General features: G+C 32.5%; 45 protein-coding genes (2 of these 45 only partly in view). 20 read left to right on the forward strand and 25 right to left on the reverse strand.

Features of this window, described 5'->3' with window-relative positions:
• Nucleotides 1–434, reverse strand: the 5' portion of a protein-coding gene (locus DK442_RS18935; RefSeq protein WP_109437465.1) for a porin family protein. 160 nt of this gene lie to the left of the window's left edge; the window shows 434 of its 594 coding nt (coding positions 1–434); it begins with the start codon at nt 432–434; its stop codon lies beyond the left edge, outside the window.
• A 332-nt stretch (nt 435–766) separates the two neighbouring features.
• Between DK442_RS18935 and DK442_RS18940 the strand changes: the two genes are divergently transcribed.
• The 3 genes from DK442_RS18940 to DK442_RS18950 are packed head-to-tail and all read left to right on the forward strand — an operon-like array spanning nt 767 to nt 3,556.
• On the forward strand, nt 767–1,663 hold the full coding sequence (locus DK442_RS18940; protein WP_109437855.1) for a site-specific tyrosine recombinase: 897 nt from the start codon (nt 767–769) through the stop codon (nt 1,661–1,663).
• Nucleotides 1,663–2,619 (forward strand): hypothetical protein, encoded by a 957-nt coding sequence (locus tag DK442_RS18945; RefSeq protein WP_109437466.1) that lies wholly within the window; start codon nt 1,663–1,665, stop codon nt 2,617–2,619. Before DK442_RS18940 ends, DK442_RS18945 begins: the two co-directional genes overlap by 1 nt.
• Nucleotides 2,612–3,556, forward strand: coding sequence for a leucine-rich repeat domain-containing protein (locus DK442_RS18950; RefSeq protein WP_109437467.1), 945 nt, complete (start codon nt 2,612–2,614; stop codon nt 3,554–3,556). The genes DK442_RS18945 and DK442_RS18950 overlap by 8 nt, the downstream gene beginning before the upstream one ends.
• Before the next feature lie 82 nt (nt 3,557–3,638).
• Here DK442_RS18950 and DK442_RS18955 read toward each other — a convergent pair whose 3' ends face one another.
• A complete protein-coding gene (locus tag DK442_RS18955) occupies nt 3,639–4,520 on the reverse strand; it encodes an anti-sigma factor (protein WP_109437468.1) in 882 nt (293 codons plus the stop codon).
• A 126-nt stretch (nt 4,521–4,646) separates the two neighbouring features.
• The gene (locus DK442_RS18960) at nt 4,647–6,179 is read right to left on the reverse strand and encodes an NAD(P)H-hydrate dehydratase (RefSeq protein ID WP_109437469.1); all 1,533 of its coding nucleotides are present in this window, start codon (nt 6,177–6,179) and stop codon (nt 4,647–4,649) included.
• 406 nt (nt 6,180–6,585) lie between these two features.
• Between DK442_RS18960 and thrA the strand changes: the two genes are divergently transcribed.
• From thrA to thrC, 4 genes are read left to right on the forward strand one after another with little or no spacing between them, the layout of a single operon-like run.
• Nucleotides 6,586–9,030, forward strand: a complete 2,445-nt coding sequence (gene thrA, locus DK442_RS18965) for a bifunctional aspartate kinase/homoserine dehydrogenase I (RefSeq protein ID WP_109437470.1) — start codon at nt 6,586–6,588, stop codon at nt 9,028–9,030.
• A gap of 4 nt (nt 9,031–9,034) precedes the next feature.
• Entirely contained in the window at nt 9,035–9,967 is a 933-nt protein-coding gene (locus DK442_RS18970) for a homoserine kinase (RefSeq protein WP_109437856.1), read from the forward strand.
• Nucleotides 9,964–10,326, forward strand: a complete 363-nt coding sequence (locus tag DK442_RS18975) for a RidA family protein (RefSeq protein ID WP_109437471.1) — start codon at nt 9,964–9,966, stop codon at nt 10,324–10,326. Before DK442_RS18970 ends, DK442_RS18975 begins: the two co-directional genes overlap by 4 nt.
• Nucleotides 10,327–10,348: 22 nt before the next feature.
• Nucleotides 10,349–11,638 carry a threonine synthase gene (gene thrC, locus DK442_RS18980; protein ID WP_109437472.1) on the forward strand — a complete coding sequence of 430 codons (1,290 nt, stop codon included), beginning with the start codon at nt 10,349–10,351 and terminating at the stop codon, nt 11,636–11,638.
• Nucleotides 11,639–11,679: 41 nt separating this feature from the next.
• Here thrC and DK442_RS18985 read toward each other — a convergent pair whose 3' ends face one another.
• Nucleotides 11,680–12,564 carry a M28 family metallopeptidase gene (locus DK442_RS18985; protein WP_109437473.1) on the reverse strand — a complete coding sequence of 295 codons (885 nt, stop codon included), beginning with the start codon at nt 12,562–12,564 and terminating at the stop codon, nt 11,680–11,682.
• A gap of 97 nt (nt 12,565–12,661) precedes the next feature.
• Here DK442_RS18985 and DK442_RS18990 point away from each other — a divergent pair, with 97 nt between their 5' ends.
• The 4 genes from DK442_RS18990 (at nt 12,662) to DK442_RS19005 (ending at nt 16,405) form a co-directional block, all read left to right on the forward strand.
• The gene (locus DK442_RS18990; RefSeq protein ID WP_109437474.1) at nt 12,662–13,249 is read left to right on the forward strand and encodes a hypothetical protein; all 588 of its coding nucleotides are present in this window, start codon (nt 12,662–12,664) and stop codon (nt 13,247–13,249) included.
• 92 nt (nt 13,250–13,341) lie between these two features.
• On the forward strand, nt 13,342–14,373 hold the full coding sequence (gshB, locus tag DK442_RS18995) for a glutathione synthase (protein ID WP_109437475.1): 1,032 nt from the start codon (nt 13,342–13,344) through the stop codon (nt 14,371–14,373).
• Complete coding sequence (locus tag DK442_RS19000; RefSeq protein WP_109437476.1) at nt 14,366–15,196, forward strand: N-formylglutamate amidohydrolase; 831 nt, start codon at nt 14,366–14,368, stop codon at nt 15,194–15,196. The genes gshB and DK442_RS19000 overlap by 8 nt, the downstream gene beginning before the upstream one ends.
• A gap of 51 nt (nt 15,197–15,247) precedes the next feature.
• Nucleotides 15,248–16,405 carry a flavohemoglobin expression-modulating QEGLA motif protein gene (locus tag DK442_RS19005; RefSeq protein ID WP_109437477.1) on the forward strand — a complete coding sequence of 386 codons (1,158 nt, stop codon included), beginning with the start codon at nt 15,248–15,250 and terminating at the stop codon, nt 16,403–16,405.
• 5 nt (nt 16,406–16,410) lie between these two features.
• Here the strand turns inward: DK442_RS19005 and DK442_RS19010 are convergent, their stop codons facing one another.
• The 10 genes from DK442_RS19010 to DK442_RS19055 form a co-directional block, all read right to left on the reverse strand.
• Nucleotides 16,411–16,989, reverse strand: a complete 579-nt coding sequence (locus tag DK442_RS19010) for an NUDIX domain-containing protein (RefSeq protein WP_109437478.1) — start codon at nt 16,987–16,989, stop codon at nt 16,411–16,413.
• 137 nt (nt 16,990–17,126) lie between these two features.
• Nucleotides 17,127–18,428, reverse strand: coding sequence for a M20/M25/M40 family metallo-hydrolase (locus tag DK442_RS19015; RefSeq protein WP_109437479.1), 1,302 nt, complete (start codon nt 18,426–18,428; stop codon nt 17,127–17,129).
• Between the two features lie 76 nt (nt 18,429–18,504).
• Complete coding sequence (locus DK442_RS19020; protein ID WP_109437480.1) at nt 18,505–19,653, reverse strand: hypothetical protein; 1,149 nt, start codon at nt 19,651–19,653, stop codon at nt 18,505–18,507.
• 393 nt (nt 19,654–20,046) lie between these two features.
• Complete coding sequence (locus tag DK442_RS19025) at nt 20,047–21,501, reverse strand: hypothetical protein (RefSeq protein WP_109437481.1); 1,455 nt, start codon at nt 21,499–21,501, stop codon at nt 20,047–20,049.
• A 94-nt stretch (nt 21,502–21,595) separates the two neighbouring features.
• Nucleotides 21,596–23,035, reverse strand: a complete 1,440-nt coding sequence (locus DK442_RS19030; RefSeq protein WP_109437482.1) for an IPT/TIG domain-containing protein — start codon at nt 23,033–23,035, stop codon at nt 21,596–21,598.
• A gap of 45 nt (nt 23,036–23,080) precedes the next feature.
• A complete protein-coding gene (locus tag DK442_RS19035) occupies nt 23,081–24,244 on the reverse strand; it encodes a hypothetical protein (RefSeq protein ID WP_109437483.1) in 1,164 nt (387 codons plus the stop codon).
• A 17-nt stretch (nt 24,245–24,261) separates the two neighbouring features.
• Nucleotides 24,262–25,848 (reverse strand): SusD/RagB family nutrient-binding outer membrane lipoprotein, encoded by a 1,587-nt coding sequence (locus tag DK442_RS19040; protein ID WP_109437484.1) that lies wholly within the window; start codon nt 25,846–25,848, stop codon nt 24,262–24,264.
• A 17-nt stretch (nt 25,849–25,865) separates the two neighbouring features.
• Nucleotides 25,866–29,330: a SusC/RagA family TonB-linked outer membrane protein gene (locus DK442_RS19045; RefSeq protein ID WP_109437485.1), complete on the reverse strand. Its 3,465-nt coding sequence runs from the start codon at nt 29,328–29,330 to the stop codon at nt 25,866–25,868.
• 87 nt (nt 29,331–29,417) lie between these two features.
• A complete protein-coding gene (locus DK442_RS19050; RefSeq protein WP_109437486.1) occupies nt 29,418–30,395 on the reverse strand; it encodes a FecR family protein in 978 nt (325 codons plus the stop codon).
• An 80-nt stretch (nt 30,396–30,475) separates the two neighbouring features.
• Nucleotides 30,476–31,048, reverse strand: coding sequence for an RNA polymerase sigma-70 factor (locus DK442_RS19055; protein ID WP_109437487.1), 573 nt, complete (start codon nt 31,046–31,048; stop codon nt 30,476–30,478).
• A gap of 334 nt (nt 31,049–31,382) precedes the next feature.
• Between DK442_RS19055 and gcvT the strand changes: the two genes are divergently transcribed.
• The 3 genes from gcvT to DK442_RS19070 all read left to right on the forward strand — a co-directional run bounded on the left by gcvT (nt 31,383) and on the right by DK442_RS19070 (nt 33,835).
• Nucleotides 31,383–32,465, forward strand: a complete 1,083-nt coding sequence (gcvT, locus tag DK442_RS19060) for a glycine cleavage system aminomethyltransferase GcvT (RefSeq protein WP_109437488.1) — start codon at nt 31,383–31,385, stop codon at nt 32,463–32,465.
• A gap of 82 nt (nt 32,466–32,547) precedes the next feature.
• Nucleotides 32,548–33,363: a sugar nucleotide-binding protein gene (locus tag DK442_RS19065; protein ID WP_109437489.1), complete on the forward strand. Its 816-nt coding sequence runs from the start codon at nt 32,548–32,550 to the stop codon at nt 33,361–33,363.
• A gap of 58 nt (nt 33,364–33,421) precedes the next feature.
• On the forward strand, nt 33,422–33,835 hold the full coding sequence (locus DK442_RS19070) for a thiol-disulfide oxidoreductase DCC family protein (RefSeq protein WP_109437490.1): 414 nt from the start codon (nt 33,422–33,424) through the stop codon (nt 33,833–33,835).
• Between the two features lie 22 nt (nt 33,836–33,857).
• Here the strand turns inward: DK442_RS19070 and DK442_RS19075 are convergent, their stop codons facing one another.
• The gene (locus tag DK442_RS19075; protein WP_109437491.1) at nt 33,858–34,046 is read right to left on the reverse strand and encodes a hypothetical protein; all 189 of its coding nucleotides are present in this window, start codon (nt 34,044–34,046) and stop codon (nt 33,858–33,860) included.
• A gap of 240 nt (nt 34,047–34,286) precedes the next feature.
• Here DK442_RS19075 and DK442_RS19080 point away from each other — a divergent pair, with 240 nt between their 5' ends.
• On the forward strand, nt 34,287–36,161 hold the full coding sequence (locus tag DK442_RS19080; RefSeq protein ID WP_109437492.1) for a mucoidy inhibitor MuiA family protein: 1,875 nt from the start codon (nt 34,287–34,289) through the stop codon (nt 36,159–36,161).
• Here the strand turns inward: DK442_RS19080 and DK442_RS19085 are convergent.
• Nucleotides 36,158–36,565 carry a hypothetical protein gene (locus DK442_RS19085; RefSeq protein WP_109437493.1) on the reverse strand — a complete coding sequence of 136 codons (408 nt, stop codon included), beginning with the start codon at nt 36,563–36,565 and terminating at the stop codon, nt 36,158–36,160. The genes DK442_RS19080 and DK442_RS19085 overlap by 4 nt on opposite strands.
• A gap of 150 nt (nt 36,566–36,715) precedes the next feature.
• Here DK442_RS19085 and DK442_RS19090 point away from each other — a divergent pair, with 150 nt between their 5' ends.
• The gene (locus tag DK442_RS19090; RefSeq protein ID WP_200825135.1) at nt 36,716–37,312 is read left to right on the forward strand and encodes a serine protease; all 597 of its coding nucleotides are present in this window, start codon (nt 36,716–36,718) and stop codon (nt 37,310–37,312) included.
• A gap of 18 nt (nt 37,313–37,330) precedes the next feature.
• Here DK442_RS19090 and DK442_RS19095 read toward each other — a convergent pair whose 3' ends face one another.
• The gene (locus tag DK442_RS19095) at nt 37,331–38,776 is read right to left on the reverse strand and encodes an aminotransferase class I/II-fold pyridoxal phosphate-dependent enzyme (RefSeq protein ID WP_109437494.1); all 1,446 of its coding nucleotides are present in this window, start codon (nt 38,774–38,776) and stop codon (nt 37,331–37,333) included.
• A 116-nt stretch (nt 38,777–38,892) separates the two neighbouring features.
• Here DK442_RS19095 and DK442_RS19100 point away from each other — a divergent pair, with 116 nt between their 5' ends.
• A complete protein-coding gene (locus tag DK442_RS19100) occupies nt 38,893–39,774 on the forward strand; it encodes a LysR substrate-binding domain-containing protein (protein ID WP_109437495.1) in 882 nt (293 codons plus the stop codon).
• Here DK442_RS19100 and DK442_RS19105 read toward each other — a convergent pair whose 3' ends face one another.
• Nucleotides 39,775–41,103: a dicarboxylate/amino acid:cation symporter gene (locus tag DK442_RS19105; protein ID WP_109437496.1), complete on the reverse strand. Its 1,329-nt coding sequence runs from the start codon at nt 41,101–41,103 to the stop codon at nt 39,775–39,777.
• A 111-nt stretch (nt 41,104–41,214) separates the two neighbouring features.
• Entirely contained in the window at nt 41,215–42,279 is a 1,065-nt protein-coding gene (gene aroC, locus DK442_RS19110) for a chorismate synthase (protein ID WP_109437497.1), read from the reverse strand.
• A 236-nt stretch (nt 42,280–42,515) separates the two neighbouring features.
• On the opposite strand from aroC, the gene DK442_RS28295 reads away from it, so the two are divergent.
• Complete coding sequence (locus DK442_RS28295; RefSeq protein ID WP_160114265.1) at nt 42,516–42,656, forward strand: hypothetical protein; 141 nt, start codon at nt 42,516–42,518, stop codon at nt 42,654–42,656.
• Nucleotides 42,657–42,940: 284 nt separating this feature from the next.
• Here DK442_RS28295 and DK442_RS19120 read toward each other — a convergent pair whose 3' ends face one another.
• From DK442_RS19120 to DK442_RS19135, 4 genes are all read right to left on the reverse strand, one after another.
• Entirely contained in the window at nt 42,941–44,284 is a 1,344-nt protein-coding gene (locus DK442_RS19120; RefSeq protein ID WP_109437499.1) for a GntP family permease, read from the reverse strand.
• A 5-nt stretch (nt 44,285–44,289) separates the two neighbouring features.
• Complete coding sequence (gene gndA / locus DK442_RS19125; RefSeq protein ID WP_109437500.1) at nt 44,290–46,209, reverse strand: NADP-dependent phosphogluconate dehydrogenase; 1,920 nt, start codon at nt 46,207–46,209, stop codon at nt 44,290–44,292.
• A gap of 6 nt (nt 46,210–46,215) precedes the next feature.
• Complete coding sequence (gene bglX / locus DK442_RS19130) at nt 46,216–48,483, reverse strand: beta-glucosidase BglX (RefSeq protein WP_109437501.1); 2,268 nt, start codon at nt 48,481–48,483, stop codon at nt 46,216–46,218.
• A gap of 295 nt (nt 48,484–48,778) precedes the next feature.
• Nucleotides 48,779–51,496, reverse strand: coding sequence for a carbohydrate-binding protein (locus DK442_RS19135; RefSeq protein WP_109437502.1), 2,718 nt, complete (start codon nt 51,494–51,496; stop codon nt 48,779–48,781).
• Nucleotides 51,497–51,789: 293 nt separating this feature from the next.
• Here DK442_RS19135 and DK442_RS19140 point away from each other — a divergent pair, with 293 nt between their 5' ends.
• Nucleotides 51,790–52,641 (forward strand): UDP-2,3-diacylglucosamine diphosphatase, encoded by an 852-nt coding sequence (locus tag DK442_RS19140; RefSeq protein ID WP_109437503.1) that lies wholly within the window; start codon nt 51,790–51,792, stop codon nt 52,639–52,641.
• Between the two features lie 133 nt (nt 52,642–52,774).
• Nucleotides 52,775–53,359, forward strand: a complete 585-nt coding sequence (locus DK442_RS19145) for a tRNA-(ms[2]io[6]A)-hydroxylase (protein ID WP_109437504.1) — start codon at nt 52,775–52,777, stop codon at nt 53,357–53,359.
• Nucleotides 53,360–53,409: 50 nt separating this feature from the next.
• Here the strand turns inward: DK442_RS19145 and DK442_RS19150 are convergent, their stop codons facing one another.
• Complete coding sequence (locus tag DK442_RS19150) at nt 53,410–55,074, reverse strand: serine hydrolase (protein WP_109437505.1); 1,665 nt, start codon at nt 55,072–55,074, stop codon at nt 53,410–53,412.
• A gap of 114 nt (nt 55,075–55,188) precedes the next feature.
• Nucleotides 55,189–57,671 carry the 3' portion of an FAD-binding and (Fe-S)-binding domain-containing protein gene (locus DK442_RS19155; RefSeq protein WP_109437506.1) on the reverse strand. Its footprint extends 439 nt past the window's final position, so the window shows 2,483 of its 2,922 coding nt (coding positions 440–2,922); its start codon lies beyond the right edge, outside the window; it ends in the stop codon at nt 55,189–55,191.

The following is a 57,671-nucleotide window of genomic DNA, read 5'->3' on the forward strand; positions in this document are numbered from 1 at the left end:
TCAATTCCTTTAATTGCATCATCAATATCATTGTCTTCATCGACTCCAGGTCCTTCAACTTTGGCCTTGGCAGAAGTTAGAAATCCAATTTGAGGCCCTGCCTGAAGGCTAAATCCTTGAGCCACATAATACTTTGCCATTAATGGAATATTAATGTAATTTATTTTTGTAGTAGTTTCTAAATTACCAACATCTAATTTAGCCCCTTGAGAAGAATATAATAATTCAGGTTGAAAGGCAAATTTCTCTGAAATTGGAATTTCAACTAATGCTCCAATATGGAAACCAGTTCTCCCATCAACACCATCTGTTCCATCTCCAGAAATATTAGCAAAGTTAACACCCGCTTTTGCTCCAAATCTAATTGATTCCTCCTGTGCAGTAGCCACCAAACTAAGAGAAGCTAAAACTGCAAATAACATAAGTTTTTTCATAATGTAATTGATTTTGTAAATTCAACGGTAAAACTAACCCTTTTACCGATTTAACAATACAACAAATGGTTTTTAAATTATGTCGTAATAACACTCCTCTTTCCAAGTTATTCAAAATAAAACTATGACATTACAAAAAACGATAATGGTGATTTTTAAATTTACAAACACAAAAAATACTGATGCAAATCTTATCATAAAATAATGATACAGAAGGTAACTTTCAATTTAACATTGAATATGCTTTATTTTTATAATAAAATCATCAATTTTTTATACTATTAAACTGTTTCAGGTATTTTGGGATGGTTTTCTTTTTTATATTAGAGGCAATGAAATGGAATCATGCCATAAAAGATTACGAACACTACTTAAAAATAGAAAGAGGACTTTCTGAAAACTCTATTATTAATTATACTCTAGATATACAAAGACTTTTAAAATATCTTGAAGAGCAAAATATAGAATCTACTCCCCTTTCTATAGAAAAAGAAATACTACAACAATTTGTCTTTGAGACAGCAAAATTGGTAAATGCTCGTTCACAATCAAGGATTATTTCGGGATTAAAAAGCTTTTTTAATTACTTAGTATTTGAAGATTATAGGGATTCCAATCCTATGGAACTTATAGAATCTCCAAAAATAGGCAGAAAGCTACCTGATACATTATCTTTAGAAGAAATAGATCTTATCATTAATCAAATAGATCTAAGCACGCCAGAAGGAGAACGTAACAGGGCTATTATAGAAACTTTATATGGATGTGGATTAAGAGTAAGTGAACTTACAGAATTAAAATTGTCTAGTTTGTTTTTTGATGAAGGATATATAAGTGTTACCGGTAAAGGTAATAAACAAAGGTTTGTACCTATAGGTGAAGTAACTCAAAAATATATTAATCTATACACCACACAAATAAGAAATCATATCGATATCAAAAAAGGATTTGAAGATACATTATTTTTAAATCGAAGAGGTAGACAACTTACTCGAGCTATGATTTTTACCATTACAAAACGTCTAGTTGAAAAAGCAGGAATACATAAACAAGTTAGTCCACATACATTTAGACATTCATTTGCTACTCACTTGTTGGAGAATGGTGCAGATTTAAGAGCAATACAAATGATGTTAGGTCACGAAAGTATTACAACTACAGAAATATATATGCATATAGACAGAAGTCATTTAAGCGAAGTAATACATTCATTTCACCCAAGGAGATAATGAATACATATATAGCAAGGATATTGATTTTTCTATGTATATTCTTAAACTGTTCGCTCTTATTTTCACAAAGAATAGATGCAGATGGAGGTATTCTTTTGAAAGCCGAAATTACCCTTGGAAATCAGAATCAATGGTTGAAAGTGGGTGTTTTTGGGTTTGGAACTTTGAATTATGGAGATCTTTCTCTGGAAAGTGGAATATCATTTGCGTCTTATCAATTTAGGAAACGACATACTATAAAATTGAATGGTCTAGCTTATTCATATGAATTCTTTGCCTTAGGAGGAATTGGCAAAAACAGTAATTTATTGGGCTCTTCAATATCAAACATGAATAACGCTATTATATTTAACCCTCTTGGGAAAGGAGGTTTTAATGGACTAGGGTTTGGGTTTGGTAAAGATCACTTACCAAAAAAATTAAAAACATATGGACTAAAACGTGGAGCATTATTTATGAGGTTTAGTAATGCTAACCATAACATACATCTTACTTTTTTGAATGATTTTAGAATTGGTTGGTTTAGTGGAGCTGGAACAGATTATGGAGTTACTGGTTCTCTCGATATTGGTTTTACTAAGATTGAGGATAACAAAACTATTTACCAACTTGGTTTTGGAGTTGATCTATTTACATCAAGACCAAATTACAGCAAATCTCCCAGAAACCCTATAAATTCAGATGATGGACGTAAAAACGTATGGTTTACCTTAGGTCCTTATGAAGATTTATTTTATGGAAATTTATATGGTTATGGCACCTATCAGAACGATACGTATAGTATTCATACAAGATTAGGTACGAATAGTCAAAAAGCAGGGGCTTATATTCAAAATATACTACATGATGGTATTGGTTTAAATCCTCGTTTTCCATGGAAAGTAGAAACAGCAGATAAGCTATATCTCGAAGTTACAGGAAATACATTTTATAAATCCACTACAGATGACTAATAAATGGAACATTATATCAGTATTCCTTATAATATTACTATACAGTAGTTGTAATACTTATACTACTTACTACAGTAAAACTTATACTTCGACTCCAAACCGTAATAAATCAAAAGTTCATAGACTTGATTTTAGTAATAAAAACGTCGAATCTTTAGCAGAATATATTGTAAAAAACAAGAATCTTAAAATGCTAAATCTTAGTAATACTAAGATTTCAAATTTAGATAATATATTTATACAATTAGGAAAACACACTCAAATAGAAATACTAATAATAGATAGTTTAGATATATCAAGACTGCCAAAATCGATCAAAACATTATCCCACTTAAAACAATTATCCTTATCCTATAATCCAAAACTAAACCTTGAAGATACGTTTTCTAAAATTTCGGATCTACCTATTGAGTTTCTAAATCTTAAAGGAAATAATATCGCCAAACTTCCTGATAATACAACTTCATTACATCATATAAAAGATCTTAATTTATCATACAATATATTATCAGAAAAGCATAATTATACACTTTTGGGTGAATTACCTAATCTTTATTCATTATGGATTGATCATAACAATCTCGATCAATTACCAGAAACGATTGGTGCATTAGATCAAGTTCGTTTCTTATATATTGATCACAACAATCTAAATGTATTACCTAATAGTATCTCTGCAATGAAAAAAACATGGGTAATACACGCAGGATATAATCAATTCACCGAACTACCTTCTGCCTTTACAAAAATGAAATCTCTATTTATGGTTCATATCAACAATAATAATATAAAAAGTATCTCAGAAGCTTATGAAAAAGAAAAATACCCATTAGCTGGTTTGATTCTGGATAATAACCCACTTCTTAATTCTGAAAAGGAAAAAGCAAAAAAACTCTTTAAAGGATTCTTTTTACTCTCTTTTGAACAAAACCAATAAAGATTTAAAAAATATTTATACAATAAAAAACTCTTACTATAATAAGTAAGAGTTTTTATCATTTTTATAACTATATAATGTCTTAATTTGGTCTAGTCACTCTTCCTGAAGGGACTGCTGTATTTGAAGTCATCGTTACAGGATTAGCAGGACCTGTTGTAATCCCTGCTGTTGCACTAAGAGGTTCTATAAAAAAAGGATTAGAATCATTATCCTGAAAAGGCTCAACAGTAATAAATACTCTTTTACTAGTAACTGCCGCAGGAAATGTAATTCCTGATAATGAAACCTGACTTGGAATAACTAGAAAATCTTCACCAGGAAAACTAGGAACATCACCTCCAGAACCTTTAAATAAATTTCCATCATCTGTAGCGTTAACATCAGAAAAAGTTCCTGTAGATACAATTTTATTTCCAAAATCAACCCAACCTTCATATTTCCATCCACTTGCTAAAGTAGGAAGCGAAAGACCAGCTGCATTTGCACCATTCATAAACCAAACCCCAAACTCATCATTACCATTATCTACGCCTCCAGCATTATCTGTAGGAGTCGCTAAAAAAAACTGCCCAGAAGCAGCAGACAGATCAGCCACAACAGTCTGAAAAGTAAGTGGTGCCGCAGTACCACTAAAATTACCAGTTAATATTTTAGCATCTGAAGGTCCATTATCAATATCTCCGGCAGGTTCTATAGTAATTACAAATTGACTAGCGGCCGCAGCATCTTCTGCAAATACATCCAGATTAACTATGCCAGAAGGGTCTGTAAATTTTGCTGTGGGTATCGTCTGCCCATTTACAATAAGCCAACCTTGATAAGAACTTCCTCCTGTAAGAGGTTGTAATCCAATAGTCTCTAATTGCAAAGTAGTTACTGGAGGTCCGTCATCATCACTAGAACACGAAGTGAATAATACCCCTAAAATAAGAGTCACTAAAACTAAAATTTTTCTTGTCATCATTTTGCTTTTATATTATTATTCAAATGTAAATACATTACAATAAAATTAACTCTAAAACACTCACAAAATTGTATAAAAAATTATATTATTTTAATGTAAAATAGTAAACCTTTATACTCCAAATTATTCTACTTGACCTTCTGCTTCTGGTCTTTTAAACAACTCAAGAAACGCAGCACCAATGTAAGAGGTAATATCACTTGCCAATAAACCTTCGAAACTAGTCTGTTGAATCACTATATCCGCAGAGCTTCCATGTAAATATGTTCCAAAAACAGCTGCATGAAGAGGTTCGTATCCTTGGGATAATAAACCCGTAATTATTCCTGTAAGTACATCTCCGCTTCCAGCAGTTGCCATTCCTGGGTTTCCCGTAGTATTTACATATAGTTGGTTGTCATAAATGGTTATAGAATTGGCACCTTTAATAACAACAATACAATCGTATTCCTTTGAGAATGCTTTTGTTTTTTCAATCTTGTCAAAATCATCTTTCCATTCTCCAATTAATCGTTGTAATTCTTTTGGATGTGGTGTTAAAATGGTTTTCTCTGGTAGGTTTTCAAAAAATTGAAGATGTTTTGACAAAATATTAATACCATCAGCATCTACCACTAGCCTGGATTGGTTATGTTTTAAGAATTTTTCAAACGCTTTTACGGTCTTCTCGTTTGTCCCCATCCCAATACCAATACCAATAGCTGTTGGCTTAAAGTCAAGATGAATCTCTGCCAATTCATCATCATCATCTGTAATGACCATCGCTTCTGGAACTGAAGATTGCATAACTTCATATCCGCACTCTGGTAGATATGCAGAGACCAAACCAGCACCAATTCTTAATGCAGATCTTGTAGCTAATACTACACTCCCAATTTTTCCATAACTCCCTCCAATAATTACACAATGTCCAAAGGTTCCTTTATGGCTAAATTTATGCCTTGGTCGATATAATGGAAGTACTTCATTTTTGCTAATTAATATGCCAACACCAGGGCTTTGAGTTAAAAAATTACGATCCAGACCTATATCTATTACTTCCAAATCTTGTGTATACATACCTGTTTGAGGTAAAAAGAAAACTAGTTTTGGTAATTGAAAAGTAACCGTAGTATTCGCATAAATGACTGCCTCAGAATCATCCGGAGCCTTATCAACATATAATCCTGATGGAATATCAATAGAAAGTGTAAAACACCTAAAAGTATTGAGATGCTTAATTAATTGACCAACCCAAGAAACTAAAGGTCTGTTAAGACCAATACCAAAAATAGCATCAATAATCATATCCTCTCTACTAACTGTAGGAAAATCTTCTTTAGATTTAAGTTGTATAGGCCACGAAGATGTAATCTCTTTTAATCGATCATAATTAACCAAAAAATCTTTGGATCTGTTCTCACTGAAATTAACAATATAGGTTTTAATATTATAACCATGTTCTAATAATAATCGTGAAACAACCAACCCATCGCCTCCATTATTTCCAATACCGCAAAAAACATGAATTAAAACTGGAGCTCCTTGTAATCGATTATGAATTAAATTAAAAACTTGCTGAGCCGCTTGTTCCATTAATTCTAATGATGTAATGTTTTTGGATTGCATAGTAGCTTCATCCGCCATGCGCATTTGTTGCGCAGAAAATATCTTCATAAAGTTAAATTTTTACAATTGTTTCTATTGTTTACAAATATGATCTTAATTAGATCTATTTCATTTATTTTTTTGGGAATTTTATAATGAAACAAGTCATTAATTATTGAAATAACAAAAGTTTAAGAATACTGTTAATTTAATTTTCTCTAAAAGTAAAAAATTATACATTTGAACTCACAAAGCAAAGCAAATTAATGTTTAGTACCATTATCATATCGGCTTTATTAATAACCTTAGGAACAACACTGATATCTAAGGCTTCTTCTATTACACGTACTACTACAATTACTATTACCCTTAGGGGTTAATTCATTTATATAGTATCGCCAGAACATGTACATAATTCATAAGAATGAATTATCAGACATAAGCTTTTATTATTAATTCAACTAAAAAATATATTATGAACGTTCTAAAATTTGGAGGTTCTTCTGTTGCAAATGCAACTACAATAGAAAGCGTAATAGATATTGTAAAGCAACAGTCAGAAAAGCAATCTTTATATGTTGTTGTTTCTGCAATGGGCGGAGTTACTGATTTATTGTTACAAGCCGGCGAAGAGGCTTCTAACAATAATGAAGATTACAAAAAGACATTAGTAGAAATCGAGAAAAAGCATCTTGAAGCTGTAAAAAGCCTCATTCCTGTAATCTCGCAAAGTGCCATAATTAGTAAAGTCAAAGCACAGCTTAACACTTTGGAGTCTTTATGTGAAGGAGTGTATTTATTAAGTGAATTATCTCCAAAAACCGCTGCTGTAATTGCCAGTTTTGGAGAAATACTTTCTTCTTACATCATAGTAGAAGCTGCAAAAGTAAAAGGCTTAGATATCATCCTAAAAGATTCACGAGAATTAATTGTTAAAACCATTAATTCAAAAGTTACTATTGACTATAAAGAAACTAATGATAATATTAAAGAGTTTGCAGATCATAATACACATAAAGTAAGTCTTTTTCCGGGTTTTGTCGCTAGAACAAAGGATGGGGAACCTACCACACTAGGTAGAGGAGGTTCTGATTTTACCGCAGCTATTCTCGCAGCTGCTACTAATGCAGATGAGTTACAAATATGGACAGATGTGAGTGGTATGTATACCGCTAATCCCAAATTGGTAAAACAAGCCAAACCTGTGCATCATATCTCATATCAGGAAGCAATGGAGCTTTCACATTTTGGTGCTAAAGTAATCTATCCTCCCACTATACACCCTGTATTAGAAAAAGATATTCCGATACTGATAAAAAATACATTTAAACCCGAAGATCAAGGAACGCTCGTTACTAGAAAAGTAAATGATCGCAAAAGACCTGTTACAGGGATTAGTCATATTGATAGCATATCCATTATTTCATTAGAAGGAAGTGGTATGGTAGGAATACCAGGGTTTTCAAAACGTTTATTCGAAACTCTTTTTCTTGAAAATATAAATGTTATTTTGATAACTCAAGCTTCATCCGAGCATTCTATATGTCTTGCAATAGAAGCTACTGATGCAAGAAAAGCAAAAGAAGTACTCGATACCACATTCGAATTTGAAATCTCCAAACATAAATTAGATCCAGTGAAGATTGAGGATGATGTAGCGATTATAGCTCTGGTAGGTGACAATATGTATCATCATCAAGGACTAAGCGGAAAAATGTTTAGTACTTTAGGAAAAAACAATGTTAATATTAGAGCCATTGCTCAAGGTGCTTCAGAAAAAAACATCTCTGTGGTTATAGAGAAAAAAGATATTAAGAAGGCATTAAACACATTACATGAACGATTCTTCGAAGTAAAAACCAAACAATTAAACCTCTTTATTACCGGTGTCGGAAATGTTGGGAGTAAATTAATAGAACAACTTGAACAACAAAAAAGCTATCTAAAAGACAAATTAAGGTTAAAGATAAGAGTAGTTGCTATTTCGAATTCCCGGAAAATGATCTTTGATGAACATGGAATTGGTTTAGATTCATGGGGTCAAAAATTGGAAAAAGGAGAAAAAGCAGATGCAAGAGAATTTTTTGCCAAAGCCAAAGAGATGAATTTAAGAAACTCTATTTTTGTTGATAATACTGCTAATCCAGATATTGCCAAAATATATAAACATTATCTCGCAGAGAGTATGGCTGTAGTTACCTGTAATAAAATTGCATGTGCAGATGAATATACTAACTATGAGGAATTACAAAATTTATCAAGAAAATTTAACGCTTCTTTTTTATACGAAACCAATGTTGGTGCTGGGTTACCAATAATTGACACACTAAATAATTTAATTGCATCTGGAGATAATATTCATAAAATTCAGGCAGTATTATCTGGTAGTCTTAATTTTGTCTTTAATAATTATAAAGAAGGTGTTACTTTTCATGACATTGTAAAACAAGCACAACAGCAAGGATACACAGAACCTGATCCTAAAATAGATTTAAGCGGAATCGATGTTGCCCGTAAAATTCTCATTCTTGCTCGCGAAAGTGGAAAGGTAATGGAATTAGAAAATATCGAAAATGAAGCATTTCTTCCAAAGGAAAGTTTAGAGACTACTAGTGTAGATGCCTTTCTCCAATCTGTAGAACAAAATGAAAAGCATTTTAAAGAAATTTTGGGCAGTGCAAACAAAAAGGGATGTCGTCTAAAATATGTTGCACAATATGAAGAAGGCGAAGCCAAGGTAGGATTACAATTTATACCATCTGATCATCCTTTTTATAATCTTGAAGGAAGTGATAACATCGTACTCTTTTACACAGATCGATACCCTAAACAACCATTAATAGTAAAAGGTGCTGGTGCTGGAGCCGAAGTAACTGCCTCGGGTATATTTGCAGATATTATTAGAATTGGTAAAAAATAATAATATGAAAAGTATTAGAATATTTACTCCTGCCACCGTCGCAAATCTTTCTTGTGGATTCGATGTATTAGGATGTTGTTTAGACACGGTTGGTGATGAAATGTTAATCTCACTTACTTCTGAGCCTGGAATAAGAATTACCAAAATTGAAGGTGCAGATCTTCCTATGGAAACAGATAAAAATGTAGCCGGTGTAGCCGTTCAGGCATTACTTCTTGATTACAAAAAAGATTTAGGCGTAACGATAGAAATATATAAAAAAATTAAAGCCGGAAGTGGAATTGGTAGTAGTGCTGCAAGTAGTGCTGGTGCAGTTTGGGCAGTAAATCATCTATTAGGAAACCCTTATACACCTCAGGAATTAGTAAAATTTGCCATGGAAGGAGAAAAGCTGGCCAGTGGTAATGCCCATGCTGATAATGTAGCTCCTGCTCTACTTGGAGGGTTCACCTTGGTACGTAGTTATAATCCACTTGATGTAATAAAGTTACATTCTCCTAAAGATCTTGTGATGACCGTAATTCATCCACAAATAGAAGTAAAAACATCAGATTCAAGATCAGTGATTAAGCATAATGTATCTTTGCAACAAGCGATTCATCAATGGGGAAACGTTGGTGGATTGGTAGCTGGTTTATTTACCGAAGATTATAATCTGATAGGTAGAAGTTTAGAAGATGTAATTATAGAACCTCTGAGATCAATTCTAATCCCTGAATTTAAAAATGTAAAGAATGCAGCAATTGAAAAAGGAGCTCTAGGATGTGGAATTTCTGGATCCGGCCCTTCTATTTTTGCATTAAGTAAAGGACTAAAGATTGCAACAGATGTAGCCGAAGCAATAAGAGTAGTTTATGCAAAAACGGGACTTGAATTTGATATTCATATATCACAAATAAATAGTAACGGAGTCAAAATAATCGAAGAAATCCAATGAAAGAAATCAAAAAAATATCAACAGGAGCACCTTGGGAAGACATTGTAGGATACTCTAGAGCCATAAAAATTGGAGATGTAATCGAAATTTCTGGTACTACTGCAAAAGGTGCAAATGAATACGAACAAACTCTTGCTATTATCAAAATTGCAGAAAAAGCATTAAAAGAGTTTGGTGCAGATTTAAGTAATGTCATAAGAACAAGAATGTACTGTACAGATATCTCCCAATGGGAAGAGATTGGTAAAGCACATGGAGAGTTTTTTAGCAAAACAAGACCTGTGACCACAATGGTAGAAGTTTCAAAGTTAATTTCTCCAGATATCTTAGTAGAAATAGAATTCTCTGCAATTCTCTAACTTCAGTAAAGAATATAAAATAATGCAATACTATAGTTTACATAAAGACTCACCAAAAGTACCATTCTCAGAAGCGGTAATAAAAGGATTAGCTCCTGATCGTGGTTTATATTTTCCAGAATCCATTCAATCTTTATCTACATCTTTTTTTGAAAATATTGAAGAACTAGATAATGTAGAAATTGCTTTTCAGGCCATCCAACAATTCATTGGTGAAGAAATACCAGAGGTAGAATTAAGAAATATTCTTACAGATGTTTTAAGTTTTGATTTCCCTGTAGTTGAAATTGAAGATAATCTAGGAACACTAGAATTGTTTCATGGTCCAACAATGGCTTTTAAAGATGTAGGAGCCCGCTTTATGGCAAGATGTATGGGATATTTTAATCGAGCTAATGAAAATCATGTAACTGTTTTAGTAGCTACATCGGGAGATACAGGTGGTGCTGTAGCCAATGGTTTTCTAGGGGTAAAAGGTGTAGATGTGGTAATTTTATATCCGAAAGGAAAAGTAAGTGAAATACAAGAAAAGCAATTAACAACTCTGGGGCAAAATATAACAGCTTTAGAAATCGACGGTGTTTTTGATGATTGTCAGGATATGGTAAAGACCGCGTTCTTAGACACTGACATTACTTCTTATAAACAACTGACTTCTGCTAATTCTATTAATGTTGCCAGATGGCTTCCTCAATTATTTTATTTCTTATTTGCATACAAACAGGTAAAAAGTAAAGGAAAAGATATTGTATTCTCTGTTCCTAGTGGGAACTTTGGAAATATCTGTGCAGGAATTGTTGCTCAAAAACTTGGATTACCGGTAAAACACTTTATAGCATCTACTAATGTTAATGACACAGTAGTTCGTTATCTAGAAACTTCAGAATATGATCCAAAACCTTCTAAAGCTACAATTTCTAATGCCATGGATGTTGGAAACCCAAGTAATTTTATAAGAATACAACAACTTTTTGATAACGATTTCTCTATTCTAAAAAACAATTTTTCTGCATATAGCTTTGATGATCAACAGACCAAAAAAGCAATGGGAAAAATCTATAAAAAATCAAATTATGTAGCCGACCCTCATGGCGCTGTTGGTTATTTAGGGCTACAAAAACAAGGATTAAAATCTACCGAGTATGGTATATTTCTGGAAACTGCACATCCGGTCAAGTTTCTTGACGTAGTCGAGGACACTCTAAACGTTAAGGTAGAAATACCTTCGCAAATTCAAAAAGTAATGAATAAGGAAAAGCATAGTATTCCGATAAAGAGCTATGAAGCATTAAAGGAGTTCTTATTACAATAAGAACTCCTTTAATTATATTATTAATACAATCCAGATATATTCTATTCCTCTGCCAAAGATTTCATCACCTTATACACAATGTTTGTTGTAGATGCCAGATATTTAAAGTTTACCGTTGTGTATTTATCTTCACTTTGACGAACAAAAGGTGAGTTATCAGCATTTCTTAATTCTGCTGTAAGTGTAACCGTTTCATATCCAAAATTTGCAAAAAATCTACTCTCTGGAGTAGCTACAGTTCTTTTATAAATAGGAACGGGAGATTCTAATCTATATCTAGATTCTAAACTCAAACTTGAAGCCAATAGTTCTATAGCTCTATCCTCATCATTATCCCATCCCATATAATCAGACCTATGCATAGAGTGAATATTATACCCTTCTTCTTTAAGCTTTTTTGTAAACATTCTGGTTCCAACCATATTACTTTTCCAATGGTCAAAAAACACAACCATAAAATTTTTGTTACGTTCTTTTAATTCTCCCAATTTTTTTGCGACATAAAAAGCAATAGCTGCACCCGTAGCATTATGAACAGCTCCAGGGCTATTTTCTACAGTATCAAAGTGAGCTGCTATTACAACAAATTCATTACTGCCATTGGTAGCCGGAATTTCTGCATATATATTTACTCCATTAAAAAGATTTCCTTTTTTATCTTTAACATTATAAGGGTGCTTTTGAGGCTTAAGTCCAATATCTTTTAAAGAATTGAATAAAAAATCAGCAGAAGCTTTCCTTTCAGAAGTACTAAATCTACTTTTTAATTTCTTTTTTCCTTTAATAGGTTCATGTCCCGTAAGTTTTGCAACTATCGTTCTTTCGACATTAATAATCTCGGCTTCGATTCGGTCTTGTTCAGTTTGAGCTGGGGCTATCTGAATTGCGAAAACGAATACTAGTAAAAATATTCTATATAAATTCATTTTGTAGGGTTTGTATTCTATTCCAATTAACACAAATTTAAGAAAAATTTGTCATTAAACAATTTCGTACTTTTAGTGCTTAAATTAATACTTTAATATGTCTTTTGCAAAAACCATACCTTTTATTATAATAACGTCACTTTTTATACACTGTGGCAATGATACTTCAAAAAAGACTCCTTTACTCTTTCCAGAGCATTGGAGAAGCGAAGTTATTGAATTTCCTTTAGAATTTGCACCTTCTTTACAATATTCGGGTACAGAGTATATCTGTTTTTCTCCAGGATGGGGAAAACAAGGAGCTCCAGATTATTTTTCATGTGCATTTTTGTGGGTTATAGATCAAGATCCCAAATTGTCTCCCAAAAAACTTGAAACTGCAATGGAGACATATTTTGATGGATTAATGAGTACCGTTTCCAAATCAGATCAAAATTCTACTCAGAAAAATATCACGTCTAAAGCTTTTTTTGAAAATGTCAACGAAGGTATATATGTTGGAAAAATATTAACCTATGATGCCTTTACTACCAAAAAAGAAGTATCTCTTAATATAATTGTAAATAATAGTTTCTGTAATGCACAAAACAAACATCTCATACTATTTACTATTTCTCCTCAAACTCCAGACCATCAAATTTGGAAGAAGATGAAAAAGTTAAGTATTGATATGGAATGTGAATAATCAATTGTATTTCAGGAGCCAAATTTTATTTTAAGTTTTTTATAGATTTTCACATAAAAAACGTAAATTTTGCTTTTCAAAAATCATCAGTAATGAATGTTTGTTTCTTAATGTACCCTTGGGAAGAAATCGATCCTGAAAAGGATACTTCTCTTACTCTAATTCATGAATGTGTAAAAAGAGGGCATGGAGTAGCTATAGCCACTCCATCTAACCTTACCATTCGTGATAGTGTTACTTTTTCTTTTTGCAAAGTAATTAATAGGCCAGAAAAAGTATCTTCATCTATGAAATCTTTTTATACAAAAACATCTTTTAGAGATGAAATGCTCCCACTAGCTGGGTTTGATGTCCTCATATTACGTAGTAATCCTCCTTTGGACATGATTATGCTTAACTTTTTGGACTCTGTAAAAGATGACGTATTTATTATGAATGATATTGATGGGATACGCAGGTCGAATAATAAATTATATACTGCTGCCTTCGATGATATTGAAACACATTTTATACCGAACACTCATGTAACCAAAAATAAAGATTACCTGATTAAAATGATCAAAGAATCCGAATGTGATAAGATGATCTTAAAGCCTTTAAATGGTTTTGGTGGTTCTGGTGTAATCTTAATAGAGAAAAGGGCAATGACCAGTATACGGTCCTTATTGGATTTTTATATTGATAACAAGGATGGGTCTACTAATTATGTTATTCTACAGGATTATATAGAAGGCGCTGATCAAGGAGATGTTCGTATTTTAATTCTTAATGGAAAACCAATAGGCGCCATGCGCAGAATCCCAGGTATAGATGATCATAGATCAAATGTCACCGCTGGAGGGTCTGTAGTAAAGCATTCACTTACCAAACAAGAAAAAGAATTATGTCGTAAAATTGGTCCGAAACTAGTAAAAGATGGACTTTATTTTGTTGGAATCGATGTTATAAATGGAATGTTGGTCGAAGTCAATGTAATGAGTCCTGGAGGAATTACATATATTAATAAAAAATATAAAGTAAAATTACAGGAAAAAGTAATTGATTTTATAGAAGACAAGGTTATACAACGTGTCAACCGATTTGATAGAAAAGCAAAACTTAGAAAAACAGTAGACGATGCTTAAGCTTTCTGTAAGAGAAATAATTGCTAAGATAGAAACCGAAGAACCCTTTCATGCTGTAGCCGAAGATTATTCTTTTACTCTAAAAATAGATTCCTATACATATTATATCTGTGGTGCCGTACATGATGGTCATCAGTTTCGTAAAGCACTATGGAAAAAGTGTTTACATAGCGAATATGACAGATGGTATGAAGAAGATCCTGCAACCAAGCAGATGATACAAGATCATCCAATAGTCATTGCCGGATGTGATTCACGATTTGAATATGATCTTAATAGAGCCCCAGATCATGCCATATACGAAGATGTATGGGGCAAAAAACTCTGGAAAACACCTTTATCGTCAGAAGAAAAAAACCATTCATTAGAAAAACATCATAATTTTTATAAAGTAGTCCATGCTTTAATTTCAAAAGTTGAATCAAAATATGGTGCTGCAATTGTATATGACTTACATTCTTATAATTGGAGGCGTTGGGATCGAGAAGTCCCTGTAGTTAATTTAGGCACTACAAATATCAATAATGATCTATATTCTTCCTTTATAGAATCATGGTGCACTACTTTGTCTACCATCGAATTACCTAATTTTATAAAAACCAGTGCCGCTATTAATGATACATTTCAAGGTAACGGATATTTTTTAAAATACATTACAGAACATTTTAAAAACACACTTGTATTAGCTACAGAATTTTCCAAAATTTATTGTCATGAATTAGAATACATAATGTATCCAGAGGTTATTCATGCAATTCAAGAAGGTTTAAAAAAACGACTTCCAGAACATGCTAAAACATTTTACAATCAATTTATTGGTTAATCTCCCTTTTTTGCAGTTAGTTTGTGCTTTCTATTATAAAATGATAAGAATATGATCGAAGATGCAGTAGAAACATATAGCGACCTTTTTGATATTGATCAAAATCTAGATCGACTTGTAAAAAATATAGAACTTCTTAATTACTTGAATCCTCTTAATATAGAGCAAGAAAAAAAGAATTTTTTTGCTTGTAAATACAGGTTCAATCCCAAATTCAACTACCGGAAAATAAAATTTAATCCCTACAAAATGCAGCGATTATTTTTTAGTCAAAGGCTTGAACGTATAGAAGATGAAGAAATAAGAAAATTATATCAAAACATAATTTATGAATATTCTGGATTGATACAATGCATAGAAACGATCGGTAAAGGGAAGAACTTTTATTATAATTCTCTAAAAGTTTTTGGAACTCCTAAAGAACGTGATGTTGAAAATGCCCGTTTTATTCTTCATTTTGAGGATGAAAACAATACAAATACAACAATAAATAAACATACAGCATCAGATGCCGAAGCATATTTCATAGCATTCGGGAAACGATATAATTTTGATTTCAACATCAAGAAATCTACAAATATCTCGGCAGCTGCTATGGTACTTAATGCTTCGGAAACATTACTATTAAAGAAAAATCACATGTTTAGTGACAATGACTTAATGGTATTAGCTAATCATGAAATAGGAGTACATATGGTTACTACTTTTAATGGTAAAAGTCAACCATTAAAAATATTTTCTAATGGTTATGTTAACAATACAGAAACTCAAGAAGGTTTGGCTGTTTTTAGTGAATACATGTCTGGTTGTCTGACCTTAAAACGAATGAAAGAATTGGCATATAGAGTTATTGCTGCGGATAGCCTAATTAAAGGATATGATTTTAAAGATACTTTTGATCTTTTATATAGTCAATACAAATTAGATCGGGAAGCTGCCTGGCAAATTACCTTGAGAGTGCATCGAGGAGGAGGATTTACAAAGGATTATCTATATCTAACCGGGTTAAAGAAAATATACGACTATTATTATGCTAATAAGGACATGAATATTTTATTAACTGGTAAAGTTACTTTAGAAGACACGGAATCTATTATCAAACTTCAACAATTAGGTTTAGCCCATAAAAGTAAACACATTACTGATTCTTTTAGCGAAAATTTAAATACAAATACTAAATTAGATTTTATCCTAAGAAACTTAAAATAATAGCTCTAAAATTTTTCTGTTTTATGTATCATAAACCATTGCAAAGCAATGATAGATTTTGCATCATTGATAATTTTAGATTCTAATAATGTTTTTATTTCTGAAATTGAGATTTTACAGAGTTGAATATCTTCATCTTCTTCTTCAACACCTCCTCCTTTACTTATTTGATCTCTTTCAAAAACTTCTCCATAATATAAATACATTCGTTCTGAAGAAACTCCCGGAGTAGCATAAAATGTAGAAATATGTTCTAGTTTATGAACTTTATAGCCTGTCTCCTCTTCTACTTCTCTTATTGCACAATCTTTTGCATCTTCATTTTCTTCTATTCCACCTGCTGGAATCTCTAACAACCACCCATTATCGTTTTTTATTGTAGGATATCTAAACTGATTAATAAACAACACTTTATCAGTATCTTTTTCATATAATAATACTGCCACACAATCCCCTTTATCCATCATTTCGCGCACATAATTGATAGGTGTGTTCTGGTTAAAACGATCGTGAATAACAGAGGCTTTTCTGATTTTTAAAAAACCGTCATAAACGAGGTCTTCACTTAGTATCTTATATTCCATACAAATAAAAATAGGGATTATTTTGAGTGATTTTTCAAAATAACCCCTAAAATTTTGTAAACATCAATATAGATTTCAGAACCTACAATAATGCTGGGTAACGATCATAGTAATCTGGAGTAATATTATACAACATTTCAATTTACAATACCAGCTTCTGCTATAGTAATCAACATCGCAAGCTTTATATTTTTGGTTGCTTCAGATGTATTTGTCCATTTTTCATCTAATGCATGTGCTCTACTTCCTTTCCCTCCCCGACTTAAAGTTACTGCTGGAATATTTTTTGCTATCGGAATATTGCTATTAGTTGATCCTGTTCTTAATTTAGGAACAATACCCAGAAATAAAGCTGATGCCAATGATTTTTGTGTCAAAGGTGTATTTATATCTAATATCCCTGATGGACGATCACCAATAGATTTCATTTCCAAGGTTACTTTATCTTTGATCTCCGTACTGTTATAAGCTGTTTCTGCTTTTTTCATACATTTTTTAAAAATACTATCTATTTCTAATAATCTTTTTGGGCTTAATGAACGCATATCTATTTCTGCCCAAGATTCAAAAGGTATAGAATTTACAGATGTCCCCCCTCCTATTCTACCAACATTAAATGAAGTTTTAGGGCCTTTAATTGCGGTATACTTTGTAGCTTCTTCTACAAACATTGTAATTGCTTTCCCTAAGGCGTGATGAGGATTTGCTAATCCAAAAGCTCCCCACGAATGTCCTCCTTTTCCTCTGAAAATTGCTTTATATCTTTTAGAACCTAATCCCCCATTAATAATACGCCCCGAGCTTCCTCCATCAATAGAAATCCATGAATCAATCTTAATGTCTGATGCATCACTAAATAAATGTTTTACTCCCCTTAGGTCTCCTAAACCTTCTTCCCCTACCGTACCAACAAAAACAACATCAGCATCAGTAACAATTGAAGCCGTATTCATCCCTTTTAAAACTGCCAATAACATAGCCATGCCTCTTGTGTTATCACCAATTCCCGGTGCAGTATATGTCTGCCCATCTATTTTTACAGTTACATCCGTTTCTTCAGGAAAAACTGTATCTATGTGAGCATCGAGTACAACAGTTTTATTTCTTTTTTTCCCTTTTCGTAATGCCAATACATTACCTTCTGTATCAATCCAAACGCTATCAATACCGATATCAACAAACATCTCCATAAACTTTTTTGCTCTTTTAGTTTCTTTAAATGGAGGAGCGGGAATCTCTGTTAGTGTTATCATGTTTTTGATCGTTTCGGCATCAGAATCATCAATAGTTTTCATAGCTAATTGAACCCCTTTATTAGCGGCCAATTTCTTGATTTCTTTGATGTATTTCTTATTGGAAACAGTTGCTTTTTGTGCTTGGGTTACATTTCCTAAAAGAATAATAGTCCCCAGAACAACTTTAAATAATCTTGTATACATTGTATTTATAATTAATATTTATAACTGATTAAAACAGGTCATTTTCTTAATAAATCTTAAACCTTATTTTTTGTATTTATTTCCTAAAAGCATAAAAACGTCCCAATTCTGATTGAAACATTTCTCTAGAATTATGTCCCGCCCCTGGTACAATTTTCATCGTTTGCGTATTTTCTATACTATCACCATAAAAATCCTTTAGATAATCATAGTAAATCATTCCTCTTTCTAATCGATGATTTCCTTGTAATAAAGCTCCGCAAGAAGTATCCAAACTCGAACTACTTGTATTATTATCTTGAGCTCCCAATAAATAAACCACTTTTCGTTTATAGAACTGTTCTTTAATTTTGTTAGCGCCGATAGCACTTAAATAATTAGGTAAATCATCTAATCCATATTTATAATCATTATATGCGCTGCATGTTATAGTGGGAACTTTGTATGATGGTGATCCATCAACTTTACGTTTTTTATTGAGATATACATATGAACTAGGGTTATTAACAATAAATCGAACATTTATACGTTCATCGTTTAAACTTCGATAAATTGGTGTAGCAGCTGCATATCTATTTAAAAATTGACCTCCTGCAGAGTGACCAGAAAGAATAATATTTCTAAGATTAGGATAATTATGCTTTAGTTTAACTATTAATGAATCCATTATTGAAAATGAAGAAATACGATCTGATCTAGGGTTTTGTTCTTCATCTTTAGATAAAAAACCTATTTTCCAACCACCAGAACTCCAATATAAATGTTCGCTATCTAATCCATGCAAGTTAATATCTGACTCTGCTAGAAATTGAGGAGATATAATTAGAAGTGTATCCAATTGTGAGCTTTCCATTTGAGCAGCGGCTAACATTCGTTTATAATAGGTGTCAGCATTTCGATCTTGACCATGTAATGCTACTACTGCACGAGTTATCATTGGGTTTTCATCATCAATCGAAGCTACATTTGCATAGTAAGGAATTTTAAAAGTATTTCCATTTTTAAGCACGGTAAGCTTTTTATTTCCAATCTTATCATCTGGGTCTTTAGCATCTGCTCTTATAGCCTCACATTCTTTCCTTTCGGCAGTCACATATTGCTCAGTAAAATAAAGAAGTTTAGTTTCATGAATGGTTCCTCTTATGTTTTCTGAATCCCTGCTACAACCATAAAAACAACTTATAATTATTCCTAAGAATATATACGTCAAACAGTTTATTTTCATCGTAATTTTGTATTCATTGTTATCCCTTATTATTTACTCATATAAATCTTCAAAGTTCAGTTTTCCTTGAACTTATAGATATACATATCTGATCTATATTTCATGAATATTGAAGAAGAAATTATTCTATATTAAGTAACAATATCATCGTTTTGGATCACATAAAATGAATCCGATAATTTGATGACCTTATCGGATTCATTTATGGCTAGCTAACTCAAGTAAATTGATTTTAAGTGTATCAAAGAAATCTATTGACTCCTTCTAAATTCATGTTATTGTTTGAAAAATTGAGTAATTCATCATACATGTTTTATGGTTAATTGCTGGTTCTGGAATAGAAAACTAACCGAAAACAAAATTTCTTTATAACATCAATTCGATTTTCTTTGTTTAATTTCTAAACGTATTCTTTCTACCTCTTTCTGATTTGTACATCCCTTCGCTACTATGTCCAACTCCAATTACAACTCCCATTTTTTGAGTATCCATAATAGAAGGTCCATAATAATCTAATAAATGGTCAAAATAATTATGAGCTCTGTCAAAGCGGTTTTTACCCTGAAGTTGTGCTTCACAGATATTAGAAGTATCTATATCTGTATCTACATCATTTTGACCTACTAAATATGTGACTTTCCTTTGAGGTAATCTATTTCGAATGACGTTTTCTCCAATTGCATCTAAGTATGTGGGTAAGTCATCTAAGCCAAACCTATATTCATTATACTCAGGACATTGTCCGATAATGACACCAGAAGGAACTTCAAATGTATTTTCTGTACCCGGGACTTTACGTTTATTATCCATATAAACATATGTTTTAGGATTGTTTACAATAAAGCTAACATCAACTCCTCTGGCATTTAATTCATCTGGTATCGGTGATCCAGCAGCATATCTATTTATATATTGTCCTCCCGCAGAATGCCCTGTTAATACAATAGTTTTAAGATTTGGATATTCTGATAATTTTATCATTAATGAATCCATAAATGTAAAAGAAGAAACACGCTCCGTTCGCGGATTAGTGGTTTCATCAAGAGAAGTATTCCCTATACGCCAATTACCGCTCCAATAAGAATGTTCTGAATCCAAAGTATATTGATCAATTTCTTCTTCTCCAATAAATTGTGGTGATACAACAAGTAATGTGTCCAAATTATTAGACTCCATTTCTGCTGTCTCCATCATTCTTGTATAATGCTTACCAGCAGTATGCTCTGATCCATGAAGTACGATTATTGCCCTTCTAATTACATCATTATTAGCATCCCTTATATCTTCTCTATTCGAAAAATATGGGATTTTAACTTTTGATGTTCCAGAAACTATGGAGAATTTTTTTTCTCCAATAAAAGGTGCCTCTGATATTATCGAAGAATTATCAGTTCCCAAAGTAATATTAATTGAACTACCAAAATTCGAAGAGTTTCCAATGGTAACACCTTCTTTTGGTTGCAATTCGATACTTAAAGATCTAGGTTGGATTGCATCTTCATTATCATTAACTCTTTGAAGTAAAACAACATTAGAAATTGCTTTACCTTTTCTGATTATAAATGAACCTGTCTTTGGCAGAATAAAATCTGCTCCTTCGACTGCATTATTTTCACTTGGGTAATTAACAGTATATAGAACTTCTATATCTTTATCTGTTTCAGGACCTTCATATCTCAATTCAACACTTACTGGTTCTGACTTTGATCGATCAACACTTATATCCTCAATGTTAAAATAAACGAAAGCTTCACCTGATCCTGTGGAATTTGTATCATCATCATTTTCACAACCAGATAAAAAGATTGTCAAAAAAAAGATTAAAGTATATTTTATTATATTTTTCATAGTTTATTTAATAAACATTCAAATTTTTAATTCTGCAGAAATCAATTATAAATGATTTAGCAATATGAAATATGATATTTTAAATTATGTGATATTAATTAATATAAACTATATTTAATACACATACACCGTCACCACTCTCAAACGTCTCTGCCTCGCGGCCAACATTATTTGCTGTGGCACCGGCTGAAACTCCCGTAGCCTGTAAGATAAAATTCATACTATTACCATCGGCCCAATCTCCTCTATTCACAATTTCCTGAACAATGCTAGAAATATCAACAGTTTTCTGGTTTGGACCTGTTTCAGAACCTGTCCATTCTGGAATATTCCATACCACACTAGCACTAGTCAAAACTCGACCTGAAACACTATTAGCTGGAGTTATATCGTCATAAGCAGCAGCATTACCCACATTTTCTCCGAAAATCGTCATTTCTGTAGGATCTGCCCCTGGTGTACTATCGGCTACAAATTGAATACTTGCTGAAGCTATTGTAACTCCCGCAGGAATAGTAATACTGTTAAATCTTAATCCTATTTTTTGTAACCCTAAATCTGGTGTACCAGAAGTATCAAACTCTCCTAATTCGAGATCAGAACTATCTAATGTCATTCTTCCATCTGCTGCTTCTTCAACATCATCATTACCATCATTAATAGGAATAATTAGTGAAACAGAATCAATAGTAAAGTCAGTATCTGTAATCGCTAATAAACCTTCAACTTCTACAGCAATCGGACCGGTAGTCGCTGCAGCAGGTACTATTACTTTAAGTTCTGTAGTCGTTGCCGAATTTACAGTAGCTAATGAGCCATTAAAACTTACTCTATTTTTATCCACTTCGGGACTAAAATTAGTTCCTATAATCGTAACTACTGCTCCTGGAATACCGACAGTAGGATCAAATGAAATTATCGTAGGTGTGATAGTAAAAGTAACGCTACCCACTTGTCCAAATACTTCTACGGTAAGTGGCCCTGTAGTAGCTCCATCTGGAATAACAACAGTTATTTCTGTTGAAGAAGCTGCAGTAACTTCTGCCGTAACACCATTAAATTGTACAATATTATCTGTAACGGTTGCTCCAAAATTATTACCCCTAATAGTGATTGTTTCTCCGACTGCAGCACCGGTAGTACTTAAATCTGTAATTGCAGGTGCTCCAACAACATTAAAAACAGGGCCTTCAACATTAATTTGCCCTTTTTTCACAGAAATAGGACCTGTTGTAGCCCCTTCGGGTACAGTTACCGTTAATGTTGTATCTGTAGCAACTGATACTATCGCAAGGATTCCTCCGTTAAAACTAACTTTATTATTCGCAGGAACACGACTAAAATTAGTTCCATTAATTACTACTGTTGTACCAATATCGGATAACATAGGTTCAATCGCCGTGATAGTTTGGGCAGGTTCTGGTTCTGGTATAACCCTAAAATCTTCATCTTCGCATGAGATAATACCTATTAGTATCGTTACCATTATGGTTACAACAATCGATACTTTTGGAAATCTATATTGTTTTTTCATTTTTATATTTTTAAGTGTTTCGATAGAAACAATTCTATTAAAATCTTATCCTGGTATGTATACTAACATTTGGTCAAAATAAGTGTCTTCTGAACCACCGTCAACGGCTATTTCTACAGTTAAAGTGTAAGCCACAACATCTGTTAAAAAACCTGAATCAATAAGGTTCCATCTATCTAGTCCATCGTTTACTACCAATCCATTTATATCCAAAAGCACTAAGGTTTCCATTGAACCATCTGCTCTTTCGACAATAGCTGTAGCTCTAATAAAATCATCACTTTCACGATTATTACCTCCTATTGGAAAATATTGTATCTGGATACCTGTCGTTGGATGTTGTGTAGCATCTACAGTAACTCTATCAAACTCTATTCTAATAGTACCATCGATATCTTCTACCTGGTAAGCTTGATCTCCATCCAAGAATGAACCTCCAGTTGGACCAGGATCATTACTAATACCTATTTGCTCAGAAGTAAATCCTGGACTGCTAACTGTAGTGTTTGGATCTTCAAAAAATGATCTAAAACCAATTTCATCATCTGTCCCTGTACCTACTGCTGTATGTTGTACATGACGTTCACCGGGGTTATTCAATAACTCTCCTACAGCAACAGCATCAGTTCTTGTATATCGATCATCTGTACCAAAAGGTTCTTCAAAAGAAGTTCCTCTTAGTTTTAATGGTGGTGGTACAAACAAGGATAGTCCAAAATTTATAGCTTGATTAAACGCTGGGTTATCAAACAACTCAGTACCCGAATCACCACCATCATTACTATTCGTTTCACTATCAAAATCTATTCTAGCTCCATCAAAAACTCCATTTGTTGTAGTAATAACAGCAACAAAATTCAAAGGAATCGCAATATCAAGATCGTCTTTAGTTAAATTCAATGCCGTAAGAATCTCTTGGCCAGAAAAAGTAAGTGTATTTGGGAAAGAAGTAAGTGTAATAAATTTATCTACCGTAATATCACCATAAGTCATCCTTAAATCATAAGAAATAATATTATTATTGGGATCTTCAACACCATTAGAAAACACAAGGTCTTCAAATTCTAAAACATTAAGTCTAAAAGAATCAGGTACTTGATCCCATACAACCAAACCACCTCTTGTGAAATTGTCTTCCAGAATATCACTGGAGTCGCTACAAGATATTCCTAATATCAGTAACGCTAATAATACATATATTTTTTTCATTACTTGAAGTCTTTTTATTATCTAATAAAGCCAACAGGATTCTTATCCCAGAATACCTGAGTGGTAATTGGGCGCTGACTTAATTGGTTATTATTATTTATAGCATCTTCTGGTATAGAAAATGATCTTGGGAACGGTGTATTAGGATCAAAAATTGGTGCAGTAAATACTGATGGTAAGCCTGTTCTTCTGTAACCGTTATACGACTCTGTTGAGTTTCCATAAGAGGCTAAGTAATATTCTTTTAAGATAATATCCAACTTCCCTTGATTGTCTGCAGCTGCAAAAGCAGTCATTACCTCTAAAACATAAGCATCTACATCGGCTGATGTTGCGGCAAATGTAGAACCTGAAGCTGCATTGGCAAAATTAAGTACTTTGTCCATTGATTTTCTAATCCCTGATTCTAACAATGCTGCAGAGTCATCACTTGTTGTTAATGTCAAAGCCGCTTCTGCTCTTAAGAAATCGACAAAAGAAGATAATAATATCGGTAATATACCTGCTCCTAATTGATTTTGTGCTGCTATTGCAAATTCTGGAGCGCTTGGGTTATCTTCGTCAAATGCTCCACCAACGGGATACAAACCATATGTAGCTCTCAAATTACGATCAGCTCCAGTAGATCTTGTATCTCCATGGTCTCTTCCGTAATATGCATTACCCAGGTAACAAAAATTAAAAATACTAGATCCTACACAACCTAATAATGTATCAGAAGGATCGGTATTACTTTGACGGTATACATAATAACGCAGACGTGGGTCAGAAATACTTTTATCGTTTAAAAGTAAATTTAAAAATGAGTTCCCCAAAAATGTACTAAATCCTTCTGGACGATAGGAAATATTATAATCTGGATGACGACTATTTGGATCTGAAGCTGAAGTACCATATTGAAATTGAAAATCATCGTCTGATGTAATAAAATCATCTTCGGCTAATAATACATTAATCCTATCTCTATCACCTATATTTAGCAACATTTTGAGTTTTAAGGATTTTGCTAGTCTGATCCACTTTTCTGCATCTCCATCATAATATAAATCATTAGTGGGAGCTAAAGTAGAATTTGCTAAATCATCAATAGCTATATCCAAACGGTCTAATAAGGTTGCATAAATCATTGCATCATCATCTGGCTTTGGATTTAAAATTTGTTCATCTCCACGATTAGCTTCTGAGAATGGAATATCTCCTAAATAATCTACCATAGTTACTGTGGCATAAGCTGTTAATATAGTAGCCATCCCTCTATGGTATAACAAACTCTCATCGTTTTCTGCTAAATCAAATATTATATTTGCATCTTCGAGAAATGCATAATAATTAGTGTATTCGCTATTTAAGGAAGCTTGATTTGATACATCAGAATAGGTTTCGTTTAAAACCGTATATCGCATAACTTCATCGGTAGTACGGTTTAAATCTTGTAAAAGATCAGCTACTTCTTTCTGCACATTGTTCAACAAGAAATTTGGATCTGCTTGGTCTGGTGTAAGAAGATTAGGATTCTCTTGTAAATCATCCCCAAAGTCTCCCAATTCACAAGACGCAAATAGTATTATACTTAATAAGTATATTAATATTTTTATTTTTTTCATCTTAATTGAATTTATAATTAGAAATTAACTGATATCGAAAAAGAATATCTTTTTGTAGTTGGTGTAGATAAACCTGTAGTCTCTGGATCAAAATTTATCCCTTCTGGAAATCCTGGAGCACTAAAGAAAAGATTTCTTCCACTTAACGTAATATCCATACTTTCAAAAGGTAGTTTATTAAACGTGCCTTTATTAAAGTTATAAGACAATGAAACTTCTCGTATTCTAAATACAGAATCATCAAAAGTTAGATTTTCATCAGCTTCATAAAAATTGTTAAACACTGCATTATTTCCGGTAAGCTGAGTGCTATTAGGTATTGTGTTTCCATTAGCATCTAATAATGGTAACCCTGTAGAAAGATCGCCATAAACACCTGGGATTAAGAAGCTACCTTCTCTATTTTCTGTATCAGTAGTAACCCCTCTTTCTAATAAGTTTTCAAATACCGCAGAACTACGATCTCCACCATGTGTATACTCTAACTGTGTTGACAGTGTGAAATTTTTATAATTAAATGTATTGATTGATGTTGCTCTAAAATCTGGTACAGAATTTCCGATAATCTCATCTTGTAACCCTACATCATCACTGGTAATTAATCGTCCGGTCGTAGGATCAATTAAAGCATTTCCTTCAGCATCGCGAACGACATAAGATCCTAAAAAAACACCTAATTCTTCACCTTCAATAAGGTTATCTCTACGAGTTATATCACCAGGAAGATCTACAACAACAGATTTAAAAGTGGTAAATGTATTTCTAAGCGTCCAATTAAAATCAGAGTTTTTAAATAATCGAACACCTAAATCTATTTCTAATCCTTCTGTATCTACCCTACCCGCATTAATAACTGTTTCTTCAAAACCTGTTGCTGGTGCAATATTAGTTTCAAAAATTTGATTATCTGAAATACGGGAATATACAGAAGCTTGTAAAGTAACTACATTATTAAAAAAGTTACCTTCTAACCCTAATTCAAATTCTCTATGCAATTCTGGCTTTAAATTTGGGTTTGCCAATTCACCAAATAATGAATTGGTGACAATAAGCGCATTATTAATATCACTAAACTCTCTTGGGTCTGATGATAGACTTGGTCTTGTATTGTATAAACCAGGATAACCAGAAGAAGTAGCATATGCTCCTCTAATTTTCAAATAATCCACAAAACTTTCTCCAAACTCAAAAGCCGATGTTGGTATAAAGGATATTGAAACTCCTGGATAAAATAAATTTTGATTTTCACGTTCAACAGTGGATCCTTTATCTAATCTTCCTGATAAATTAAGGTATAAAAAACCATTATAATCAAATTCAAACTGACCAAAAACTCCGAGAAGGTTACGTTTGGTAATATCAAAATCTCCTTCACCTGGCACTCTAAAATTATTTGGCCTTAACACACCAAATACTATTTGATCGGTATATTCAGAATCCTGAGATCTAAACGTTTCATATCTAGAATTAATCCCTAACTGTGATTCGAAGCCTATTGCGTCTGAAATTCTATAATTAGATTCAAAAATAATAGTATTATCAACATCAAATTCTGTATTAGATGTAAGATCCAAAGTTCCCAAAGTTGCGGTTGCACCGATCCCCCCTCTATTTCTAAAGTCTAAAACATCTGAAGTTTCTATTTGAAGACCTCCTCTATATTTTAAACTGTGATGTGCATTGAATTTATATGCTAGGTTTAAGGTACCATTTATTCTACGTACATTTCTCTCTCTTCCTGTATTTGCTATAGTCCATAGTGGATTCTCACGATCTGCTCTATAATATACATTCCCTCCTGTCACAGGGTCTTGAAATGGTAAATTCTGTATATCCAAACTTCTTGGAATTACATATAAATTCTCTAATATATCCTCACCATCTGCATCATCACTATCTACAGAACTATAGGAATTTCTATTTCGCGAACTATAAGATAAAGAAGAAGATAACTTCAGTTTATCCGTTAATTGAGAAGTTCCACCTACGCTAATATTAAATCTTTTGAAATCATTATTCCCAAGAATACCACCCTCTGTGGTATATCCCATAGAGAAGTTTAGGGACGTTCTTTCGCCTGTTGCTTCTAAGTTGACAGATGTTATTTGTCCTATTCCTGTACTAAAAAAGTCATTTACATTATTTCGTGCAGCTTCAAAAGGTACTACGGCATCTGCAAATTGTGGAAAATTTGGATTTCCTGCTAGCGGATGTGGCACTACATCAATATCTGTAAAGCGTGCTCCGTTACTACCAACATTACCAATAGTACCATTGTCTGTTACAAGGTTATTACCTACACCAAAGGTATTTTGAAAATCTGGTAATGAAGCAACATTATTCGTATAAGTTGTCTGAGATATTTTTGCTGTAAAACCTTTTTCTCCTATTTTGGCGGCACCTGTAGTGGTTTCAACCAGAATCACACCGTTTCTACCCTGACTACCATATAATACAGCTGCATTTAAGCCCTTAAGAACTGTAATGTTTTTAATATTATTTGGGTCGATATCCAGAAGATTTCCAGAAAACGGAACGTTATCTACAACAATTAAGGCACCATTACCTTCTGTTAAAGATAATGAACCTCTAATGACAATACCTGCTGCTGCACCACTACTTCCATCATTTGGAGATATTAAAACTCCAGATATTTTACCTTGTAAGGTTCTTGCTATATCCGCTTCAGGACGGTTTTCGGTTTCTTCTGTCTCTACCTTAGAAATAGCATATCCCAGTGCTTTTCTTGATTTTGAAATACCTTGAGCAACCACAATTACTTCCTCTAATGTACTTACGTCCTCTTGTAAGATAACATTTAACGCATTATTTGTTATGACAATTTCTTTAGATTGAAAGCCAACATAAGAAAATGTTAAAACATCTCCCTGCTCTGCTGCGATTTCATAATTACCATCAAAGTCTGTTAATGTACCTGTATTTGTTCCTTTTATTAATACGTTCACTCCGGGTAAAGGAATACCGTCAGCAGCATTCACAGTTCCTCTTACCATATTTTGTACTACTTCATTCTTTTTATCGATCTTCGTTTTGCCCTTACTTTTTGTAGTATTAGATTTTTCTTCCATAAAATCTAAGAGATTCTTTATGGATTCTTCTGAAGTTTTAACATATCTAGGAAATAAGACAATTTGATTTTTATATACTCTAAAATTAATATTGGTCCTATTAAATAGTCCATTTAATACTTTTTTTACTTTCTCATTATTTGCTTTTAAAGAAACTTTTTTTGAAATATCGATAAGATTATTATTATAAAAGAAGCGATATTCACTTTTTTCTTCTATTTCTTCAATAGCCATTTGTAATGTTGCTTCTTCTAAAGAAATAGATATATTCTGAGAATATGTATTAAATGAAAATAGCTTCGAAATAGTAATACAGATAAGTAACGAATATATTTTCATAATTCTTATTAGATGTTTTCTTGATAAGAAAACATCTGAAAGGTTTTTTTTCATAGTTTTGTATGATTTTAATTATTCTAATTCGTGAGTCTAATTAAATGATTATAAGAAGAGAGTGTTCCAGCACTCTCTTCTGTACTTTTATTCTGAGTTAAGCATAATTTTATTATTTAAGTATTTATAATTTATAGGTGATGAAATTTTGAGAAGATCTAAAACCTCTTCTAATTCAAGGTTATCGAACTCTCCTGTATATTTATATTGTAAAAGAGAATCAGATGTAATTACAAATTCTACATTATATTTTCTGTTTAAGTCTAATACTACTTGTTTTAAAGGAGTTTTATCAAAAATTAATTTTCCTTCTTGCCAGGCCACTATATTTTTAGAATCAACCTTGTCGACTTTGATATCACTTTTTTTCTTATCAAAAGTTGCTCTTTCTGATGGCTCTAAAACAATGGGGGTTATCTGTTCTTTCTGTAGAACTTCTACTTTACCTGTTACTAATGTAGTTTCTATCTTCTCATCTTTTGGATAAGACTTAACATTAAATGATGTTCCTAAAACTCTTACTTTCAGGTGTTCTGTTTGTACAATAAAGGGTTTACTCTCGTCTCTTTGAATATCAAAAAAAGCTTCACCTATCAAGGTTACTTTTCTCACATCATCATCAAACTCTTCAGGATATTTTAAGCTACTATCAGCGTTTAATGTAATAGATGATCCATCTGGTAATATCACCGTTTTATGATCTCCATGACCTGTAGTTACAGTTTTAGTATCAAATCTTAAAAACTCTGTAGTATCAACGATCAAATCATTATCAGGAAATGATGTCAAAGTATACCATACCATAAGTGGTATTATTATAGACGCAATTGCAGAAATATAATAACGTCTTCTTTTCTTTTTGGTTTGTTTAGAAGAAAAACGATGATATACTGTATCGATATCAACATTCTCTGATTCATCAAGAGTAGAAGCAATGTATTCTGCCTTTATTATATTAAAGCGCTTTTGATGATTTACATCTTCTCGAATCCAATTGATAATAATTCTTTTTTCTTTTGGATCAGATTCTCCCTTTATATACTTTATGAGATCTTTTTCTTGCATTAAATTATAGTCTTATACTTATAAAGACGTATAAAATTACTTTACCCCCCAAAAAGTTTTTTATTTTTTTAAGAAAAGTATTAAAAAAAAGATAGGAATTCTCTTAAATGCAGCCTCATATGCTTGATTGCTCTAGAGATGTGGTTTTCTACAGTTTTTACAGAAATATCTAATTCATTTGATATTTCTTTATTTTTTAAACCTTCAATTCGGCTTTTAATAAAAACTTTTTTACATTTCTCTGGAAGCAATTCTATACTAAGTTGTATTTTTCGTGCTAATTCTTTTTCTATAATAGAAGAGGCATTTTTATCTGCCAATGCATTATGATTTATAAATGCTTCAAGCTGTACTATATTATTGGAAGAGCTAAGTTTATGTTTCTTTGATCTCAAATAATCAAGGCAAGAGTTTTTTGTAATTTTAAATAGGTATCCATTAATATTAGTAGAAATATCTTTTCTTTTTTTCCAGGTTTTTAAAAAAACATCTTGTACAATTTCTTCTGCATCTTCGGTACTGGAAATATAATTCTTAGCCACATATAGTAATTTACTATAATATAGCTCAAAAAGAATTTTGAAGGCTTCTTCATTTCCTTCATTTATATTCTTAATTAAAAAACTATCAGTTATTTGTGATTCCCTATTCACCTCTGCCTTAATTCCACTATAAAGGTAAATATTTTTTTAACGTGATCACAACAAATGATTAACATTAAAAATTTCGTTTTAAAAAAATGATGTTTATCTATTGTTAAAGTATTAAAAATTATATATCGTTATTAAAATTACTTTTATCATGAAAAGAATTGATTCTTAAGGAGATTTTAGTACTATTCTTATATATAAAACAAATAGTATAATATTTAATAATAAATATATCATCAAACTGATAATTTATCAGGATTATAACAAAAAAGCATTGTATACCTACACAAAGTTTTTTACTTTCGGCGTCAATTTGATAACACTAAATCATTGCATTATGCAAAATACTGCTTTAACAGAAACTCACATTGCTTTAGGGGCTAAAATTGTTCCTTTTGCAGGTTTTAATATGCCTGTATCTTATGAAGGGGTCAACATAGAACACGAAACAGTTCGTAAAGATGTTGGCGTTTTTGATGTATCTCATATGGGAGAGTTCTTAATCACCGGTGCGAACGCCCTAGATTTGATTCAGAAAGTAACTTCTAATGACGCTTCTAAACTAGTTGATGGAAAAGCTCAATATAGTTGTTTCCCAAATGATAAAGGAGGAATTGTAGATGATTTGATTGTGTACAAAATTGCAGATGAAAAATATCTTTTGGTCGTTAATGCTTCTAATATTAAAAAAGACTGGGATTGGATTAGTAGCCATAATACTATGAATGCAGACATGCGTGATTTATCTGATGACTATTCTTTATTGGCAATACAAGGTCCAAAAGCTGCTGCTGCAATGCAAGCATTAACTTCTGTTGATCTGGAAACAATGAAATTTTACACTTTTGAAGTAGCTGATTTTGCAGGAATTGAAAATGTTATTATTTCGGCAACAGGGTATACTGGTAGTGGAGGTTTTGAAATTTATTGCAAAAACTCTGAAGTTCAGCAGATATGGGATAAGGTGCTTGAAACAGGGGCTGATTTTGGTATTAAACCTATCGGATTAGCTGCAAGAGATACATTAAGATTAGAAATGGGATATTGCCTTTATGGAAATGATATAAATGACTCAACTTCTCCTATAGAAGCCGGACTTGGTTGGATTACTAAATTTTCAAAAGATTTTATTAATGCAGAATCTATTGCTAAAGAAAAAGAACGTGGAGCAGAACGAAAATTAGTAGGTTTTGAATTAAATGAACGTGGTATTCCTCGTCATGACTATGACATCGTAGATGATAATGGTAATAAAATAGGTATTGTGACCTCTGGTACTATGTCTCCTTCTTTAGGAAAAGGAATTGGACTAGGATATGTGCCCGCTATTTTTGCAACGCCTGGAAGTAAAATTAATATCCAGGTTCGCAAAAAAGCTATTCCCGCAACCGTAGTAAAATTACCTTTTTATAAAGGGTAATATAACAATAAACAATAGTATAATTAAGTTTCAAGGTTACACAGTAGTAATATTTGAAACTTAATTTTTTTATAATAGGATTTTGAAAAGAATTTTGATCGTAGGTGCCAGTGGTTTTATAGGAAATGCTCTTTATAAAGAGCTAAATTCCTATTTTGATACCTATGGTACATATCGTACTGACAACGCATTCTTTGAAAAGAACAATAAGTTCTTTCAATATGATATGGAACTTGAAGATATTTCCATTCTATTGGATAACTTAAAGCCAACTTATATTATCACTACACTTAGAGGTAATTTTAATTCACAATTAGATGCACATCAACGTATAATTGGATGGATACAAAAACATAAATGCAAGCTTATTTTTATGTCTAGTGCCAATGTATTTGATTCCTTTAGTAACTACCCATCTTATGAATATGATAAAACATTAAGCGATAGTGTTTTTGGAAGATTTAAAATTAAAATTGAAAATGCTTTAATGCGATTACCAACAAATAAGTATGTAATTGCTAGGGTTCCCATGGTTTTTGGGTCTGGTACTCCTAGGGTTCAGGAATTAAAAACATTGCATGATTTAGCCGCACCGATAGAAGTTTTTCCAAACGTAATTATTAATGTGACCTCTATATCAAAACTGACGCAACAAATACATTACATTATTAATCGTAGTAAGAAAGGTATTTTTCATTTGGGCAGTAATGACCTGATCTACCATCTTGATCTCATCAAAGAAATCTGCGATATACTACAACTTGATGATCCTGCTTATAAACAAGTTTATGATTCTAATAACGATCGTTATCTAGCTGTACTACCTAAAGACAACAAGCTTCCCAAAAATCTTCAGATAACAACACAACAAGTTATCAATTCTGTTATCGCCAAGTGATTCTTAATGAATTCATAATACCATATTTCTTATCCATAATTCGTATTATCTTTGTCATATGATTAAAGAAGATAAAAAAATCATATTATTTGATGGCGTATGTAACCTCTGCAATAGTGCTATAAACTTTATTATTAAGCGCGATAAAAAAGATATATTCAGGTATGCATCTCTACAGAGCGAAATTGGTAAAAAACTAATTCTGGAAAGAAATATAGACACTTCTTCATTAGATTCTATTTTATTGATTGAACCAAAAGTCGCCTATTATCATAAATCAACAGCCGCTTTACATATTGCAAAGCAGCTGTCTGGTCTTTATCCCTTACTTTCTGTTTTCCTTATTTTACCTAAATTCTTTAGAGACTGGATTTACAATATTATTGCCAAAAACAGATATAAATGGTTTGGCAAAAAAGAAAGTTGTATGATTCCAACCCCAGAACTTAAAGCTCTTTTTATTGATCAATAACAATTGAATCGTTTTCTGCTCTTCATTTAGTCTTTGGTACAACCACCTCTGAAGAGTTATCTACTTGATTACCTGAGTCAAACTCAGTCTGATGTTTTTTACGCAATTCGTTGGATTGAGCGTCTAACTTATTAACATTGTCTATATGCACAATACTAAGGCATATAACAGCAAAAGTAATAAGCACTATGGGTAGTAAAAGCCGTTTCATATTGTAAGTGTTTTTAGTGTGAAAAATTGATATACCAAAAGTATAGATAAGAATAATACCTTGTAAGGGGACTTTAACTAAAAGTGATCAGGGGAAAATCCCCCTATTTAAATATTAGAATTGGTTTTATAATTCTAAAATATAGATTTCACTAACTCAAAATATCGGTTCACTCAATTAAGGTTTTACAAAAAACACTAACAATCTATATTCGTTTTTATAACTAAAAACTATAAAATTATGAGAACCTATACGCTATTATTCTTATTGTTTTCATTCCTGGTATCTGCTAATAATGAAAAGAAGACAGTATCTACAATTGAAGAAGTAACAGTATACCTTACGGGCGCACAAATAAAAAGAACTACCTCTGTAAATATAAAACCAGGAATCAATGATATCATATTGCATGATCTATCTCCTTCAATTGACGAAAATAGCATTCAAATATCAGGGTTAAAAAACAATTCTATAGTATCAATAAATTTCAACATTAATTATCTCGAAAAGAAACAACAATCTGAAGAACTAAAATCTTTGAAAAATAAACTTCAAAAATTACTATTAGAGAGAAGTAACAATGATAATATCATTTCTGGGCTACAACAAGAACAAAAAGTACTGGACAATAATCAACAGATCAGTGGTAACAACACAACCCTTTCTTTAGAAACGGTAAAACAAATTTCTACGTATTATAGAGAAAGATCTGTTATTATAAAGAATGATATATATACCATTACACAAAAATTAAATGACTTACATAAAAATATTGATGCCATCAGAAATGAAATAAATACACTTGATGATCATACCAAAGAAGAACGTGGTGAAATTAAACTAAAACTTGATGCTACCACTGCGTCTAATCTAATACTAGAAATACGATATAATGTTAATAATGCAGGCTGGTTTCCATTATATGATATCAAATCAAAAAATGTTGAATCTCCACTTAACATAGCATATAAAGCAAATGTATATCAACAAACCGGAACAGATTGGAAAAATGCAAATATCATACTGTCTACCGGTGATCCCAATACCAATAACCTTAAGCCTGATCTAACTACAAAGTACCTAAACTTTACCTATGGCAATTACAGAAGAAACAATACTATTAATAGACATGGCTATAAATATAACCCAACTATAAGACGAGTAACCGGAATTATTAGTGATTCTAATGGTCAACCACTCCCAGGAGTAAATATTATAGAAAAAGGAACAACAAATGGTGTTCAAACGGATTTTGATGGTCGGTACTCTATAAATATCCAAGGAGGAAGAGAACTTTCTTTTTCTTACATAGGATTTAATAGCGCAACTATTCCTATTTATTCCTCATCAATAAATCAAAAATTAGAAGAAGATGTATCAGAATTAGAAGAAGTTGTTGTTACTGCATATGGATCATCTTCTCTCGCAGGAAGAGTATCCGGTGTTAAAACAAAAAGGATGCAAGAAAAAAAAGAATATAACCGAGTGGTTGAAACTAAAGAAGAAGGGATTACAAATACTAAATTCAAAATTAAAAATAAATACACGATCAACTCTAATGCAGAGGTTACCGTAATCGAGATTGATAATTTTGATATGAAAGCAGATTACAGGTATTATGTAGCTCCAGAACTTGATGAAAATGCATTTCTGACTGCAAAATTAGGAAACTGGGAACAATTTAACTTATTAGCGGGAGAAGCCAATATTTACTTCGAAGGTAGCTTTGCAGGAAAAACAAATATCGATCCTCTAGCAACAACAGACAGTCTCACAATATCCTTAGGTGTTGATCCAAATATCATTGTGAAAAGAGAACAACTTAATAATTTTAAAAGTAAATCCTTTACAGGAACTAATAAAATTATAAATCGTGGGTATAAAATCAGTATTAAAAATAACAAGAAAAATAAAATCCATATTACGTTACAGGATCGTATTCCTATTTCTCAGAACAAAGAAATCAAAATAGACGATATTAACACTAGTGCTTTAGGATATGATACTAAAACCGGTATCATAACTTGGGAACTAAATATCCCTTCAAATCAAAAAGAAGAAAAACAGTTTTCTTATCAAGTAAAGTACCCAAAAAACAAACGAATTAATCTTTAACGCTGAAATGTATATCGAAAACCATCTCTAAATTGTTCATCAATGGTAAATTCATTATTGGTAAGTTCAAAATTGCCTAAGTTTCTATCATTGATGATCAATTCTTCGTTTCCGTTAATTGTAACCATAGAAAAATTATAAGTACCTGTTGGCAATATATCATTAATCGCATCATTCATATTATTATTTGTGATTACGACATTTTTATTAGTCTCATTAAAATTCCAAATGATTATACCTTTATCAAGATTTTCATTAATTCCGATAAAACCTCCCGAGACATTGATCAAATTCCATTCACCTCCCAAACCTGAAGAATTAAGATCTGGATTAGTAACTACATCATCATCTCCACTGCATCCAATTATCAGTATAGAAGTAAAGAAATAAATAAAATATTTCATGACCTATAGATTTGGTTAACTCTTATATATCTAATAGATGAATAGCTTTTATATTTGGTTGCGTAAAGAAAATGTTAAAAATCATAATATCTTTCGCTATCCTTATAGAGTGAATTACTTTAGTTTTTTAAAAAAATAAAATATTTCACAATGAAACAATTTTCTTTATTTGTCATTTCTCTCCTATTCTTTTCAATAACATTACATGCTCAGGATACAACCACTACAAACCTTCCTTATGCAGAAATACCGGATTATCCAGAAACCTATACTGCTGGTTCTGTTGCTGCGAGATTAATTGATGGGTTAGGTTTTAGATATTATTGGGCTACTGAAGGATTACGTGACGAAGATTTACAATACAAACCAAGTGAGAAAGGAAGAAGATGTGAAGAGACCATTGATCATATTTATGATTTATCTAGAGTAATTGTTAATGCGACTACAAAAACAATAAACGACCCTACCATAGAACAACCAGAAATGAATTATGCCGAGAAACGTAAAAAAACTCTTGAAAACTTCAAAAAAGCGCGTAATATATTACTAAAAAGCAATGATTTAACGGATTTTAAGGTTGTTTTCAAAGGGAAAGAAAAAAATACAGAATTCCCATTCTGGAATAACATCAATGGCCCTATTGCTGATGCAATATGGCATACGGGACAAGTAGTTTTACTAAGAAGAGCGTCTGGAAATCCTTTTAATTCTAAGGTAAGTGTATTAACCGGAAAAGTAAGATCATAACCAGAATTTCTATAGTAACTACGCTATAGTTGCTGCGATAGTTTCTATTTCATCCAAAAGAGAGATTAAGTCCTTTTCTTTTGTTAGTGGATTCATGATCGTCGTTCTAAGATATAATTCTTCTTTTATTCTAGTTTGCACAATATAAAACTTTCCGGAAGCGATTAAACGTTTTCGGATATCTGCATTAAGAGAATTAATATCCCTACCCATCATTACTTTGGTATATCTAAAATTAATGATATTCGCCTCTGGTATTAGCGCCAATTCAAAATCAAGGCGATCGTTAATCCTTTTTGAAAAAATCGAAGCAAGATGGTACAAAGTATCAACATTTTTTTCAAATATTTCTTCTCCATGTGCTTTTAGTATGGCATAAACTTTTATGGACATCATAAATTTTGTACACTCAAAAGTTCTCTTTCCAGAATTATACCATTCTCTGGTATCTTGTGAATCCCATAAATATTGAGCTTTTTGTGCAAAAGTTTGATAAGCATCTTCTGCTTTCTTAAAAATTAATCCGGTATTTAAAGCAGGAGTCATTAGCATTTTATGAAAATCAATAACAACAGAATCTGCACGTTCAATTCCGTTTACTAAATATTTATATTGCTTTGAAAACACCACTCCGCCTCCATGAGCACCATCCACATGAAACCATAAATTCTGTTTTTCTGCAAAATCTGCAAGATAATTTAAATTATCGTATGACCCGGTAGCTGTGGAGCATGCACAACCAATAAGGGCAATAACATAAAAACCATCTGCTTTGGCTTTACTATAATATTCATCAAGTATATTTGTGTCTATTTTGAAATCAGAATCAACGGGTACTTTTATAATCCCATCATTTCCTAAACCTAAAATTCTAGCAGCTCTATCAATACAATAATGTGCTTCTTCAGAAACTAATACTGCTAGTTTTTCTTGATGTCCATGTTCCCAAACAGCAGTTGGTGCTTTAGCTTTACGTGCAGCCAATAAAGCAGTAAGGTTGGCTAAAGTACCACCAGAAGTAAGAAACCCAGAAGCATCAGAACTATACCCAATTCTTTTAGCCACTAAATCTGTAACAATTTTTTCGATTGCATTACCTGCCATTCCCATTTCATATACTCCAGTACCATTATTTAACACATCAGACATCAGTCCAGCCAAACCAGAAATTAATGCAGGAACAGCAACCTGATGACCAATATATTTTGGATGATGCACACTTATAGAATGTTCAAGAATATTACTGAATACATCAATCATTCCAGTATCCGAAGAAAAATCTTGTTTCCAGAATAATAATTCATCCTCTGGCTCTCTATACGTGAGAACAGGTTGGTCCTCGTCTGTCTGAACTTTTTCTATATGGTCAGCAATTAAATCGATCATCTCATGTCCTATCTTTCTAAAATCAGAAGGATCATAAGCTTTTTCCAATGTGTCTAGGTTTGGTATCGTGTTTTGCATTCTATCACTAATATTATACTATGAATTATCCAAATGTTGAAACACATCAAAATTAATCATCTATATTTATAATAAAAAATACTTAATTTTGATTAACCAATAACAAAAATGCATTAATGAATATCCAGCAACTAGAAAATGTACTGTTGTTATCCGAAAAATTGAACTTCACCAGAGCTGCAGAGGAATTGAATATTGTACAGCCTGCATTGAGCAGACAAATAAAGCAATTAGAAGATCAAATCGGTGCAGTATTGTTTAAAAGAAATAAACGTAATGTAGAGCTCACTGCTGCTGGACATTATTTTATAGCAGAAGCCAAAAAACTACTTATTCAATTAGAAAGGGTTAAAAAACAAACAGTCCAAATTCACAATGGTCAGGCAGGAGAAATTAAAATAGGTTTTACTCATTCAATAATGCAAACCATCTTACCAGAAATCCTAAAAACTGTTCATCAAAGAATACCTGGAATAAAAGCGGTATTAAGAGAAATGAACAATCGGGATCAATATCTGGCTCTACAGCAAAATGAATTAGACATTGGTTTCGCAACAAATCCAATGGTCCCCTTCAATTTGAAAAGCAAAGTATTACATATCGATAATTTCGTAATATTATTGCCAGAAAATCATCCTGTAAATCAGGATAATTATAGTGATTTTTCTGTCTTTTCCAATGAAGAATTCATTTTTCCATCTGTTGCAGATGGTCCTAATTATGTACACATATTAGAATCCATATGTATTGATGCAGGGTTTGTTCCAAAAATTATTCATGAAACAGATTCTGCAAGTACCAGTTTTAGACTTGTAGAAGCCGGTTTAGGAATTTCTCTAGAGCCTATTTCTTCATTGTATGGTCATGAGTTTCCAATACAAAATATTGAATTGAAAAATATCAAACAAAAAGCAAAACTCACTATGATGTGGAATCCCGAACGAGAACAAGATTATCCATTATTATTTGAGCTTCTTAGGAATTGGAAAGTAGAATAATTACTTTACATCATCATAATGATCATCCCATTCTTTTACCTTTGGTTCTCCTAATTTCCCAACAGATTTAGCTACAATCATAGATACAGTTGCATCACCTGTAACATTGATAGTTGTTCTCAACATGTCTAACGGCCTATCTACAGCAAATATCAGTGCTAATCCAATTGGCAATTTATCTGAAGGAAAGCCTATGGCTTCCAAAACAATTACTAACATTACCATTCCTGCACCAGGAACAGCAGCAGATCCTATTGACGCTAATAAAGCAGTTAATACAATTGTAATTTGATTACTAAATGTTAATCCTTCTGGCCAAAGAACTTGCATAATGAATACAGATGCAACGGCTTGATACAAACTAGTTCCGTCCATATTAATAGTCGCTCCTACAGGAAGTACAAAACTAGATACTTCTTTATCCACTCCTATATGTTCTTCTACTCTTTCCATGGTTACAGGAAGTGTCGCTGCACTAGAACTAGTAGAAAATGCTAGTAATTGTGCAGGGCTAATTTGTTTAAGAAACCATAACGGAGATTTCTTAGTTATAACTGCCACCAGAATACAGTAAAATAGGATCATCAAGGCCAGACCAAATACTACAACACCTGCATACCTTAATAACGCAAATAAAATATCAGGATCATCAGAGGTAACAACTACATTAGCTAACAAAGCAAAAACAGCAAATGGTGCGGAAAGCATAATTAAATCGACCATTTTTAACACCACATCATTCAAACTATCAAAAAACTTTTTAAGAGGCTCTGATTGAGATGGTTTTATAAGTAACATACTAATACCTAAGAAAATTGCAAAAAATATAACCTGTAACATCATTTTGTTATCACTCATGGCTTTAACCGCATTTTGCGGAACCATATCCACAACAAACTGTAAAGGACCACTTTCTTTTTGTTTGCTTGCTTCAGCGATACGCTCAGAAATCTTAGCATTACCAGCATATTCTGCAGTTAATTTTTCTATGGTTTCAGGAGTAATTCCATTTCCTGGTTTAAATACGTTTACCATTAATAAACCAATGGTTATTGCAATAACAGTTGTTAAAATATAAATAACAATTGTTCTTCCTCCTATTAATTTAAATTTAGAAATGTCTTTTAGGTCTGAAATTCCTTTAATTAAAGAAGCCAAAATTAACGGAACCGCGATTAGCTTTAATAGATTTACAAAAATAGTTCCTAAAGGTGCAATCCAATCTCCTGTAAATCCTTTCCCCCATGAGAAGGTAGTCATTAAAAATCCGAATAATATCCCTAATATCATTCCGATCATGATTTGCCAGTGCAATGCGATTTTTTTCATGTGAGTATTTTAATATATAAGCAAAATAGCGTCGAAGATATAAATTAAAAACAAAAAAACGGCAACCAAAATAAGATTACCGTAAATTATTAACTTATCTTTTATTATTTCCTATTTCTTGATTGTACGGTTCATTAGCCAATAATCTACAAGTACCAAAGCTGCCATTGCTTCTACTATAGGAACTGCTCTGGGCACAACACAGGGATCATGTCTTCCTTTACCTTGCATGTTTACCATATTTCCATCTTTATCAATGGTTTCCTGATCTTGCATTATTGTAGCTACAGGTTTAAAAGCTACATTAAAGTAGATATCCATTCCGTTAGAAATCCCACCCTGTATTCCTCCTGATAGATTGGTCTTAGTTGTTCCGTCTGTATTAAAAAGATCATTATGCTGGCTTCCTTTTAATTCTGCTCCGGCAAAACCGCTTCCATACTCAAAACCTTTTACTGCATTAATAGAAAGCATAGCTTTTCCTAATTCTGCATGTAATTTATCAAAAACAGGTTCTCCAAGTCCAATAGGAACACCAGAAATTGCGCAACTCACAATTCCCCCAACGGTATCTCCTTCTTTTCTAATCTGTTTGATATAGTTTTCCATTTCGTTTGCCATTTTAGGATCCGGACAACGAACAATATTACTTTCGGTTAATGAAAAATCTAATTCGGTATGACTCTTTTCTAGTTTTATAGCACCAACTCCACTTACATAAGCATTAATCTTAATTTCAGACAATACCTGTTTAGCTATAGCCCCTGCCACTACTCTACTGGCAGTCTCACGAGCCGAAGAACGTCCTCCTCCTCTATAATCTCTGATACCATATTTTTGATCATAGGTATAGTCTGCATGAGAAGGTCGATATGAGTCTTTTATATGCGAATAGTCTTTGGACTTCTGATTTGCGTTTTTAATAGCAAAACCTATAGGAGTTCCGGTAGTTATCCCTTCAAAAATACCAGAAAAAAACTCTACAGTATCAGGCTCTTTACGCTGTGTAACGATAGCTGACTGTCCTGGTTTACGGCGATCTAATTCTGCCTGAATTGCTTCTAAATCTAATGCAACACCAGAAGGACATCCATCAATGATTCCTCCTATTGCCACTCCGTGTGATTCTCCAAATGTAGTTACCTTAAAAAGGTTTCCAAATGTATTTCCAGCCATTACAATAATTTTGCACAAAAGTAATTTTTAATCTTTAAAAAAGCAGTAGTAATATGATATAAAAAAGAGGGTTTCGGTTATGAAAATTCAATGAAAATCAATTTTATAATAAAAAGTTAAAAAATACGTCTAGATATACTTTCACTGAAAACAGGGGGTTTCAATGCAAAAAAGCTTTATAAATTGGTTACTAAGAATATAAAACAATAATTTTTAAACCATTAAATCATTTTATTATGCTAGAAAATTTGTTAAAACTAGAAAACATCCAAGTTTTAGAAAAAAGAGAACAATTATTTACTATTAAAGGCGGAGGTGATGGTGCCAGATTATGCCATGGTATTGTAGGTACTTCAACATGTCATGACGACAAATAATTGAAATATACATTGAATACTAAAGAACATAAAACAATAATTCTTAAACCATTAAATCATTTTATTATGCTAGAAAATTTGTTAAAATTAGAAAACATACAAGTTTTAGAAAGAAGAGAACAATTATTTACTATTAAAGGGGGAGCACTTTGCACGGATGAAATAGATCAAGGCATTGTTAACTGTCACTCTGATGTATAAATAATTAATTGCTTGGTTAACTGATTTAAGACCATGGCAGAAATTCTGCTGTGGTCTTATTTATTAGAATAAGATTTTAAGAACTAAAATACATACCACAATAACAACGACATGACCAATCCCGTACATGCGATTAATGTAGTCATTACCGTCCAGGAACGAAATGTCTGTTTTTCGGTTAAACCAAGATATTGGCCAACTAACCAAAATCCACTATCATTTACATGAGACAATATAGTCGCCCCAGAAGCTATTGAAATTACAAAAAGTGCAATTTGAGCAGCACTAAATTCACCGGCCAGAATTATAGGCGATGCTATTCCTGCGGCTGCAATCATAGCTGTGGTTGCAGACCCTTGAAGTACACGTATCAAAGCTGCTACTATAAAAGCAAATAACAAAGGATGTATAAATGAACCTTGCAGCGAAGAAGCTAACATCTCCCCTGCTTTTGTGTCTACTAAAATTTGCTTAAAAGCTCCTCCTGCCCCTGTAAGTAATATAATTGCACCTGCAGGTTGAAAAGATTTCATAGATAGTTTTAACAATTCATCTCTTCCTGTTCCCCTTCTAATACCTAAAATATACCAGGCAAGAAGATTAGCAATAATTAAAGCTGTAAAAGGGTGTCCTAATAAAGCAATGGTATAAGTTATAGATTCTGGTAAAAAATTCTCACCCATCCAATCTCCAAGAAAAACAGTTTTTAAAACAATTAATAGAATGGGCAATGCTATAATTGCAATAATGGTGATTGGATTAGGGTATTTTTTATCTTCCAGAATATCTGTGCCTTGTTCTGGTATCGAAATACTAATTTTCTTAGCTATATATTTTGCAAAAATAGGTCCACTAACAATTGCTGCAGGAATTCCTGTAATAAAACCTAAAATAATTACCCATCCCAAATTCGCTCCAAGAATATCTGCGACCGCAACTGGTCCTGGAGTTGGTGGAATAAAGCTATGTGTAATAGCCAAGCCTGCAAGTAAAGGTATTGCGTATAACAAAACTGATTTTTTTGTATTTCTGGCAATAGCAAAAACTACAGGAACTAAAATAATAAATGCAACATCGAAAAATACTGGAATAGCAATAATAAAACCAGTAATCATCATCGCCCAGGATGCATTTTTTTCTCCTGCAAGCTTCAATATGTATTTTGCTAAACCTTGAGCTCCTCCAGAATGTTCTAGTAGTCCACCAAATAAAGCTCCCAGACCAACTACTGTAGCCACAAACCCTAACGTTCCTCCCATTCCATTTTTTATACTATCGAGAATCATTTCTGGTGATAAACCAGCAACAATACCCACAAGTATACACACAATCAAAAGCGCAATAAACGCTTGTATTTTTAATTTCAGAATCATAAAAAGCAGAGCAGAAATACCTACACCTACGGCGATCAACAATTGATATTCCATATCTATTAATTTTTCCAGTTTGTGTGAAAATATTGAGTTAATGGAGCATCAACCCTCTGGTATGTATGCGCTCCAAAATAATCACGTTGTGCTTGTATCATATTTGCAGAGGATTGTTTGGATGTATATGTCAAAAAATAGTTTGTGGCTGCAGACATCACAGGTAGAGAATATCCTGACCTCATCGCTATAGAAACTATATCTGTTAATGTAGTAATATCTGTTTTAAGAATTTCAACAATTTCTGGAAATAAAAGCAATGAAATAGAATCACTATCTTTAAATAAGACTGATATCTGTTCCATTAAATCACTACGAATAATACATCCATTAGTCCATATTCTTGCAATTTCTGATAAATTAAGATTCCATTGATACTCTTGAGATGCTTGTGAGATAAGATCAAATCCTATAGCATGATTAATTACACTTGTAGCATAAAATGCTTTTTCTAAAGTATTTAGAAACTCTTCGTCATCAATACCTGTAGATGGTTTGAAATTATAAATTTCTGAAGCAATTTCACGTTCTGATTTCATTCCAGAAAGGTTTCTTGCCATAACCGCTTCAGAAATGGTCGATATCGGCATTCCTATCTCCAAAGCTGATACTGTTGACCATCCACCGGTTCCTTTTTGTCCGGCTTTATCTAGAATTTTATCTATTAAAAATTCTTCCCCTTCTTTTTTACGCAGAATATCTGCTGTAATTTCTAAAAGGAAACTATCTTTTTTATTCGTTCTCCAGGATTCGAAAATACCACTAATCTGTTCTGGACTCTTATTTCCATAAAACCTTAAAAAATGATAGATTTCTGATAACAACTGCATTTCTGCATATTCAATTCCGTTATGAATCATTTTCACATAATGTCCAGCCCCTTCTGGACCTACATAAGTACAACATGAATTATTATTTTTATCTCTGGCTGCAATAGCTTCTAAAAATTTTCCAGAACGTATATATGCTTCCTTCGATCCCCCAGGCATAATAGATGGACCTTTAAGTGCTCCTTCTTCTCCTCCGGAAACGCCAGTACCTAGAAAATGTATTCCAGACCTGGATACTAGTTGTTCTCTTTCCAAAGTTTTTTTATAATGAGAATTCCCTCCATCAATTAGGCAATCGCCTTTTGACAATAATGGCAGTATCGATTCTATAACCATGTCTATTGGTTTTCCTGCATTAACCATAATCATGATTGTACGAGGTTTTTCCAATGAATTTACAAAAGATGATAAATCATCAAATCCAAGAACATTTACATCCTTTGATTGTTCATCTACAAAGTGTTTGGCAATATCGACTTCTTTATTTTCTACCTGACGATTATAAACAGATAAACTAAAGCCTCGGGATAGTATATTTTTAGCAAGACTTTTCCCCATGACTCCGAGTCCAATAAGTCCAAGCTCTGATTGTGATATATTCAATTCTAATTTTATTTGAGTAATACTATTTTCTATACTTTGTTCTACATTGATACAAATTCCTTGTTTTGGCTTTTCTAAAGTATCAAATTGTGACACCAACAATTCTTGTTTAAAAAAATGCCCTTGTCTAGCTTCCAAACGCCTTAAAATAACATCATACGAAGCTTCTAAAAAAATCCACTTTATGTATTTATGAGCAACAGATTGTAGCGTATTTCTATATTCTTTTTTTAATGCAGAACATGCTAGCACTGCTCCTTTTCCTTTATTCCAATCTATTATCTGATCTGCTAAAATTTGCAACCATGGAGCTCTATCATTATCATCTAGAGGAATGCCATCAGACATCTTTTTAATATTTTCATCAGGATGAAAATCATCTGCGTCATAAAAAGGGATGTCTAATATTGTTGCCAGCTCTTTCCCCAAAGTTGTTTTTCCACACCCAGAGACTCCAAAAACGATATATACTTCTTTCAAATCGACTTTCACAAATAGTTATTCTATAATAAATTCTAACTCATGTGTATTATCTAGAGCATGTTGTGCAACCCATAATTTGAATTTACCAGGTTCTGTAATCCATTTTTTGTCTAATCCATAAAATGAAATATCATCTTTTGTAAATACAAAATCAATAATTTTGGAGGTCCCAGGCTCAAGTTCTACTTTCTTAAAACGCATGAGTTCTTTTACAGGTCTTGTAATACTCCCTACCATATCTCTAAAATACAACTGTACCACTTCTGTTGCTTTTACATTTCCGGTATTTGTAATTTTTGCATTTACTATGATGGGACCATTTTCTTTGGTTTCATTGGATAAAATTTTAACATCTGAGTATTTAAAATTACTGTAGGTAAGACCATATCCAAATGGGTATTGGGGTAAATATCCTACATCCAGATAATGTGATGTATTCCCTAATGAACTTTGCCATGCTCCAATAGGTATAGAATCCATTTGAACAAACTCTTCAGGAATCGTAGGGCGTCCTGTATTTTTATGATTATAATGAATTGGTATTTGACCTACTTCTTTAGGCCAGGTTATCGGTAATCGTCCTGACGGTGAGGTTTTTCCTGTAAGTATATCTAGTATTGCAGGACCTCCCATTGTTCCTGGATGCCAAGCAAATAATATCGCATCTACTTTATCAATAATATTACCTAATGTAATGGGTCTACCCGCCATCAATACCAATACTATTGGTTTTCCGGTTTTATGAAGTTCATAAATTAATTGTTCTTGTTCTCCCGGGAGATTTAAGTTTGCTCTACTATGAGCTTCTCCAGACAATATAGCTTCTTCACCTCCAAAAAACACTATAACATCAGAGTTTTGAGCAATTTTGACAGCATCATTAAACCCTTTATTAGATTTATCTCTACTATATGATAACCCTTCACTATATAAAATTGGGTTCTTATGATTTTCTTTAAAAGATTTCAATGGGGTAACCGTATGTGTTTTCTCTCCATCAAAAGTCCATGTCCCCAATTGATCATGTGGGGCATCTGCCAAAGGACCAATAATAGCAAGGCTTTTTTTAGTATCCAAAGGTAAAATTTGATTCTCATTTTTTAGTAACACCATACTTTTTTCTGCCGCTTCTTTGGCTGCGTCCAGATGATCTTTGGCATACAACACATCAGATTCAGGTTTGAAGTATGGATTATCAAATAGTCCTAATCTAAATTTAATTCTTAGAATATTTCGAACCATTTCGTCCAATTTATCTTCAGAGAACTTTCCTACTTCTATTAAATCCTTCATATTATCCTGATATGAAGTACTTGTCATTTCCATATCCAACATTGCATTTGCTGCTTTTTCTGCTGCCCCTGCCTCATCTTCTGCGAATCCGTGAGGAACCATTTCGATAATAGAATTCCAATCGCTTACTACAAACCCATCAAAATTCCATTGATCACGCAATACTTCTTTCAAAAGGTATTCATTTCCAGAAGCTGGAATCCCATTAACCTCATTAAAACCTGTCATTAAAGTTGCTACGTTGGTTTTAACAGCCTTTTTAAATGGTTTTAAGTATGAGTTATGTAAGGAAAATTCATTAATATTTGCTGTGTTATAGTCACGTCCTCCTTCGGCAGCTCCATACCCTACAAAATGTTTTGCACAAGCAGCCAGACTCGTCGATGATGAAAGATCATCTCCTTGAAAACCTTTAATATAAGCTTCTCCCATAATACTTGTTAAATATGGATCTTCTCCTGCCGATTCTGCAATACGTCCCCATCTAGGATCTCTGGATATATCTAACATCGGTGCAAATGTCCAACGTATCCCATATGTAGAAGCTTCAATAGCAGATATTCTAGCTCCTTTTTGTACTAAGTTTGGATCGAATGAAGCTGCTTGACCTAATGGAATCGGAAATATGGTTTTAAAACCATGAATAACATCTCTTGCAAATATTAAAGGGATTTTATTCGGACTCTCCTCCATAGCTATTCGCTGTAATTCTTTGGCATCATCTTTATCCATGATATTTAGAAAGGAACCTATCTCTCCTCTTTTTACCGCATCTTTAAGTTCTACAGGCAACTCTTTTACTCTACTTGATTTTCCACGTTGAGCGGTTTGACCTATCTTCTCTTCTAATGTCATTTTTAAAAGAATACTATCAATCTTAGACTCTATAGTATCTACTTCGGATATAAAAGTGTTTTTAGGAGATGGTTCATTAGTACAACTTGATAATAAGTAGCAAAAGATACATGCTAAAGCGAGGTAATTTTTCATATATATTTAATTCTATCCAATAATTTCACATTAAATAATTCGGTTAAATGTAATAATTTTTTTTCGTATACCGTATACGAAATAATAAATCGCATGATCTTAACGACTAAATCACAAGATAATAGAGAAGAATAAACTCGCTACATAGACAGATTATACAAGAAATTTTAAAATTTTATTGACAGTTATATTACTACATGTAGTAGTACAAATAATTAACCCCGGAAATATATCCCGGGGTTTTCAAATGTTATTAACTTGGTATACTAATAAATGATCTAAATCAGTTCATTTACTATTTCTTTGAGAACCTCAACACTTTCTTATTCTGGTTTTCTTTTATGATCACAAAATACATCCCAGATTTAAGATCAGATACATTTAACTCTCTTGCGTTTTTCTCTGACTTCATTTTAACTCTAACCAGTTTACCTGAAATATCTGAAATAGTTACTGTAGCATTTTTGGAAACTCCTGAAAGTTGTATAATATCTTTAGCTGGATTGGGAAATAACAATGCTTTTTGGCCAAATGAATTTACATCATTTATTCCTGATTTGCTTGATTGATATGTAACAACCAATTGTGGAGCAGTTGATCCTGAGTTTTCTTTAGCTGCAAATGCAAAATCATTCCCTGAGGTTGCGCTAAGTACTAGAGATAAAGAATTTCCTGAAATCGAACTCGTCTGCAAATCAACTGTTTCTGTTTGACCTATTGTATATGTTTTATTTATAGATCCCAATAAAGTTCCTGAGGCGGGTTTATTAGTATTAGACAAATTGATTTCGTTCCAGTTATTAGAATTCCCTAAATTAACATTAAGATTTCCATTACCCGCATCTCCTGTAACAGTAAACCTTAATTTAGCATCTGTTATGGTACCATTAATTCCTGAAAGGTCATACATTAAATATCCAACTCTTTTTCCTTTTTCAATTCTAACAATAGTATTATTATAGTTACTGCCTCCTTGAAGATATGTATCATTTATAGGTGCTAAAGTTATTGTTTCTGTCGTAGTAGAATTTCCTCTCGAAGTCGTTCCGGTTGACGTCACTAATGCAGTTGTTCCTGGAGTTCCTCCACTACATAATGCTCGGAATACAAAGTCATATGAAGTATCTGCCTGTAAATTACTCATCGTAACTGTTGTACTACCTGCAGCGGCAGCAGCAAAACCAACACCTCCTGTATTGATATCTCCATTAAATCCACCTTGTGGGAATGCTCTTAATTCAAATGTTCTTGTATCATTGGTAGTATTATCAAATGAAAAAGTCACAGAATTATTTGTAACACTTGATACAGCTAACCCAGAAGGAGCTACGCTACAATCAGCAGAACTTACAGGAGTATTTAGACTCAATACTGCTCTATCAAAATTAAACAAGAAACCTGTAGAACCGGTATAAGTAAAACGGATTTTTTGAACACCTGATGCCAAATTAAGGTTTCCAGAAACAGGAGTATTATAGTTATGCCACTCATTATTTACAGGGACAGTTAATGCTGCCGAATTATTCCCTCCAACAGAGGCTACAATATTTCCTCCAACACCATTTGAAGACACAAAGGCTTCTAATTTGTAAGAACCAGCAGTCGCTACATTAATATCATATTCTGTATAATTATTATTTTTAATAAACCCTAAATTTTGACCACCTCCTGGTGTATTTTCAGTTTTTACTTCTCCATTTTTAATTATAAATTTTTCAGCTTGAATAGTTCCCGGGATTGCTATTGATGTTGGATTAGGGGGTGTTACAGATCCATCAGTTTTTGCTATTACTTGTGCATCAGAACCTCCTACCGGACGAATATCGGCTACTACAGTATAATTACCCGCAGGAAGAGAGCTATTTACCGTAGCTACATATTGGTTTTTGCCAAATCCTTCTAGAGCACTTATCTTTTTTGAAAATACTTCACTCTGATTAGCATCGTATACATGAATTACTAGATCACGATCCAGATTCGCTTTGTACACATAAGATACAGTTACTTTTTTATTTGCTATATCTACTACCGGAGTATTACTCCACTTGATCTCTTCTTTAAATATTGCTGGTTTTGTAGGTCTATTAGCTGTATTTTGAAACTCTGGATCAAAAATAGGAATCAACCTATACGAACGAATCCAGTCATAGTATGAAGTATTAATAGCATTATTGGCTAATTGAGCATTACTAGGATATGGTTTTGCCCAATTATATGTTTCTGTTACCATATTAATTCCCATTGGTTTAGAAAATGGTGAATCTACTACATCTCTTCTTACATTAACCGTACCCGCAAAATTATCGTCTACATAAAAATCAACCACTTTATCATTTCTCCAATAGCAACCATAGGTATGAAAATCTTCCCAGGATTCACTTCCAACCAGATCAGCATTAGCTTGTTGTCCATTTCCTTCTACTGCATTATTACCAGCAGAATAAAACTTTTCTGGAGCGCCATTACAATCGACATAACGATAATGTGTATTAAAGTTCATTTGTGTTCTAAATTTAGAGCCTCCATTAAAACTTCCTCCAATGCTTTCACAAATATCAAGTTCCTGGCTCCATTTATCTTTTGCACAATCACCACTTAGTTTAGTCGGTCCTATAATATTTCTTTTGGGGTTTGACATCCAAAATGTAGTCGACATTGCAATTCTTGAAGCTTTAAACTTACACTCATAATAACCAAAGTATGCCGTTTTTTCTAGAGATTGAACAGCGCCTCCTCCTATAGTATACGGTCCATCCGGAGTGGCAAGCTTTTTATTTCGTATTTGCATGTTCCCTCCTTGTACGGATATCGTTGAGGGGTCAAATTTTGCAGGAGCACGTCCTTTCCAGCCTTGAAAAGAATCTCTCCATTTAGAACGATCTAGTTCTGTACCATTAAATTCATCAGAATATTGATCCCAAAGCACCCATCGATACCCATTTTTGGGTTCTGGGGGTTGCGCATACGATAACGTGATGCTGAATAAAAATAAAATTAAAAATACATTTTTCATGATTTAAGTTTTAAGAGTTTATGTTTTGTATTCATGAAATTAACGTATCTATTACATTTATTATTTTCTCAATGCCATTTAAAAACATATTTATAAATTAAGTTCAACATTAGACACGTAACACTTACTTAAAACAATTCTATAAATCTGTTAAAAATCTTTGTGGAATAGTTAAATTTTAATGTTTTAATAACAAATCAACAAAATGATTAAATTCAGATAACAATAACCTCATCATTAGATAATTATATTATAAAACAGGTACACTTAATTTGTGAAACTATATCATTTCTATGAAAAAGCGTACTGTAGAACTTGTTGTAATTTCAGACATTCATCTTGGCACTTACGGTTGTCACGCCAAAGAACTTCTTAATTATCTAAATAGTATAAAACCTAAGACACTTATTTTAAATGGTGATATTATAGATATCTGGCAATTCAGGAAACGTTACTTCCCAAAACCTCACCTTAAGGTCATTAAAAAGATCATCTCATTTGCTTCAAAAGGCACCGAAGTAATATATATCACTGGTAATCATGATGAAATGCTACGTAAGTTTAGTGATACAGAAATGGGTAATTTTAAATTAGTGGATAAACTCGTTTTAGAGTTAAATGGCAAAAAAGCCTGGTTTTTTCATGGTGATGTATTTGACGCTTCTATCCAGAATGCTAAGTGGTTAGCAAAACTGGGAGGTTGGGGATATGATATACTTATTGTTTTCAATCAATTGATTAATTGGTTTTTAATACGCTTTGGAAAAGAAAAATTCTCTCTATCAAAAAAAATTAAAAACAGCGTTAAAAAAGCCGTTAAATATATTAATGATTTTGAGGATGTTGCTGCCGAACTCGCTGTTAAAAACGAATATCAATATGTAGTTTGTGGACATATTCATCAACCACAAATGAGAGAATATTCAAATAAAAACGGATCTTGTTTTTATCTAAATTCTGGAGATTGGATAGAGAACCTCACTTCATTAGAGTATCATGAAAAGGAATGGAAATTGATTCATTATGAAAATGAAAAAATGGAAGGTTTTGCAGAAGTTATTGAAGAAACTGAAAACCTAAAAATAGATCCAGAAGAACTACAAGCTTCTTTTATGATACAAAATTTTATTACTAAAAAATCCTAGACTATTTTTTTATATCCATATCTACCCAAGTATTCATTATTACATTTAATCATTAATTCGATATTCTATTACAATAAAAGAAGATCAGTAATCTGTACCTTTGTTATGATTTATAATCATCAAAAAAACATATATGCTCGGTTTAAAATTAGCAACAGATCCACGTTGGGCTGCTCTGGTAGAATCAAATATCGAAGAAATACTTACTGATCATGCTTGGTGTGAACAAAAAGCTGCTACCAATGCTATCACTATAATTACACTAAATTCTGAACATGAAGATTTAGTTACAGATTTATTAATCCTTGCTCAGGAAGAATTAGAGCACTTTCAAATGGTTCATGAACTTATAAAGAAACGTGGTTATAAACTTGGTCGTGAACGTAAAGATAGTTATGTAAATGAACTATTTAAACACAAGGTAAAGCAAGGAGGAAGTCGTCAGCAGGGGTTAGTAAGTAGGTTACTATTTTCTGCAATGATTGAGGCACGTAGTTGTGAGCGATTCAAACTTCTTTCTGAAAAAATAAAAGACCCCGAATTGTCTAAGTTTTACCATGACCTTATGGTAAGCGAAGCAGGACATTATACTACATTTATTGGTTTTGCTCGTAAATACGGTGAGGGTATTGATGTAGATAAACAGTGGCAAGATTTGTTAGAGTTCGAAGGAAAGCTTATTCAAAATTACGGTAAAAAAGAAACTATACATGGATAAGTAGTCATATAGTTATCCATGTATAGTTTCTTTATAGTATTAATTCGCTTTTATTCTATTTTCTTAGCGGGCATTTGTCTTCCTCCCTGGTTTAATGTTAAGCTATCTACTTTTCCTTCCTCATTTTTACTAAAAACAATTTCTGCAGGGACAACTTTTAAGAAAAATCGCAGTTCTGTTTCAGCAAAAATTTCAAATTTAGGTTGCCCTGTGGCTTGAGCAAAAATTGAATCCCCTTCTACAGTTACATTTATAATAAATGATGGTTGTAATTCATACTTCCCTATGTATTTTTTCAGAATATCAGATGATACTTTTATAGTTTTTTTCTCTGCTGGAGGGGCTTTATCAATTCCTTTTCCTGTAAAGCTTTCTTCTCCAGATTTAAATATAGTTTGTCGTCTCCCATCTTTTGTCATAGAAAAAGTATACGATATGGTACCTTCATCAAATATAAATGAACCGTCCTTCATAGGATAAATTTTAAACTCTCTAGAGTCTTCGCCCTCTCTTAAACTATAAAACTGACCGTCTCTTAAAGTAACATGTCTAATTACATTTTCTTCGAATTGATATGCCCCTACCCATTTTTTTAATTTATCCTCTGATAAAGTAATTGCATCTTTTTTATTAGGGATAGGCTTTCCAATAACAACAGCTGCTACCCTTCTAGTAATATCAGATACTCTTTTACAATTGCAATTGGTTAACCCTACAACATATACATTTTCATCCTCAAGAAAAATACCATTTGTAGTATATCCAAAAATACCTCCACTATGCGCATATCCTTTTGATCCCTGTATAGTCATTTTTCCCCATCCGTAACCATAATTAATCTCCTCTCCATTGTTAAGTGTAGAGCCATTAATAGCTTTTTCTAAACTTGTTCTTTTAATAAAAGTATTGGCGCTAATAGCATTCTGCCATTTTAATAAATCGTCTACGGTAGACATTAGCGAACCCGCTGCATAAGGTAATGTCAAACTAAGATAATCTGCATTCACATACCCTTCATCTTTCTGTTGATACCCATATGCTCTATTTTTAATAAGCTCTTTCATACTTCCATAATAAGAAGAATTCATTCTTATTTTTTTAAAAATATTCTTTTCTATAAAATTCTCATACGTATCTCCTGTAATCACTTCTATTATATATCCTAATAATATATATCCAGAATTATTATAGAGGAATTTTTCTCCCGGATCAAAATCCATAGGTTCGTTTTTAAAAACATTGATAAGTTCTTTTGGAGTCATGTCATTTCTAGCTAACTTCATAAAACTTTCCATTCCTGTGTAACTTTTTATACCAGAAGTATGGTTTAATAAGTGATGAATCGTAATGATTTTATCATTTGTAGGGTAATCCGGAATATACTTTGTGATTTTATCTTCTATCTTTAACTTTCCTTGTTCTTCTAGCATTAAGATAGCTACTGCTGTAAATTGTTTAGTTATAGATCCTATCTCGAATACATTTTCGGGTTTTAAATCGACATCTAGCTCCAGATTTGCTTTCCCATAAGCTTTTCGAAATATTGGTTTCCCGTCTTTTGCTACTAATATTGAAATTCCAGGTTCATCTGCAGTATACATAGAAGTAACAATATCATCTATTTCTTTTTCCAGGTCTTGAGCTTCTATCGTTAAACAGGCAAAAAGAAAAAAAGGTATTAACAGAAAAATTCTAAATTTTTGAGATGATTTCATATTGGTGTAATTTTGATTGAGAACTCATTTTCCTATATGACTATCAAACAACAAATTGGTTACCAAAATTCTATATAATTCTTAAGCTATATATTTAATTGTATAGAAACAACACTAAATTAAAGCTTCTCTTAAAATAGTTACAGGATGAAAAGCAGTACGACTTGTTCCATCTTTTATCTGATGTCTGCAACTTGTCCCAACCGCAGTAATAATAGTGTCTTCTTTAGCTTTACGTACTGCAGGAAATAAAGTTTGTTCTCCTACTTGCATACTGATATCGTAGTGCTCTTTTTCATATCCAAAAGATCCTGCCATTCCGCAACAACCAGAAGGAATAATGGTCACCTTAAAATTTTCAGGCAGATTAAGATATGCAAACGTTGTTTGAATAGTGGATAATGCTTTTTGATGACAATGTCCGTGTAATTTGATTGTTTTACTCTCTGAAGTAAATTGTGCTGAAGTTATATTTCCTCTTTGAATTTCTGAATTCAAAAATTCATCAATTAGAAATGTATTTTTTGAAAGGGATTCCGCTTTCTTTTTATCATTTGCTAATCTTAGGTATTCATCTCTAAAGGTAAGAATTGCAGAAGGCTCTAATCCTATTAAAGGGGTTTCTTGAGTAATTAATGTATTAAACACCGATATATTATGATTTGCCAAAGCTTTTGCCTGTTTTAATAAACCTTTTGAAATAAAGGTTCGTCCACTTTCTTTATGATCAATTACCTTAACACCATAATTCAACTTTACTAATAACTCTATCGCATCTATTCCGATAGGTGTGTCTAGATGATTCGTGAATTCATCTATAAAAAAGTATACTGTTTTTATAGGTTGTACGGGTTGTATCTTATTTATATTGTTATTACACCAATTACGAAGTGATTGTTTGCTTAATAAAGGTAAATCTCTATTTTTAGCAATACCCAATGAAGATTTTAAAATTCTGGAAGTAAATTTATTTTTAAAAAAGAAATTTGTCATTCCGGGAGCAATTCTTCCCAAATCATTTAAGCGATTATTATTCGCAAAAAGTTTCGTTCGCAATGATACTCCATTTTTCTTTTGATATTGATATTCAAACTCGGCTTTTAATGTTGCAACATCTACATTAGATGGGCATTCACTAGAACAACCTTTACAACTTAAACACAAATCAAAGACTTCTTTTAATTCTTTGTGATTAAATTTATTTACTTCTGAACTATTGGTCAGGAATTCCCGAAGTGTATTCGCTCTGCCTCTAGTGGTATCTTTTTCGTTTTTTGTGGCTCTATAGCTCGGGCACATTGTACCTCCTGATTCTACTGATTTACGACAATCCCCACTACCGTTACATTTTTCGGCGGCACGCAAAATCCCCATAGAGTCACTAAAATCAAATATGGTATTAATTTCTGGTTCCTCCCTATCAATTTCATATCTCAGTTTTTGATCCATGGGATATGCATTCACTATTTTACCAGGATTAAAAATATAGCCTGGATCAAAAGCTTCTTTAATGCGTTCTATAATTTTATAATTTTTCTCACCAATCATAAATGGTATGTACTCTGCTCTTACTATACCATCTCCATGCTCACCGCTCATAGAACCATTATACTTTTTAACCAAAGTAGCTACATCATCTGTGATTTTCTTAAACAACGTTACATCCTCTCGTTTTTTAAGATCCAGAATTGGTCTAAGATGAATTTCTCCTGCTCCTGCATGCGCGTAATACACTGCCTCTTGATTATATGATGTCATCAAAGTTGTAAATTCAGAAATATAATTTGCTAAATCAGGAATAGCAACCGCAGTATCCTCTATGCATGCTACTGCCTTCTTATCTCCAACTATATTTCCTAATAAGCCTAATCCAGCTTTACGAAGCTCTAATGCCTGATCTATCTCAGTACCATGTAAAACCGGATTTGCATAACTTAATCCTGATTTTGTAAGAGTCTCTAATAATCGTACTTTCTGTTTTTCTAGATCTTCTTTATCAATTGCTCTAAGTTCTAACATCAAAATAGCCTCAGGATCATCTACTATAAAAAATCGATTCTTGAGTTGTTCTATATTGTTTTTTGTACAATCCAGAATGGTCTTATCCATCATTTCACAGGTATACAGAGAATGCTCCATTACCGGTACTACAGCATTCATACAATCATTGATTGTTTTAAAATGTGCAGCAATCATTAATGATTCATCAGGAGGCAATTCATCGAGTTGTAAAGTGATTTGTGTAGTAAATGCCAACGTTCCTTCACTTCCTGAAAGTAATTTACACAAATTAATAGGTGTTGTATCTCTAGAAAACACTTCAGAATTAATCAATTCATCTATTGCATATCCTGTATTACGTCTATGTATTTCTGGTTTAGGGAAATTAGCTATAATCTCTTCTTGAGCAGCTTTGGGTGAGAGTTCTTTATAAATACTTTGATATATTTTTCCTTCTAAAGTGTCAATATTTCTTTTTGTATTAAATTCTTCTATAGAAATTTCAGAAAATACAGCCTCACTTCCATCAGATAAAACCGTATGTAATTCTAATACCTTGTCTCTGGTAACCCCATATTGTATAGAAGTAGTACCAC

Source organism: Aquimarina sp. AU119 (genome assembly GCF_900312735.1).
Classification (GTDB): domain Bacteria; phylum Bacteroidota; class Bacteroidia; order Flavobacteriales; family Flavobacteriaceae; genus Aquimarina; species Aquimarina algiphila.

Bases quoted from the DNA above. Each gene is read 5' to 3' on its own strand.
- DK442_RS18940 (WP_109437855.1), top strand. From the start codon at position 767: ATGAAATGGAATCATGCCATAAAAGATTACGAACACTACTTAAAAATA.
- DK442_RS18945 (WP_109437466.1), top strand. From the start codon at position 1,663: ATGAATACATATATAGCAAGGATATTGATTTTTCTATGTATATTCTTA.
- DK442_RS18950 (WP_109437467.1), top strand. From the start codon at position 2,612: ATGACTAATAAATGGAACATTATATCAGTATTCCTTATAATATTACTA.
- DK442_RS18955 (WP_109437468.1), bottom strand. From the start codon at position 4,520: ATGACAAGAAAAATTTTAGTTTTAGTGACTCTTATTTTAGGGGTATTA.
- DK442_RS18960 (WP_109437469.1), bottom strand. From the start codon at position 6,179: ATGAAGATATTTTCTGCGCAACAAATGCGCATGGCGGATGAAGCTACT.
- thrA (WP_109437470.1), top strand. From the start codon at position 6,586: ATGAACGTTCTAAAATTTGGAGGTTCTTCTGTTGCAAATGCAACTACA.
- DK442_RS18970 (WP_109437856.1), top strand. From the start codon at position 9,035: ATGAAAAGTATTAGAATATTTACTCCTGCCACCGTCGCAAATCTTTCT.
- DK442_RS18975 (WP_109437471.1), top strand. From the start codon at position 9,964: ATGAAAGAAATCAAAAAAATATCAACAGGAGCACCTTGGGAAGACATT.
- thrC (WP_109437472.1), top strand. From the start codon at position 10,349: ATGCAATACTATAGTTTACATAAAGACTCACCAAAAGTACCATTCTCA.
- DK442_RS18985 (WP_109437473.1), bottom strand. From the start codon at position 12,564: ATGAATTTATATAGAATATTTTTACTAGTATTCGTTTTCGCAATTCAG.
- DK442_RS18990 (WP_109437474.1), top strand. From the start codon at position 12,662: ATGTCTTTTGCAAAAACCATACCTTTTATTATAATAACGTCACTTTTT.
- gshB (WP_109437475.1), top strand. From the start codon at position 13,342: ATGAATGTTTGTTTCTTAATGTACCCTTGGGAAGAAATCGATCCTGAA.
- DK442_RS19000 (WP_109437476.1), top strand. From the start codon at position 14,366: ATGCTTAAGCTTTCTGTAAGAGAAATAATTGCTAAGATAGAAACCGAA.
- DK442_RS19005 (WP_109437477.1), top strand. From the start codon at position 15,248: ATGATCGAAGATGCAGTAGAAACATATAGCGACCTTTTTGATATTGAT.
- DK442_RS19010 (WP_109437478.1), bottom strand. From the start codon at position 16,989: ATGGAATATAAGATACTAAGTGAAGACCTCGTTTATGACGGTTTTTTA.
- DK442_RS19015 (WP_109437479.1), bottom strand. From the start codon at position 18,428: ATGTATACAAGATTATTTAAAGTTGTTCTGGGGACTATTATTCTTTTA.
- DK442_RS19020 (WP_109437480.1), bottom strand. From the start codon at position 19,653: ATGAAAATAAACTGTTTGACGTATATATTCTTAGGAATAATTATAAGT.
- DK442_RS19025 (WP_109437481.1), bottom strand. From the start codon at position 21,501: ATGAAAAATATAATAAAATATACTTTAATCTTTTTTTTGACAATCTTT.
- DK442_RS19030 (WP_109437482.1), bottom strand. From the start codon at position 23,035: ATGAAAAAACAATATAGATTTCCAAAAGTATCGATTGTTGTAACCATA.
- DK442_RS19035 (WP_109437483.1), bottom strand. From the start codon at position 24,244: ATGAAAAAAATATATGTATTATTAGCGTTACTGATATTAGGAATATCT.
- DK442_RS19040 (WP_109437484.1), bottom strand. From the start codon at position 25,848: ATGAAAAAAATAAAAATATTAATATACTTATTAAGTATAATACTATTT.
- DK442_RS19045 (WP_109437485.1), bottom strand. From the start codon at position 29,330: ATGAAAAAAAACCTTTCAGATGTTTTCTTATCAAGAAAACATCTAATA.
- DK442_RS19050 (WP_109437486.1), bottom strand. From the start codon at position 30,395: ATGCAAGAAAAAGATCTCATAAAGTATATAAAGGGAGAATCTGATCCA.
- gcvT (WP_109437488.1), top strand. From the start codon at position 31,383: ATGCAAAATACTGCTTTAACAGAAACTCACATTGCTTTAGGGGCTAAA.
- DK442_RS19070 (WP_109437490.1), top strand. From the start codon at position 33,422: ATGATTAAAGAAGATAAAAAAATCATATTATTTGATGGCGTATGTAAC.
- DK442_RS19075 (WP_109437491.1), bottom strand. From the start codon at position 34,046: ATGAAACGGCTTTTACTACCCATAGTGCTTATTACTTTTGCTGTTATA.
- DK442_RS19080 (WP_109437492.1), top strand. From the start codon at position 34,287: ATGAGAACCTATACGCTATTATTCTTATTGTTTTCATTCCTGGTATCT.
- DK442_RS19085 (WP_109437493.1), bottom strand. From the start codon at position 36,565: ATGAAATATTTTATTTATTTCTTTACTTCTATACTGATAATTGGATGC.
- DK442_RS19090 (WP_200825135.1), top strand. From the start codon at position 36,716: ATGAAACAATTTTCTTTATTTGTCATTTCTCTCCTATTCTTTTCAATA.
- DK442_RS19095 (WP_109437494.1), bottom strand. From the start codon at position 38,776: ATGCAAAACACGATACCAAACCTAGACACATTGGAAAAAGCTTATGAT.
- DK442_RS19100 (WP_109437495.1), top strand. From the start codon at position 38,893: ATGAATATCCAGCAACTAGAAAATGTACTGTTGTTATCCGAAAAATTG.
- DK442_RS19105 (WP_109437496.1), bottom strand. From the start codon at position 41,103: ATGAAAAAAATCGCATTGCACTGGCAAATCATGATCGGAATGATATTA.
- aroC (WP_109437497.1), bottom strand. From the start codon at position 42,279: ATGGCTGGAAATACATTTGGAAACCTTTTTAAGGTAACTACATTTGGA.
- DK442_RS28295 (WP_160114265.1), top strand. From the start codon at position 42,516: ATGCTAGAAAATTTGTTAAAACTAGAAAACATCCAAGTTTTAGAAAAA.
- DK442_RS19120 (WP_109437499.1), bottom strand. From the start codon at position 44,284: ATGGAATATCAATTGTTGATCGCCGTAGGTGTAGGTATTTCTGCTCTG.
- bglX (WP_109437501.1), bottom strand. From the start codon at position 48,483: ATGAAAAATTACCTCGCTTTAGCATGTATCTTTTGCTACTTATTATCA.
- DK442_RS19135 (WP_109437502.1), bottom strand. From the start codon at position 51,496: ATGAAAAATGTATTTTTAATTTTATTTTTATTCAGCATCACGTTATCG.
- DK442_RS19140 (WP_109437503.1), top strand. From the start codon at position 51,790: ATGAAAAAGCGTACTGTAGAACTTGTTGTAATTTCAGACATTCATCTT.
- DK442_RS19145 (WP_109437504.1), top strand. From the start codon at position 52,775: ATGCTCGGTTTAAAATTAGCAACAGATCCACGTTGGGCTGCTCTGGTA.
- DK442_RS19150 (WP_109437505.1), bottom strand. From the start codon at position 55,074: ATGAAATCATCTCAAAAATTTAGAATTTTTCTGTTAATACCTTTTTTT.